The 57,671-nt window shown below is 32.7% G+C and carries 57 protein-coding genes (1 of these 57 running past the window's edge); 28 read left to right on the forward strand and 29 right to left on the reverse strand.

Features of this window, described 5'->3' with window-relative positions:
* Positions 1 to 235 precede the first annotated feature (235 nt).
* The gene (locus BUB80_RS14390) at positions 236 to 1,231 is read right to left on the reverse strand and encodes an SDR family oxidoreductase (protein WP_073294011.1); all 996 of its coding nucleotides are present in this window, start codon (positions 1,229 to 1,231) and stop codon (positions 236 to 238) included.
* Positions 1,232 to 1,724: 493 nt separating this feature from the next.
* Here BUB80_RS14390 and BUB80_RS14395 point away from each other — a divergent pair, with 493 nt between their 5' ends.
* The 6 genes from BUB80_RS14395 to BUB80_RS14420 all read left to right on the forward strand — a co-directional run bounded on the left by BUB80_RS14395 (position 1,725) and on the right by BUB80_RS14420 (position 7,637).
* Entirely contained in the window at positions 1,725 to 2,546 is an 822-nt protein-coding gene (locus BUB80_RS14395) for a helix-turn-helix domain-containing protein (RefSeq protein WP_073294013.1), read from the forward strand.
* A gap of 56 nt (positions 2,547 to 2,602) precedes the next feature.
* Entirely contained in the window at positions 2,603 to 3,028 is a 426-nt protein-coding gene (locus tag BUB80_RS14400) for a VOC family protein (RefSeq protein WP_073294015.1), read from the forward strand.
* An 83-nt stretch (positions 3,029 to 3,111) separates the two neighbouring features.
* Entirely contained in the window at positions 3,112 to 3,969 is an 858-nt protein-coding gene (locus BUB80_RS14405; protein WP_073294017.1) for a helix-turn-helix domain-containing protein, read from the forward strand.
* 77 nt (positions 3,970 to 4,046) lie between these two features.
* Positions 4,047 to 5,168, forward strand: coding sequence for an FAD-dependent monooxygenase (locus tag BUB80_RS14410; protein WP_073294019.1), 1,122 nt, complete (start codon positions 4,047 to 4,049; stop codon positions 5,166 to 5,168).
* A gap of 363 nt (positions 5,169 to 5,531) precedes the next feature.
* Positions 5,532 to 6,389 carry an EamA family transporter gene (locus tag BUB80_RS14415; protein ID WP_073294021.1) on the forward strand — a complete coding sequence of 286 codons (858 nt, stop codon included), beginning with the start codon at positions 5,532 to 5,534 and terminating at the stop codon, positions 6,387 to 6,389.
* A gap of 114 nt (positions 6,390 to 6,503) precedes the next feature.
* Positions 6,504 to 7,637 (forward strand): FAD-dependent oxidoreductase, encoded by a 1,134-nt coding sequence (locus tag BUB80_RS14420; protein ID WP_073294023.1) that lies wholly within the window; start codon positions 6,504 to 6,506, stop codon positions 7,635 to 7,637.
* Between the two features lie 54 nt (positions 7,638 to 7,691).
* On the opposite strand, the gene BUB80_RS14425 is transcribed toward BUB80_RS14420, so the two are convergent.
* Positions 7,692 to 8,186: a hypothetical protein gene (locus tag BUB80_RS14425; protein ID WP_073294025.1), complete on the reverse strand. Its 495-nt coding sequence runs from the start codon at positions 8,184 to 8,186 to the stop codon at positions 7,692 to 7,694.
* 210 nt (positions 8,187 to 8,396) lie between these two features.
* Between BUB80_RS14425 and dapB the strand changes: the two genes are divergently transcribed.
* Positions 8,397 to 9,197 carry a 4-hydroxy-tetrahydrodipicolinate reductase gene (gene dapB, locus BUB80_RS14430; protein ID WP_139262703.1) on the forward strand — a complete coding sequence of 267 codons (801 nt, stop codon included), beginning with the start codon at positions 8,397 to 8,399 and terminating at the stop codon, positions 9,195 to 9,197.
* A 96-nt stretch (positions 9,198 to 9,293) separates the two neighbouring features.
* On the opposite strand, the gene BUB80_RS14435 is transcribed toward dapB, so the two are convergent.
* Entirely contained in the window at positions 9,294 to 9,974 is a 681-nt protein-coding gene (locus BUB80_RS14435; protein WP_073294029.1) for an XRE family transcriptional regulator, read from the reverse strand.
* Between the two features lie 483 nt (positions 9,975 to 10,457).
* On the opposite strand from BUB80_RS14435, the gene BUB80_RS14440 reads away from it, so the two are divergent.
* From BUB80_RS14440 to BUB80_RS14465, 6 genes are all read left to right on the forward strand, one after another.
* Positions 10,458 to 11,327: a DMT family transporter gene (locus tag BUB80_RS14440; protein WP_073294031.1), complete on the forward strand. Its 870-nt coding sequence runs from the start codon at positions 10,458 to 10,460 to the stop codon at positions 11,325 to 11,327.
* 120 nt (positions 11,328 to 11,447) lie between these two features.
* The gene (locus BUB80_RS14445) at positions 11,448 to 11,771 is read left to right on the forward strand and encodes an ArsR/SmtB family transcription factor (RefSeq protein ID WP_073294033.1); all 324 of its coding nucleotides are present in this window, start codon (positions 11,448 to 11,450) and stop codon (positions 11,769 to 11,771) included.
* A 5-nt stretch (positions 11,772 to 11,776) separates the two neighbouring features.
* On the forward strand, positions 11,777 to 12,247 hold the full coding sequence (locus tag BUB80_RS14450) for an SRPBCC family protein (RefSeq protein ID WP_073294035.1): 471 nt from the start codon (positions 11,777 to 11,779) through the stop codon (positions 12,245 to 12,247).
* A 40-nt stretch (positions 12,248 to 12,287) separates the two neighbouring features.
* Positions 12,288 to 12,866: a YdeI/OmpD-associated family protein gene (locus BUB80_RS14455; RefSeq protein ID WP_073294037.1), complete on the forward strand. Its 579-nt coding sequence runs from the start codon at positions 12,288 to 12,290 to the stop codon at positions 12,864 to 12,866.
* 18 nt (positions 12,867 to 12,884) lie between these two features.
* Positions 12,885 to 13,274, forward strand: a complete 390-nt coding sequence (locus BUB80_RS14460; RefSeq protein ID WP_073294039.1) for a DoxX family protein — start codon at positions 12,885 to 12,887, stop codon at positions 13,272 to 13,274.
* Between the two features lie 50 nt (positions 13,275 to 13,324).
* Complete coding sequence (locus BUB80_RS14465) at positions 13,325 to 13,885, forward strand: DUF4256 domain-containing protein (RefSeq protein WP_073294041.1); 561 nt, start codon at positions 13,325 to 13,327, stop codon at positions 13,883 to 13,885.
* A 160-nt stretch (positions 13,886 to 14,045) separates the two neighbouring features.
* Here BUB80_RS14465 and BUB80_RS14470 read toward each other — a convergent pair whose 3' ends face one another.
* The 4 genes from BUB80_RS14470 to BUB80_RS14485 all read right to left on the reverse strand — a co-directional run bounded on the left by BUB80_RS14470 (position 14,046) and on the right by BUB80_RS14485 (position 17,727).
* The gene (locus tag BUB80_RS14470; RefSeq protein ID WP_073294043.1) at positions 14,046 to 14,876 is read right to left on the reverse strand and encodes a hypothetical protein; all 831 of its coding nucleotides are present in this window, start codon (positions 14,874 to 14,876) and stop codon (positions 14,046 to 14,048) included.
* 211 nt (positions 14,877 to 15,087) lie between these two features.
* Entirely contained in the window at positions 15,088 to 15,690 is a 603-nt protein-coding gene (locus BUB80_RS14475; RefSeq protein ID WP_073294045.1) for a hypothetical protein, read from the reverse strand.
* 274 nt (positions 15,691 to 15,964) lie between these two features.
* Positions 15,965 to 16,387, reverse strand: a complete 423-nt coding sequence (locus BUB80_RS14480) for a hypothetical protein (RefSeq protein WP_073294047.1) — start codon at positions 16,385 to 16,387, stop codon at positions 15,965 to 15,967.
* Between the two features lie 380 nt (positions 16,388 to 16,767).
* Positions 16,768 to 17,727, reverse strand: coding sequence for a hypothetical protein (locus BUB80_RS14485; RefSeq protein WP_139262705.1), 960 nt, complete (start codon positions 17,725 to 17,727; stop codon positions 16,768 to 16,770).
* A gap of 260 nt (positions 17,728 to 17,987) precedes the next feature.
* Between BUB80_RS14485 and BUB80_RS14490 the strand changes: the two genes are divergently transcribed.
* Both BUB80_RS14490 and BUB80_RS14495 read left to right on the forward strand, forming a co-directional pair.
* Entirely contained in the window at positions 17,988 to 18,485 is a 498-nt protein-coding gene (locus tag BUB80_RS14490) for a hypothetical protein (RefSeq protein ID WP_073294051.1), read from the forward strand.
* Between the two features lie 94 nt (positions 18,486 to 18,579).
* Positions 18,580 to 18,903, forward strand: coding sequence for a hypothetical protein (locus tag BUB80_RS14495; protein ID WP_073294053.1), 324 nt, complete (start codon positions 18,580 to 18,582; stop codon positions 18,901 to 18,903).
* A 44-nt stretch (positions 18,904 to 18,947) separates the two neighbouring features.
* Here the strand turns inward: BUB80_RS14495 and BUB80_RS14500 are convergent, their stop codons facing one another.
* A complete protein-coding gene (locus BUB80_RS14500; RefSeq protein ID WP_073294149.1) occupies positions 18,948 to 19,973 on the reverse strand; it encodes a threonine aldolase family protein in 1,026 nt (341 codons plus the stop codon).
* An 85-nt stretch (positions 19,974 to 20,058) separates the two neighbouring features.
* Between BUB80_RS14500 and BUB80_RS14505 the strand changes: the two genes are divergently transcribed.
* Positions 20,059 to 20,712 carry a metal-dependent transcriptional regulator gene (locus BUB80_RS14505; RefSeq protein WP_073294055.1) on the forward strand — a complete coding sequence of 218 codons (654 nt, stop codon included), beginning with the start codon at positions 20,059 to 20,061 and terminating at the stop codon, positions 20,710 to 20,712.
* A 49-nt stretch (positions 20,713 to 20,761) separates the two neighbouring features.
* On the opposite strand, the gene BUB80_RS14510 is transcribed toward BUB80_RS14505, so the two are convergent.
* From BUB80_RS14510 to BUB80_RS14525, 4 genes are all read right to left on the reverse strand, one after another.
* A complete protein-coding gene (locus BUB80_RS14510) occupies positions 20,762 to 21,940 on the reverse strand; it encodes an aminotransferase class V-fold PLP-dependent enzyme (RefSeq protein WP_073294057.1) in 1,179 nt (392 codons plus the stop codon).
* A 158-nt stretch (positions 21,941 to 22,098) separates the two neighbouring features.
* Positions 22,099 to 23,238, reverse strand: a complete 1,140-nt coding sequence (locus BUB80_RS14515) for a hypothetical protein (RefSeq protein ID WP_073294059.1) — start codon at positions 23,236 to 23,238, stop codon at positions 22,099 to 22,101.
* A gap of 24 nt (positions 23,239 to 23,262) precedes the next feature.
* Complete coding sequence (locus BUB80_RS14520) at positions 23,263 to 24,165, reverse strand: TssN family type VI secretion system protein (RefSeq protein ID WP_073294061.1); 903 nt, start codon at positions 24,163 to 24,165, stop codon at positions 23,263 to 23,265.
* Positions 24,166 to 24,218: 53 nt separating this feature from the next.
* Positions 24,219 to 25,136: a type VI secretion system baseplate subunit TssG gene (locus tag BUB80_RS14525; RefSeq protein WP_228433829.1), complete on the reverse strand. Its 918-nt coding sequence runs from the start codon at positions 25,134 to 25,136 to the stop codon at positions 24,219 to 24,221.
* 442 nt (positions 25,137 to 25,578) lie between these two features.
* Between BUB80_RS14525 and BUB80_RS14530 the strand changes: the two genes are divergently transcribed.
* The 6 genes from BUB80_RS14530 (at position 25,579) to BUB80_RS14555 (ending at position 30,441) form a co-directional block, all read left to right on the forward strand.
* A complete protein-coding gene (locus BUB80_RS14530; RefSeq protein ID WP_073294065.1) occupies positions 25,579 to 26,370 on the forward strand; it encodes a S1/P1 nuclease in 792 nt (263 codons plus the stop codon).
* 304 nt (positions 26,371 to 26,674) lie between these two features.
* Positions 26,675 to 27,541, forward strand: a complete 867-nt coding sequence (locus tag BUB80_RS14535) for a sigma-70 family RNA polymerase sigma factor (protein ID WP_027385416.1) — start codon at positions 26,675 to 26,677, stop codon at positions 27,539 to 27,541.
* 155 nt (positions 27,542 to 27,696) lie between these two features.
* Positions 27,697 to 28,299, forward strand: a complete 603-nt coding sequence (locus tag BUB80_RS14540; RefSeq protein WP_073294151.1) for a hypothetical protein — start codon at positions 27,697 to 27,699, stop codon at positions 28,297 to 28,299.
* Positions 28,300 to 28,329: 30 nt separating this feature from the next.
* Positions 28,330 to 28,824 (forward strand): GNAT family N-acetyltransferase, encoded by a 495-nt coding sequence (locus tag BUB80_RS14545; protein ID WP_073294067.1) that lies wholly within the window; start codon positions 28,330 to 28,332, stop codon positions 28,822 to 28,824.
* Between the two features lie 34 nt (positions 28,825 to 28,858).
* Complete coding sequence (locus BUB80_RS14550; protein ID WP_073294069.1) at positions 28,859 to 29,977, forward strand: FAD-dependent monooxygenase; 1,119 nt, start codon at positions 28,859 to 28,861, stop codon at positions 29,975 to 29,977.
* Positions 29,977 to 30,441 carry a hypothetical protein gene (locus BUB80_RS14555; protein ID WP_073294071.1) on the forward strand — a complete coding sequence of 155 codons (465 nt, stop codon included), beginning with the start codon at positions 29,977 to 29,979 and terminating at the stop codon, positions 30,439 to 30,441. Before BUB80_RS14550 ends, BUB80_RS14555 begins: the two co-directional genes overlap by 1 nt.
* A 13-nt stretch (positions 30,442 to 30,454) precedes the next feature.
* Here the strand turns inward: BUB80_RS14555 and BUB80_RS14560 are convergent, their stop codons facing one another.
* The 9 genes from BUB80_RS14560 to BUB80_RS14600 all read right to left on the reverse strand — a co-directional run bounded on the left by BUB80_RS14560 (position 30,455) and on the right by BUB80_RS14600 (position 43,764).
* On the reverse strand, positions 30,455 to 33,241 hold the full coding sequence (locus BUB80_RS14560; RefSeq protein WP_073294073.1) for a multicopper oxidase domain-containing protein: 2,787 nt from the start codon (positions 33,239 to 33,241) through the stop codon (positions 30,455 to 30,457).
* 88 nt (positions 33,242 to 33,329) lie between these two features.
* A complete protein-coding gene (locus BUB80_RS14565; protein WP_073294075.1) occupies positions 33,330 to 33,803 on the reverse strand; it encodes a DUF3347 domain-containing protein in 474 nt (157 codons plus the stop codon).
* A 105-nt stretch (positions 33,804 to 33,908) separates the two neighbouring features.
* Positions 33,909 to 34,286, reverse strand: coding sequence for an HYC_CC_PP family protein (locus tag BUB80_RS14570; protein WP_073294077.1), 378 nt, complete (start codon positions 34,284 to 34,286; stop codon positions 33,909 to 33,911).
* A gap of 201 nt (positions 34,287 to 34,487) precedes the next feature.
* Positions 34,488 to 36,707: a TonB-dependent receptor plug domain-containing protein gene (locus BUB80_RS14575; protein WP_073294079.1), complete on the reverse strand. Its 2,220-nt coding sequence runs from the start codon at positions 36,705 to 36,707 to the stop codon at positions 34,488 to 34,490.
* A gap of 174 nt (positions 36,708 to 36,881) precedes the next feature.
* A complete protein-coding gene (kdsA, locus tag BUB80_RS14580; RefSeq protein ID WP_066758312.1) occupies positions 36,882 to 37,691 on the reverse strand; it encodes a 3-deoxy-8-phosphooctulonate synthase in 810 nt (269 codons plus the stop codon).
* Between the two features lie 150 nt (positions 37,692 to 37,841).
* Entirely contained in the window at positions 37,842 to 38,255 is a 414-nt protein-coding gene (locus tag BUB80_RS14585; RefSeq protein WP_073294081.1) for an acyl-CoA thioesterase, read from the reverse strand.
* A 110-nt stretch (positions 38,256 to 38,365) separates the two neighbouring features.
* Positions 38,366 to 38,893 carry a DUF1697 domain-containing protein gene (locus tag BUB80_RS14590; protein ID WP_073294083.1) on the reverse strand — a complete coding sequence of 176 codons (528 nt, stop codon included), beginning with the start codon at positions 38,891 to 38,893 and terminating at the stop codon, positions 38,366 to 38,368.
* 11 nt (positions 38,894 to 38,904) lie between these two features.
* On the reverse strand, positions 38,905 to 40,257 hold the full coding sequence (locus BUB80_RS14595) for a hypothetical protein (RefSeq protein ID WP_073294086.1): 1,353 nt from the start codon (positions 40,255 to 40,257) through the stop codon (positions 38,905 to 38,907).
* A gap of 21 nt (positions 40,258 to 40,278) precedes the next feature.
* Positions 40,279 to 43,764 (reverse strand): glycosyltransferase family 117 protein, encoded by a 3,486-nt coding sequence (locus BUB80_RS14600; protein WP_073294089.1) that lies wholly within the window; start codon positions 43,762 to 43,764, stop codon positions 40,279 to 40,281.
* A gap of 222 nt (positions 43,765 to 43,986) precedes the next feature.
* On the opposite strand from BUB80_RS14600, the gene BUB80_RS14605 reads away from it, so the two are divergent.
* The 4 genes from BUB80_RS14605 to BUB80_RS14620 all read left to right on the forward strand — a co-directional run bounded on the left by BUB80_RS14605 (position 43,987) and on the right by BUB80_RS14620 (position 49,568).
* Positions 43,987 to 45,024 (forward strand): PLP-dependent cysteine synthase family protein, encoded by a 1,038-nt coding sequence (locus BUB80_RS14605; RefSeq protein WP_073294091.1) that lies wholly within the window; start codon positions 43,987 to 43,989, stop codon positions 45,022 to 45,024.
* A gap of 74 nt (positions 45,025 to 45,098) precedes the next feature.
* On the forward strand, positions 45,099 to 46,361 hold the full coding sequence (locus BUB80_RS14610) for an aminotransferase class I/II-fold pyridoxal phosphate-dependent enzyme (protein WP_073294093.1): 1,263 nt from the start codon (positions 45,099 to 45,101) through the stop codon (positions 46,359 to 46,361).
* Positions 46,362 to 46,433: 72 nt separating this feature from the next.
* Positions 46,434 to 47,321 (forward strand): DMT family transporter, encoded by an 888-nt coding sequence (locus BUB80_RS14615; protein WP_073294095.1) that lies wholly within the window; start codon positions 46,434 to 46,436, stop codon positions 47,319 to 47,321.
* A gap of 57 nt (positions 47,322 to 47,378) precedes the next feature.
* A complete protein-coding gene (locus tag BUB80_RS14620; protein ID WP_073294097.1) occupies positions 47,379 to 49,568 on the forward strand; it encodes a B12-binding domain-containing radical SAM protein in 2,190 nt (729 codons plus the stop codon).
* Positions 49,569 to 50,012: 444 nt separating this feature from the next.
* On the opposite strand, the gene BUB80_RS14625 is transcribed toward BUB80_RS14620, so the two are convergent.
* The 3 genes from BUB80_RS14625 to atpD form a co-directional block, all read right to left on the reverse strand.
* Positions 50,013 to 50,834 (reverse strand): hypothetical protein, encoded by an 822-nt coding sequence (locus BUB80_RS14625; RefSeq protein ID WP_073294099.1) that lies wholly within the window; start codon positions 50,832 to 50,834, stop codon positions 50,013 to 50,015.
* Positions 50,835 to 50,914: 80 nt separating this feature from the next.
* Entirely contained in the window at positions 50,915 to 51,202 is a 288-nt protein-coding gene (locus BUB80_RS14630) for a FoF1 ATP synthase subunit delta/epsilon (RefSeq protein WP_073294101.1), read from the reverse strand.
* A gap of 84 nt (positions 51,203 to 51,286) precedes the next feature.
* Entirely contained in the window at positions 51,287 to 52,795 is a 1,509-nt protein-coding gene (atpD, locus tag BUB80_RS14635; protein ID WP_073294153.1) for a F0F1 ATP synthase subunit beta, read from the reverse strand.
* Between the two features lie 347 nt (positions 52,796 to 53,142).
* On the opposite strand from atpD, the gene BUB80_RS14640 reads away from it, so the two are divergent.
* Positions 53,143 to 54,063 (forward strand): bifunctional riboflavin kinase/FAD synthetase, encoded by a 921-nt coding sequence (locus BUB80_RS14640; protein ID WP_073294103.1) that lies wholly within the window; start codon positions 53,143 to 53,145, stop codon positions 54,061 to 54,063.
* Between the two features lie 49 nt (positions 54,064 to 54,112).
* On the opposite strand, the gene BUB80_RS14645 is transcribed toward BUB80_RS14640, so the two are convergent.
* Positions 54,113 to 54,616, reverse strand: coding sequence for a hypothetical protein (locus BUB80_RS14645; RefSeq protein WP_073294105.1), 504 nt, complete (start codon positions 54,614 to 54,616; stop codon positions 54,113 to 54,115).
* A 164-nt stretch (positions 54,617 to 54,780) separates the two neighbouring features.
* Complete coding sequence (locus BUB80_RS14650) at positions 54,781 to 55,137, reverse strand: MmcQ/YjbR family DNA-binding protein (protein WP_073294107.1); 357 nt, start codon at positions 55,135 to 55,137, stop codon at positions 54,781 to 54,783.
* Between the two features lie 96 nt (positions 55,138 to 55,233).
* On the opposite strand from BUB80_RS14650, the gene BUB80_RS14655 reads away from it, so the two are divergent.
* Positions 55,234 to 55,890, forward strand: coding sequence for an NAD(P)H-binding protein (locus BUB80_RS14655; RefSeq protein ID WP_073294109.1), 657 nt, complete (start codon positions 55,234 to 55,236; stop codon positions 55,888 to 55,890).
* A 173-nt stretch (positions 55,891 to 56,063) separates the two neighbouring features.
* Here BUB80_RS14655 and BUB80_RS14660 read toward each other — a convergent pair whose 3' ends face one another.
* The 3 genes from BUB80_RS14660 to BUB80_RS14670 all read right to left on the reverse strand — a co-directional run.
* Positions 56,064 to 56,858: a tetratricopeptide repeat protein gene (locus tag BUB80_RS14660; protein WP_073294111.1), complete on the reverse strand. Its 795-nt coding sequence runs from the start codon at positions 56,856 to 56,858 to the stop codon at positions 56,064 to 56,066.
* Positions 56,859 to 56,920: 62 nt separating this feature from the next.
* A complete protein-coding gene (locus BUB80_RS14665; RefSeq protein ID WP_394334057.1) occupies positions 56,921 to 57,400 on the reverse strand; it encodes a glutathione peroxidase in 480 nt (159 codons plus the stop codon).
* A gap of 144 nt (positions 57,401 to 57,544) precedes the next feature.
* On the reverse strand, positions 57,545 to 57,671 hold the final stretch of the coding sequence (locus tag BUB80_RS14670; RefSeq protein ID WP_073294115.1) for a histidine kinase. It continues 536 nt past the right edge of the window; 127 of the gene's 663 nt are visible here — the last part of the coding sequence; its start codon lies off the right edge, out of view; it ends in the stop codon at positions 57,545 to 57,547.

The raw sequence follows: 57,671 nt of genomic DNA on the forward strand, positions 1-57,671 counted from the left end.
ATACCATATTTCTTACGACATTCTGTAATTCCTAATTTACCGAATTCAATTTCTTTTACAATCTGAAGTTTCAAACTTAAACTGTAATCTTTCTGTGTACGCTTGACATAAAGCGTTTCTAAGTATTCTTTCATAACGATCATTTTTTTGTGTATCGCTATTTCAGGACTAGACAGATCAGTATAAAAAAAACATCTTTCAAATCGGAAGATGTTTTTTTATACTTTTTCTATACTTAATCTTTATTTGAAGATCTGTTGGTGAATAGCATATACGCTAATCCTAAACCAACACCCGCCAATACAGCCATTTTAGTTTTCTTTGAAGGCACCGGAAACATGGTTTCACCATAAATTCTGTGAGGCTCTGATGATTGATATAAAACATTTCCGTCATCAGAGGGCGCTTTTTTAATCTTCATCATCAGGCGCATTCCTGCGGAGGCTATATTCATGATAGGTTTAGGAAATATACCATAAACATTCTTTAAGAGCATTGAAGCAGTATCTGGAAATAGATCTTTCCTTGGATTTTTTGCCAATTCAACTATTTTGGCTGCAGTATCTCTAGGATCTGCTGCAAAGGGAGGGATTTTAAAATCCAATCCCGAATATTTTGCAGAATGCATATTTCCTGTAGATCGTTGAATCTGCGGATAGAGATTGCAAATATGAACATTGGGAAAATCAGAAATTTCTCCCTGAAGACATTCCATCATCCCTCGAATTCCAAATTTAGTTGCTGAATATACCGCACTGTAGGGTGCCGGCATAAATCCACCAATCGAAACATTATTGATAAGGATTCCTTCATTTTGCTTTTTGAAAATAGGCAATGAAGAGTAGGCGCCATGCATATAGCCAAACAAATTTGTTTTAATCACCTGCTCGTTAAGCTTCATCGGAATATCTTCAAATTTTCCGCTGGCCATTACTCCGGCATTATTCACCCAAATGTCAATTCTTCCGTTAAATTGTAAAGCAGCCTGTGCCAAATTTTCAACCTGCTCTGCAATGGAAACATCTGTAGGAACAGCAAGTGCCGCAACCTCCAAGTCTCTGTATAAACTTACGGTTTCATCTAATGCTTCTTTACCTCTCGCTGCAACAACAATATTACATCCTTCAAGGGCAAAAGCTTCAGCAACCGCTCTTCCTACGCCACTACTTCCTCCTGTAATAACAACTGTTTTTCCCCTAAGGCTTTTCTGTATTATATGATCTGATTTCATTTTGTGAATGGTTTTTAGAATTGTACTTAATTAAAAACAACCTATTATTATGCCATACACCTATAAATTTTTCATTATAATTGATTAAAATATAAATGAATCTGTTTAAACTAATTAAAAATTTAACCGCAAAAGAATCAAAAGCTATTGTTGATTTATTAAGGATTGGTTATTGAGAAAGCAAAAGTCTACAAAAGAATAATATTTCGACTCCGCTCCATATGCAAAGATTTTTAAAAACTTATGTGCTCTTATTTGTAGGCTAACACTCAACTTAAAGTGACTAATGTGTTAATCTTTTGTCACTTTTGCGGTTAAAATAAAAGTTTAAACAAGTTGAATAATTAAAACTTAAACTTGAAAACAGAAATGTAAAATCTTTCGATCCTAAATAAATATTTCTTCTTTACCTAATTATTTATTATTTTTGATTCCATCTGCTTTAAAAAAATATTTTCGACAAAACCGTAGTCAAGAACTCTAATATTTCAAAATGCAACACCTAGAATTTGAACCTTCTGAAGCGTTACAAAACAGCATCCAATGTTTTTGGTATGACAGAAGAGAATTCGGAGAAGTAGAATCAAGTTTTGAGGTAGTTCCTGATGGCTATGCAGAAATTATTTTTCATTTTGGAAGCGGATGTAGCATTGCTCACAACGGAAATATAGAGCCTTTACCATCACCGTTTATGATTGGGCTTCTTAATCAACCGGCTCATTTTTATGCAAAAAATAGTTTAGAGATTATAGGAATCAGATGTTATCCGTGGAGTATTTTTGATCTGCTTGAATTACCATCCGGTAAAGACGGCGTACAGGTTTTTGAGCATTCTATCGCTCAGCTTCAGTCTATCTTAGCTCAATATATTCAGAATGGAGAAATAGAGGAAGCCATAGTTCATGTACAAAAAGAGTTCTTGAGTACAGCTCAAATTTCTAAAGACAATACACTCTATAAAGCCGGAAATGCTATGAGAGAGACAAACGGAACAATGCCCGTAAGTCAAATAGCAACAGAGGCGCATTCAACGATTCGCACCCTAGAAAGAAAGTTTAAACAATCGTCTGGTTATACGGTAAAAGATGTATCCGGTTTGATTCGGTTTGAGCAAGTAAGAAATCAATTATGGATAGATCCGGAATCTAATCTAGCTGCTTTAGCCATTGAATTGGGCTATACCGATCAGGCTCATTTAAGCAGAGAATTCAAACGCTACAGCGGGACAACACCGGCAGCATTTGCCCAAAAAGCAAAGAAAGGGAAACAGATCATCAGCAGTGATTTTATCACATTCAAACAAAAGAAAATTTAATAAAAACTTTGCTTACGATAGGAGTTGTAAGCTAATATTCAATACTTAAAAACAATATGGAAGACAAAAAAAATCAAACTGAGAACCCAGCTTCATCTGCTGCTGATACTCCAAAAGTAACAGGGATTGGTGGAATTTTCTTTTTCACAGACAATCCAAAGGAAACAAGAGAATGGTATGCGAAAAATTTAGGATTAGATACCAACGATTGGGGCTCAACTTTTAAATCCAGAAACGTAAATAATCCGGAAGAAGTAGATTCTTTGCAATGGAGTCCTTTTAAAAGTGGAAGCGAGTATTTTGCACCTTCAAAAAAGGAATTTATGATCAATTACAGAGTTCAGAATATTGAAGGATTGGTGAATAATCTGAAAGAAAACGGTGTCACAGTAGTGGATGAGATTGTAGCCTACGAATACGGAAAATTTGTACATATTATGGATGCAGATGGCAATAAAATAGAGTTGTGGGAACCTGCATAAATTTGCTTTAAAAAATCAAACTACAAAAGGTTCTAAAGTACGTAATTAAAAGCTTTTAGGCCTTTTGTGGTTAAAATCATATAATGAACAAAAAGACAACATCAATACCTGTTAACTCCATGGCTGACGAACGCAGCCCAGGCATTGTTATGGAAAGAGTATCTTTTGATTATCAAATGATTGAGGAAGAGGAGAAAGAGTCTCATCGGCACGATCTTCATTCATTTTTCTTACTCGAAAAAGGCACCGTTTCCATTGAAATTGATTTTCAAAAATATGATATTAAAGAATCATCTGTCATTTATATCCATCCTGATCAGGTGCATTACACAACATCTACCGAAAATATAACCGTCAGCACTTGGGCACTTAACAGCGAATATCTGAATCCTGAATATCTAAAATTATTGGATGAAATCAGACCTGTAAAACCTTTACTATTAGATAAAGAAACGCTTTCTCTTATGTCTGAGACGATATCGCTTTCTTTAAAATTTTATGACCGGAAAAATGAAAAACTCTATCATTCTTTATTAAAAGATATTTGCAATACCTTGGTAGCATTGGTTATTTCTCAATATTTAGAACATACTCAATCTCCGGAAAAACTATCCCGATTTGAAATTATCACCAAGGCTTTTAAACAAATTTTAGAACAGAAATATATAACTGTCAAACGTCCGGCAGATTATGCCCAAGCACTTAATATTTCAACGCCTTACCTGAACGAGTGCATCAAAAACACCACAGGTTATTCTGTTTCTCATCACATCCAACAGCGTATTGTTTTAGAAGCCAAGCGCTTGCTTTATCATTCAGATCAATCGGTAAAAGAGATCTCTACAGCATTAGGATATGATGATTATCCTTATTTTTCTCGCCTTTTTACCAAAGTTGCAGGAATCACTCCTTTAGCTTTCAGAAACAAAAACCGCGATTAGTCCAATACTTACTTTGTTCTGATATTGCAGTCCCTATTTTTACGATGTTCCTTTGTATCAACAAAAAAATAAATACAATGGAATCATTAAAAGATAACTCAGTTCTCATTTCCGGAGCAAGTATAGCAGGACTTTCAACCGCTTACTGGATGAATAGATTAGGCTATAACGTAACCGTAGTTGAACTCGCCAACAAACCTCGCACTGCAGGAGCAGCGATTGATATCAAAGGTTTAGCTTCAGATATTTCTAAACGAATGGGAATTTTTGAGCAATTAAAAGCCAACAGACTGAATGTCGAAAAGATAGAATTTAAAAATGCTGATGATATTTCTGAAGGCACTATTGTAGTGAATGAAGATCCTGAAGCATCCGATGACGATATAGAAATTGAACGCGATCAGTTTATGCATATTTTATTTGATGAACTGAAAAAAGATGTCGAATTTATATTCAACAATAGTATCACTGCTTTAAACGAAACACAAGACAATATACAAGTGAGTTTTAAAGAGGGTTCGCAACGCGCATTCGATTTGGTATTGGGCTGCGACGGCATTCATTCTGGTGTGAGAAGGATTTGGTTTGGTGACGAAACAGAATATTCTCATTTTCTGGGAGCGTATTTTTCTATCACAATTGCCAATAAGCTTTTGATCAAACAAAAAACAATGCAAATGTATAATGTTCCTGATAAGGCTATTACCCTGAATGCTTACAAACATAAAACCGATATTATTTTTTGTTTCTTCTCAGAAAAAGAGATTAATTATGATTACCGAGATGAAGATGAACAAAGAAAAATTATTCTGGAACAGTTTGAAGGACAAAGCTGGAGAACTGCAGAATTATTGGAAGAAGTTCAAAATTCTGAATTCTTTTATTTCGATAAATTCTGTCAGATCAAAATGCCATCATGGACGAAAGGGAGAGTAGCGCTGATAGGCGATGCCGGATATTGTGCTTCTCCCGCCGCAGGAATGGGTGCTTCTTTATCAATAATTGGAGCGGCAACATTAGCAGATGCATTGGAAAAATATGATGGTAATTTTACTCTTGCATTTCAAGAATACAACAAAAATTTGAGACCATTTATTGAAGAAGTGCAAGCTAACGCAGCAGTAAATATTACAGATAATTTCATCCCAAGAACGGAAGAAGCTATTCGTCAAAGAAATACGCAAACACTTAGCTTTTAAGTGTTTTATCTTGAACTTGTAAACTTTCAATTTAACCGTAAAAGAAGCAAAAGATTAATACATTAATATTTTAAGTTGATTATTAAACTGGAAATAAGAACACATCAGTTTTTAATCTTTTTGTTTGATAACCATGTCAAGGTTTAAAACCTTGACATGGTTATTAGAGGCTTTATCAATAGGAGCGGGGTTTAATCCGTTCAAAATAAAAAACATTTTTTAATCACAGGAAAATTGATTCAAAAAAGGCTATAAAAGAATTATTTTTAAGAGATTTGTATTTTAATTGGATAATGCCATCCAATCAATATTAAAAAATGCTAAGCCTTCTTGATTAGCATTTAATAATCAATTATTTTATAAATGAAAAAATCGAATAAAGCCGTTTCCGCAGCATTGTTATCTATGGTTTGCGTCCAGGGTGGAGCTTCTATAGCAAAACAACTGTTTCCTACAATTGGAGCAGTAGGAACAAGTGTATTAAGAATTGGTTTGTCAGCAATACTTCTTACGATCATTAATCGTCCAAAATTTTCCACTTTCACCAAACAACAATGGTTATATTGTTCCCTTTATGGAATAGGAATTGCGGCCATGAATTTGATTTTTTATTTAGCAATACAAAGAATTCCATTAGGATTAGCGGTAACAGTAGAGTTTATTGGTCCTTTATTTTTAGCCTTATCTTTATCTCGAAAATGGATAGACATTCTCTGGGGATTACTCGCCTGTGCCGGTATTTTACTGATTGTTCCGTGGCAAAGTAATAATGTAGATTTGTTAGGACTTTTTCTCGCTTTTCTCGCAGGTACTTTTTGGGCAGTATACATTGTAATGGGAGGTAAAGTAGCAGGAATAATGCAGGGAAAGGACGCCGTTACCACAGGAATGCTTTTCGCCATTCTGATTATTTTACCATTTGCATTATGGGATGGGGGAGTTTTTAAACTTACACCGATACTTTTCTTAAAAGGTTTGGGTGTGGCTATTTTATCAAGCGCATTGCCTTTTTCGTTAGATTTGGTAGCATTAAAAAAACTTCCGGCAAAAACATTTAGTATTTTAACGAGTTTACAACCCGCATTTGCCGCTTTTTCTGGATTGCTATTTTTATCAGAAAAGCTTACCCTTTTACAATGGATTTCTGTGGCGTGTGTCATCTCTGCAAGTATGGGCGCTACAATTTTTAGTGAAAGTAAAAAACAGCAAACCGAACTGTAAAATAGTCTAACTAGGTTGATTTGATTTATCTGAAAAACTTATTTTGTCGCATTTATACAATCCTGTTATATCAACATTTCAGAATTTTGTATTCAGATAAAACAATACAAAATCATGTTATTAAAGAATAAGGAAATAGCTATTATTGGTGCCGGACCGGCAGGATTAACATTAGCAAAATTATTACAACAAGAAGGAGCAGACGTAAAAGTCTATGAAAGGGATCAGGATTCACAAACCAGAATTTGGGGTGGTACCTTAGATCTACACAAAGGCTCGGGACAGGATGCCATGAAAAAAGCAGGATTACTGGAAAGTTATTATGCTAGAGCAGTCCCGATGGGAAGAACTATTGCTGATGAAAAAGGCAAGGTTTTATTCATTAAAAATCAGACACCAGAAAGCCATTACGATAATCCTGAGATCAATAGAAATGATTTAAGACAACTTTTACTCGACAGCTTAGCACCCAATACGGTGATATGGGACAGGAAATTTACAGACCTGGAAAAAACTGACGAAAAATGGATTCTACATTTTGAAAATAATATAATTGCAACCGCAGATTTTGTAATCGGGGCTAATGGAGGAATGTCCAAAGCCAGAAAACATATCACAGATGCTGAAGTAGAGTATACAGGAACTTTTATTATACAAGGCGAAGTTTTTCAACCTGAAAGACAATATCCAGATTTTTTTCAATTGTGTGACAATAATATATTGATGACCGCAAATCAGGGAATTAATGTAATCGCAAACCCAAATAACAACGGCGCATTAACATATAATGTAACATTCAGAAAACCTGAAGAATGGATTAATGAAAATAAATTAGACTTTCAAAATACAGAAAGTATGGCTACATTTCTTTCTGATATGTTAGCTGATTGGGGCGAATGCTATCATCAATTATTCCGTTCAACCTCCTTTTTTGTAGGGTTACCAACCCGTAAAATTTCTGTAGAAGATCCTTGGAAAAATAATCGTCCTTTACCGATCACATTAATTGGAGATGCTGCACACGTCATGCCTCCTTTTGCGGGTCAGGGTGCGAATACCGCATTGTTAGACGCGTTAATTTTATCCGAAAATCTAACCAACGGAACGTTTGGAACAATAGAAGATGCCATCAACGATTATGAACAACAAATGAAGGTTTATGTAAGTGAAGCACAATTAGAAACAAGTAAAAATGAAATTGCGATGCATCAACCTGGGTTTTCGTTCCAGAAAAGGTTTAGCAATTAAGATGACAATAAGTACAAAGAAAGTGTCATATTCTTTGTACTTACTCCTATTTATTTATCCTTTTTTAATTCCAATCGTCTTTAAGGCAGTAGGTGTTAAATATATTTCATCTAAAGCAGTAAATGACTCAATATCATTAAATGTTGAACATTTTAAGTCATTTTTATTAAAAGATAATTCAATAGAATTATTATAAGAGGCTAAAATACGAACAATAGAATATCCATTGTATACAACATCAAATCCTTCAAAAAAACAGTTTCGTTCTGCTATTTGATATACTCTGTTTTCTTCAAACCCAACACCATCATTTTTTTCTCCGTCATTATGCTTTAATGTTTTCCAGATGCTATAGTTTTTAGGTTCTTTAAGGACATTTCCATTGGTATCTATCGGAATAAACATTCCAAGCGTTAAAGGTTGTTTTAGGAAATTAGCATAATTATTCATCAAACTTAATGTTTGAAGATCTGCATATCCTTCGTTTAAATAGTATTCAATAACAAAAGTTGTCATCGGAATCAGCTTGTGAGAAGCATCAGTCGGCATAACCAGTCAATTTTTTTGGAAAAATAAATATAATATTTTTATTTCACTACCACCAATTTGTTGCTTTTAAATTTTTCCTGATAAAAAATCATAAATTGCTGTTGATATTATTGATTAAAAATCCTTTTCCAAAAGGCGAAGTAGAGATTGAAAATAAAGTAATTCAAAAAAGTTGTAAAGACAGACACAAACCAATTTAAACAAAATATAATGATCAAAGTTTTTATTGCCGGAGCTACCGGATGGGCAGGCTCTGAACTAAGTAAAGGAGTCTACAAAACAGATGATATGCAATTAGTGGGTGCTTTATCCAGAAAGAGTAAAGGTAAAAATCTAGGAGAAATTTTAAGTTTAGAAAATGCTGAAATTCCCATTTATGATGATATTAATAATGCCTTATCTGAAGTAGATTTTGATGTTTTAGTAGATTATACAAAACCTGATGTTTGTAAGAAAAATACAATTTCAGCATTAAAGAAAGGGAAAAGAGTAGTGATAGGAACATCAGGGTTAACTGCCGAAGATTATTCAGAAATTGCTACCATAGCTGACGAGAATAATTCTTCTGTTTTAGCAGTTGGTAATTTTTCCCTAACCGTAGTTCTTCTTCAAAAGTTTTCAGAAATGGCAGCGCAATATATTCCAAATTTTGAAATTATTGATTATGCCCATGAAGATAAAATTGACAGCCCAAGCGGAACGGCGAGAGAATTAGCACACCGTCTTTCACAAGTTCAAAAACCTACTGTACATGTCTCAAACGACGAATTGATTGGTGAAAAAGACAGCCGTGGAGCAAATCTTGAAGGGGTTCAGGTGCATTCCATAAGATTACCCGGCCACGTTATTTCTATTGAAACCATCTTTGGATTAAAAGATGAAAAGTTAACCATTAGACACGATTCTGGCTCAAGTGCTGAACCTTATGTAAAAGGAGCTCTTTTAGCAATAGAAAAAGTGGGAACATTTACTGGCTTAAGACGTGGATTGGATACTGTAATGGATTTTTAAAAATTACAAAATAAAAACAATAGAGTAGTACTATCTTTCTGCCTTGCCTTTTAACTAATTGCTAAGCAGAAAGATAGTTATTACTTAATGTGTGGATTAGAAATCTTCAGGGAAAATTCCTGACGCATATTTCCATACCTCCAAAATCTCTTCAAAAGGGATATCATATGGTTCATAAAATGTATTATCAGACGCAACAGTGATAGAACCTTTATTTTTTGCCTTCAGTCGTTTGTAGGTAATTCCGTCATTTGAGGTAACAAAAATATAAGAAGTTCCTGATTTTAAATCATTGATTCCTTCCATATATTTTCCAATAATAAATGAGCCATCCTTAAAAGGAGGCATAGAATCTCCACTGGCAGGGAAGGCCCTGAACTTTCCGTTTTTCAGAAAAGGTAAAGAAATAGTTTCTAAACTTTCAATATAATCAGGATCACTATAACCTCTTAAATATCCCATAGAAGCTTTCTGAGGAATAATTTCAATACTTTCGTTTCCATTCTGATCTACAACAACAGGCAAAACAATCCTGTTATCTGGAAGTTTCAGCATATCATCTAAAGGATATTTTATCAGGTCTACAGAAAGCAAAAGATCAATGCTTACATGAAACAATCTGGAAATCCTGATTAATATATCCACAGGAGGTTTAGATCTGGCGTTTTCATAGGAAATATATCGTGAAGTGGTTATGGTAATTTGCTCAGACAATTCGCGCTGGGTTATTCCTAATTTACCTCGCAAAAGCCTGATGTTATCTGAAAAAATTGACATTATTAAAAATTAGATTCACAAAAATACAAATTGTTTAAAGGAGATCATCAATTTTAGGGCAAAAACAAGCTTCGTTGTGGATAAAAAATTATCAATTATAAAGAATCAACAACACAACCTAAATAAGCATAGCTTTATGACTAGAATAAAAAAATCCGGAAAAGAGAAACGTGACGTCATAAGTCGTTAATATTAAAATCATTAATATATTCAATTTAACATAATATAAATTATAGGATTTTATTTATCCAAACATTTAAAGAGAGTATACCATATACATATTAGTATTTTACCTAAATTTGCAGCTATATAAATAAGTATGAACCACGCGAGCTGTTTGCCTCCTCCAAGATTTTAATATTTCTAAAAAGTAAATGAAGTATTGTAATTTCACGCTGATAAAATTTTATTGGCTGTTTTTTAATGCTTCAGATTTAGTTACATATTAATTTAAAATCTTGTTGTACAGACAGATCATTCTCAATGAAAAAATCATATTTATTATTGCACATTGCTGTGATACTTGCCGGGTTTACCGGTGTTTTCGGAAAACTAATATCTCTTAATGAAGGCTTGCTGGTTTGGTACAGACTTCTTTTTTCAACCCTAATATTATATGCGATTTTAAAGCTGCTCAGAATCGATTATAAAGTTTCACATCGTGAAAAATTCCGTATAGCCAAAGTTGGTTTGCTTATTACTTTGCATTGGCTGTTTTTTTATGCCAGCATAAAATATTCAAACATCTCAATTGGCGTGGTTTGTTATTGTCTCACCAGTTTTTTTACCGCTTTATTTAAACCTTTAATTGATAGAGAAAAATTTAAAGCTTCAGAATTGCTGCTGAGTGCTTTGACAATTTTTGGAATAAGTTTAATTTTTCATTTTGATTCTTCCTATCAATTAGGAATTAGCTTAGGTGTGGTCTCATCAGCGTTTGGAGCACTTTATACAATTTACAACAAACGCCTGGTCAATCAATATGATGCTAAGGTCATCAATTATTATCAAATGTTTGCAGGAACCCTATGCCTAGGAGCTTTTTTGCCCATTTACCTAGTGTTCTTTCCGGCAGATAGCATAATACCTGACTTAAAAGATATGGCTTATTTGGGCGTCTTATCACTTTTTTGTACAGTAGGTCTTTATGTGGCATTTGCAGAGGTTTTGAAGAAAATTCCTGCATTTACCGTAAATCTCACCTTCAATCTTGAGCCCATTTATGCAATCATCATGGCTCTCCTATTCTTCAATGAAAGCAAAGAGATCGGTTTGCCATTCTATGCCGGCCTATCCTTCATCGTGATTTCAGTTATTTTACAGACATTTATTTCAATTCGTAAGAAATCATAATTTTAAAAACCTCTTGTAATGCTTATTACAAGAGGTTTCTTATTCAAAATCAATAATTTACAATAAAATATTTGCGTAGTTAAATAACTTCATATATATTTATAGTCAAATAGCTTCATAATGAATTTAAGACGAGATGTATTTCAGGCCATAGCAGATCCTACCAGAAGATCAATCCTTATGTTGGTTGCCACACAATCAATGACTGCAGGAGCTATTGCTTCGAATTTTGAAACTGCAAGACCCACAGTTTCAAAGCATTTACAGATTCTCACCGCATGCGAACTACTCCATCAGGAACAAAATGGACGCGAAATTATCTATCATCTCAATCCAAATAAAATGAAAGAAATAGCCGATTTTATTGAACCTTTCCGTCAAATGTGGGATGAGAGATTCAATACATTAGAAACTGTAATGAAAGCCTATCAACAGAAAAAATAGAAAATATGGAACTTAAAACAAAAATCCAAGCCGAAGACAACAAACAGGAAATTCTTATTACAAGAGAGTTTGATCTGCCTTTAGAGCTATTATTCAAAGCCTACACAGAAGCTGGATTGGTTGAACAATGGATGGGAACCAAAGTTTTAAAACTTGAAAATCAGCAGCATGGTGGTTATCAGTTTGAAACATTAAATCCCAAAGGTGATATTGTTTTCCGCGCCAATGGAACCATTCATGAGTTTATTCCTAATCAAAGGATTACACGAACTTTTCAAATGGAAAACACTCCTTTTCCTGTTCAGTTAGAATTTTTAGAATTTGAAGGATTAACAGACGGTACTAGTAAAATAACGATTAAAACCATTTATAAATCTGTTGAATACAGAGATCAAATCCTTAAACTTCCATTTGCACAAGGTTTAAATAGCGCACATAATCGTCTGCAGGAAATATTTTCTAATTCTGACCATTGATCAATTATCATTCATTACCAATTACTTAATACTTATAGATATGAATCCTAAAGTAGACTTCTTCTTTGATAAAGCCAAACAATGGCAGAAAGAATTTGAAAAGTTAAGAGCAATTGCCCTGAATACAGGACTTGATGAAGAATTAAAATGGGGATGCCCCTGCTACACCTATCATGGAAAGAATATTTTTTTGATTCATGGGTTTAAAGAATACTGCGCTCTCCTATTCTTTAAAGGTGCATTACTAAGTGACAGTCATTCTATTTTAATTCACCAATCTGAAAATGTGCAGGCTGCAAGGCAAATCCGATTTACAGAACTGAAGGAGATCGTTGATTTAGAAAAAATCATTACAACCTATTTATTTGAAGCGCTTGAAGTAGAAAAGTCAGGTATAAAAGTTGAAATGAAAGAAACTAAGCAATTTGAAATGCCTGAAGAATTTAAAAATAAATTAGATGAAAATTCAGCTCTAAAAGATGCTTTCGAAAACCTAACTCCCGGAAGACAAAGAGCTTACCTACTCTACTTTTCTTCTGCTAAACAAGCAAAAACGCGTGCTTCAAGAATTGAAAAATATATTCCTGACATTCTTATTGGAAAAGGTTTAAATGATTAATTACTAAATAATTAAATAATGGAAACACAAAATAAATCACAAAAAAGAAACAAGATCATTTACTGGATTTTCACTCTTTGGATGTCGTTGGGAATGATTTCAACAGCCGCTGTTCAATTGATGAAGAATAAAGATGAAGTAGAAAACTTCACAAAACTGGGCTTTCCCATTTACTTAATGACCATCATCGGAATCTGGAAAATAATAGGAGTTATTGTTGCTTTAATCCCTAAATATCCGTTATTAAAAGAATGGGCATATGCAGGATTTTTCTTCACAATGTCCGGAGCATTGGCTTCCCATATCATTGTGGGAGATCCTATTAGCAAAATATTCCCCCCTTTATTGCTCCTAACAATTACTTGTATTTCTTGGTATTTTCGACCAGCCGACCGTAAATTAATTTAATTATTTTTGAATACATTTAAAGTCCAATTTTTTAACACAATATCATTCGTATGAAAAACAATAAACATCTATCTTCTGAGTACACAGAAGCTTTGCTTAAAACGTTGAAAATTCGTTTTGAAAAAAACATGAACCGCCATCAAGAGTTAGATTGGGATAAAATTCAGTCAAAGCTAGAAGCAAATCCTAATAAACTTTGGTCTTTAAATGAAATGGAAGAAACTGAAGGTGAGCCAGATGTTATAAGACATGATAAAAAAACTGATGAATATATTTTCGTTGATTGCTCCGCAGAAAGCCCAAAACGAAGAAGTCTTTGCTATGATTATCAGGCATGGGAAGCAAGAAAAGCTAACAAACCTGAAAGTAATGTCATTGATAAAGCCTCAGAAATGGGTGTCGAATTATTAACTGAAGAACAATATCGTCAGCTTCAGGAGTTCGGAAAATTTGATGTTAAAACGTCAAGTTGGATAAAAACGCCACCCAATATCAGAGAATTAGGAGGCGCTATTTTTTGTGACCGCCGTTATAATACCGTTTTCACTTATCACAATGGTGCTGATTCTTATTATGCAGCAAGAGGTTTTCGTGGTTGTTTAAAAGTTTAATATAAATCAAGAATTTTTCAACCAAGGAGATTCTACGCTACAAAATATTATGTTAACTCCTAAATAACTTTCTGCCTATACACTTATAATCATTCTCCATTAAAACGGAAAGTAGTATATATATTTTCACGGTCTTAGCTCTCCCGGTTTTAATGTAAATTTATTTCTCTTTTAATCTCAGATAAAGAATCATGATAGCGTAAGGAGTGCCTGAAAGATCCTTTACCTTACAGTTGAAAAAGATGATGTTTTTTTGAAAATGCTGATGTGAAACTTCAATCTGATATTTTATTCCTGTCGGCATAGCCCTATTCGAATAGCCTTCTAGATTGTCTATTTCATAGGTATTATTACTTCCAAGAAAATCGAAAACCTCACGCAATATACAGTTTATAGTAAAAGCGGAAGGAACAATAGGATAATTGTCAAAATGTCCCTTACATTGATTAGGTGTAAATGGTTCGATAAAAATAATGAATTGATGATCATTTTCTATCACTACTTTCCTCCCAGGAAGTGTTTTATCAAGATCTTCAATGAGATTATCATTATAATAATCTTTGTAAAAAAGTCTAAATGCATCATTCTGTATAATATGATAATCAATTTCAATAGAATAAATTGCTTCCCCTGAATGTTTATCTCTAATCAAAAGTACAGATTTGCCTTTCATCTTTGATTCTAAGAAGCTTTCACAGACGATAGATACTGATTCTGATTTTTTATAGAACAACTGTCTTATTCTCACTTTTTCTCCTAAGAAATAAATCCGTTCTTGAGACTTGGGACTTAATAGCTTATATAAATTACAGCTTCCTACTGATGTTAAAATTTTTATTAATTCTGAAAAATTTTCATTACTAAAATCGAAATTTGAGATTTCAGTCTCTATCCTATCGCCAATAGAAATCGTGTTTTCAGGAATATAAAAATAAGGATAGGTCTCGCCAAGGTATGGAATGATTGTGGTTTGGATGTCAGTTGTTATCATGTGTATAAAATATTAGTTTTAGATTATTTCATGTTAGTAGCTTATTAATCAATAATTTATAATTGATTTTCTTTTGATTATTCAAGAGATGATTAAATTGTTAATTTTTAATGAAGCTGATCTTTTTATAGTTATAAACTATTATAAAAAGATTAATTTCCAGTAAGCAGCAGCTTTAAATGAAATAAAAATAAGCCTGATGAATATATATTTATTTTTGTGATATAGTACAATTATAAATACATGAGCTATCATCTTTAAGTTCGTGAATATCCATTTTAAATAGAATATTTAATTTCATAGCATCACAAATTCCTTGTATGAAAGGTTTTATAGTTGGCCATTCCAGCTGTTCTGCAATCCCAAAGTTCTGGGCTGCTTTATGATAGCGGTCAATTCCTTTTATTAATACTTCAATTATTGTATTATTCCATTGTTTAATTTCAAAACTAAATTCAGGACTGGATGTATACACTGTTCCTAAAAGTATTTTAGCCATAGCTGGAAGATCGGAGTTTAAATTTGGTTTGGCACTCATATTTTTCAATGCTGTTTTTATTCCGAGGTCATACATGAAGTTTTTAGAAATCTGACTTGTAGCATCTTTCCCATAAAGTACTTCAATTTGTTTAAGCATACCTCCATAAAAAGCCCCTGTAATATCTGAAAGGTTTTGGACGAGTTCTACAAAGCTTTTTGGAAAAAACTCTTCAATAATTTGTTCTTGGCTTACTTCGGAAGGAAAAATATCATTTTTTCTAAAATTATATAATGTCAAGAATGTTTCTGGCAGATGTTTATTATTTTCGTTCATTGTTAATTTATTAAATGATGAGTGGTAAAATAATATTTAGTATTAAATAAATGTCCGTTTTCAATCATACACCTGTAATACCAACTATTACAAAAGTATTGATGACTTTATTGCCATATATGTCTGATTTAATCTGTAAAATGAGTTCATCTAGATATAATTGAAGATATTTTAGTTTAATTTTAGGGTAAAACTTCAGAAAACAGATATCGTATCTATTTGATTTACAAATCAATGAATAATGTTATGATTGGTTGCGGATATACAGATAGTATTATAAATCAGACTGATCCTTATCTTCTTTTATATAATAATAATAATTCAAATCCTCCATAGATCCTAACAGAAAATAAGAAATAAACCTATAATCCTGAATTTCAAGGCTAGGGTCTTCTTCATCTAAAATCACGGAAACACTTATAATTTTTGTATGATTGCTATCATAATCATTTTTAGAAAAAATATTCCAGCGATTATCGGTTGTCTTACTAGATTTAGAGTTAGTATCATTAAACGATTTTTCAATATCTCCATTCTCTAAGTTATTCGCAACTCCCACTCCCATTAAGAGATGAGGGTATCTATAATCAAATAAATATGTTTCTTCATCTAGAATAAATGAAGAAGTGATATCTATCTCATTTGCATTTCCAGTTTCTAATGCTCCAATAATGGGGCTAGTGGTAGTGGTTATCATAATATTTATATTTGGGTATATTAAAAATTACGAATTGCATTGAATTCTAATTATTTATTAAATAATTTAAAATCTATAGAAAACATGTTATTTAGGACATATTTAACTACCAACGCGAAATACAATCATGAATAATAGTATAAATATACAAATTAATTTTATTGAATTCAATAAAACAACTCATTATACTGTGTAATTATTTCTAAAAAACTATATTATGTTTATGAATCGACAACAATACCTTGATATAACAAAATAGCAGGAGCATACTTTCTATTTAAATAGATGACTAATGCGAGAGGGTTTCGTAGCTATTTGAAAGTATAGAAAAAATAATTAAACCATTAAAATTTATCTTAATCTTAATGGTTTAATATAAATCAAGAATTTTTCAGCCAAGGAGATTCTACGCTCCAAAATATTATGTTAACTCCTAAATAACTTTCTGCATACTCTACAAACTCCTCTTTTGTAAAAGGCTTTTTGGTCTTTGGATTTTTATATGTTAATGTCGGTTCCTGTACTGCCATTGCTACCAAAGATAAATTTCCTTTGTATTTATTAAAGAATGGATATGAGTTTTTCATCTGTGCATTTTTATTGGGAACAATATCTGGTCCACCCACACCTACATTATTCTCTTTTGCAAATTCAAATAATCTAGACATATATTTATGATCGTTATCCCACTCACAAGGAAAAAAATTCACATACTGTAGGACGTAAGATTTCTTGAAGGCATTTCTTGCAAACTTCAAATTATCAAGTTCAGCCTGAAAATATTTATCACAGCTAAAACCTGTTTTGTCTCTTTTCATATCAATGTCAATAGCAGTCTCGGGTAAATTAATCCCTTGAATCTTTCCATCAAACTTTTTAGCCAACTCTCCTATTAATTTTTGAAATCTTTGCTGAACTGCAGGATTCCATTGCTGGGCTATCCATCCATTTCCAACAGGTTTATTTTCTCCGGGATTATCAAATTGTGGAACCAGTCCTCCCGCATACTCTTTTTCATTTAATACATAATCAGGAACATATCTCGCTTTAGGTTCAAAAAAACGATCCTGAAGTTGAATAAACAATTTTCTATTCAGTTTAGTTAAATAATCAAGATCCTTTTCAATTCTTGAAAAGTCATAAACATCTTTCGCTGTTTCTAATGATCTCCAATTATAAACAATTTGAACGCCACCAATATCTTTCCTGGTAATCAGTTTTTCTATTTTCTGCAGATCTCCTGAAGAAGTATAGATATAATTTTGTGGAGTTTCTGCTTTTAACAGATGAAGTCCAAAAGTAAACAGACTAATACAAATAATTTTAAGTAAATTTCTCATAACCATGAATTTATTTATTGTGTTAGCATCATTTATCGTGCCTCAATTTATTTTCCGCTGTACGGGAAATTATTCGAAAATATTTTTTATAAGCGATTCTCAGCGATTAGGAAAATCATCCATAAATACGTTATTTCTTCAAAAAATAAAATCACAAATATTTTAAAACAAAAAATATTTTTAATTTACAAATACTTCTATTAAAAATAGTATTGGTATTTTAGCAACGCGAAATTTGAATTTAACATAATAAAAAGGATATGAAAAAATTAGTCTTATTAAGTACATTCTCTGTTTTCTTACTTAATTGTAATAAAAAAACTGAAGTTCCTGCTCCAAAAGTTGAAACTGATTCTGTTGCAGTCGCTGAACCAGTAATTGATACATTGGGTCCTAAATCTTTTTGCTACATGCAGGTAGTTGGAAAAGACTCTCTTTTTGTAAGCATTGATGATAATTTAGGAACTGTTACAGGAAAAATGTACAATAAATTCTTTGAAAAAGATCAATCAAAAGGAACATTATCTGGAATAAAATCTGGTGATACGCTGAAATTAACTTATGAATTTGCCGCTGAAGGAAAAAAAGGAAACACAAACGATATTTATTTTCTTCAAAAGAAAGATGCATTAATTGAAGGTACCGGAGAAAAAGATGCTCAAACAGGTACTAAATATATAAATGAGAATAAAATAAAATATGATGGAACCAGCTATAAACTAGCTGATTGTAAATTGGTTGAAAAAGCTTTGAAATAAAAGAAATATTATTCCCTAAATATTGAAATACATTGCATGGTATTTGCTATAGTACGGGCTCACTCTCATACTAACATAAATTACAAATAACACTATGCGAAGTTTAAATTTTAAACCGTTTTCAAAAGATGAATTAATAAATGGACTGAAGAAAACGTTTCCACAATATAAAATTCAGACAAGTTTTGGAGCATTACAAGTAAGAACAAGTGGCTTTACTTTAACAGGAAATGTAAAAATAAATGCCAAACCAGAAATTGGGAAAGTAACCACTGAGACTGCTTCCGATTCTGCGTTATTGTATTTAATCTTTTGTTTTCCTATCGGGATTTATATGTACATGAAAAAAGAAAGGATAAAAAAACTTGAAAATGAAGTTATTGAGGGCATCCAGAAAATACTTGTCGAAGATAAATAAAAAGAAAGACAGTCTATGTAGGCTGTCTTTCTTTTTATGATAACTTATTTATTAAGAATTTCAATAAATCTATTGACAGCTTCATCACTGGTATTCCAAGAAGTGATAAGTCGGATTGCAGAATGATCTTCATTAATTTTCTCCCAGACAAAAAAATCAAATTTTTCAGCTAAAATAGCAATCAAACTATTAGTTAAAATAGGAAATATTTGATTAGTATAAGTATCTGTAAGAAACTTTACTCCCTTGTCTTTCATTGCATTTTTGATTTTCATGGCCTGGTTATTTGCATGTTTGGCCAGATCAAAATACAAATCATTCTTCATAAGTTCCAGAAACTGAATTCCCAATAGCCTTCCTTTTGCCATTAATGCCCCTTTCTGTTTAATATTAAAGGCGAAATCTTGTTGAAGATCCTGATTATTAATAACAATAGCCTCTCCTATTAATGCTCCATTTTTAGTTCCACCAATATAAAAAATATCGGTTAGCTCTGCCACTTTTTCTAAAGTCAGATCATTGATTTCCGAAGTTAAACCATGTCCCAACCTAGCTCCATCCATAAATAAATAGAGCCCGTTTGCTTTACAAAAAGTAAATAAATCTTCTAATTCTTTTGTATTGTAAATGGTACCCAACTCCGTAGAATTAGAGATGTACACCAACTTTGGCATTACCTGGTGGGGAATATTTTGATGGCCTTCCAAAACAGGAATAATATCTGAGGGTCTTATTTTTCCATCTTCAGTATTAATATTTAAAATTTTATGTCCTGTAGCTTCAATAGCTCCGGTTTCATAATTTAATATATGTCCTGTAGACGCGGATATTACACATTGATAAGGTCTTAGAATAGAAGAAATAACAATTAAATTAGCCTGAGTTCCACCGGACACAAAATAAATGTCCGAATTTGGATTTTTAATCTTCTCTTTGATTAATTCTTTAGCTTGTAAAGAATAATCATCCTCACCATAACCAGCCTGCTGATCTAGATTAGTTTGCAAAAGTGCATGTAAAATATTCGGGTGACATCCTTCCGAATAGTCGTTTTTAAATGAAAATTTCATACAGTAAAAGTAAAAAAAGTTAAAATAACAAGAGCAGAATTTTAATAAAATTTTGTTAGATTTGTATTGAAAATCATCTAACATTTTGAAAACAACATTAACAGAAGAAAATTATCTGAAAGCCTTGTTTCATTTAGTTGACAATGAGGGAAAGGTTACGATTAACGAGCTTAGCAAATTTTTAAATGTAAAAATGCCGAGTGTTAATAATATGATGAAGAAATTTGCAGATAAAAGCTGGGTTATTTATGAAACTTATAAACCACTCAGAATCACAGAAAAAGGAAAACGCGAAGCCTCTTTGGTTGTTCGTAAACACCGTCTTACCGAAATGTTTTTGGTAAAAAAAATGAATTTTGGTTGGGAAAATGTTCACGAAATTGCAGAGCAGCTAGAGCACGTACACTCTACTATATTCTTTGATAAAATGGATGAAATCCTAGATTATCCAAAATTTGATCCTCATGGAGAACCTATTCCTGATAAAGATGGAAATATTATAGCCCAGGATTTACAGAAATTAAGTTCCTGTCAGGTTGGTGAAACGGTAATTTTTGCTTCGGTAACTCTTTCCGATGACGCCTTTCTTAATTATTTAACAGAAAGAAAACTACTTTTGGATACCAAAATAAAAATTATTAAAATTGAAAGTTTTGATAAATCCGTAACCGTTGAAGTAGATGGGAAACAAGAAATTTTGGGTAAAAAAGCAACCGAGAAAATATTAGTAAAAAAATAAAAAATGGTGATTTAGAGTGTCTAAATCACCATTTTTCTATCCCTTATCTTTATTTCAAACTATTTTTCAAAATTTCAGAAACGGTTTCAATTTCTTCCATTGTATTGAAATAATGCGGTGAAAGTCTTACTATTCCGTTTACATTTTTGTTTGTAAAATCTATCAATGCTGAGTTTTTGTAAGTCACTGAGGAAAATACATTGTGCTCTTTAAGGACCCTTTGAATATTTTCAAGATCACCATCAGGCCCACAAAAAGTGATGATACTACTCAAATGATTTCCTTTATCTTGTATCTTAAACCCAGCGTTCTGGAGATTCCCTCTCAGTTTTTCTGCTAATTTTTTATTATAATTTTCAATGCTATCCAAACCAATGGTATTAGCATAGCGAATCGCTTCTGTAAAACCAATTATTGAAGCACAAGAATTTTCCCAATGCTCAAATCTTTTTGCTGTTTTAAATAATTCATAATCATTATATTCAGTCCAATCTGCACCTCTTGAATCTAATAATATAGGAGCGAAATTTTGTTCTAATATTCTATCGGCAACATATAAAAATCCTGTTCCTCTGGGGCCACGCATAAATTTCCTCCCTGTGGCAGTAAGAAAATCACAATCAATTTTTTCAACGTCCACACTCATTTGCCCAACAGTTTGGCAGGCATCAACCAAATATAAAATGCCATACTGACGACAGATTTTTCCAACTCCCTCAATATTTTGGATCAATCCAGAATTGGTAGGAATATGAGTTACCGCTACTAATTTTGGATGATGTTGTTTGATCAAATTCTCTAAATCTTCTAAATCTAACTCATTATCTGAAAGATTTTTTGTTCTTATGATCTTTACATTTAATTTTTTCTGTAATGAAATAAAGGTAATCTGATTAGAAATATAGTCGTCAACCGTGGTAATGATACAATCTCCTTCTTTAAAAATAATACTTGATAAAGCTTTAGCATATGCTTCTGTAGCACTTGTTGCAAAAGCAATATTTGAAGATTTAGTGTTGATTAATTTTGCGGTTTCCTCATAAAACTGCTCTAATAATTTTGCGTTTCGGTTGGCTACTTCATATCCTCCAAATTGCTCTTCTTGCTGAAGATAATCAATCATTGATTCTACCACAACCTTTGGCATTAATGATGAACCGGCATTGTTAAAAAATATCTTATTATCGGATAGCCCCTTTGTGTCTTGTCTTATTAAGTCTATGTTCATTTTTTATTGTTTTGTCTCCCATTAATTTCAATTATTTATACAGATGAATATCTATAATATTAACTAAAAACCTTGAAAATTTAATCAAACAATTTTATACAAAAAATCCCGAATTATGATGTTCGGGATTAACTATTTTTTTGAAAGTGATTTTAAAATTAATCTAGAACACTCCAACCTCTTTTTGGATTGTTATTAGAAGAAACTTCTTGTTCATTAACAATGATGTTTTCTTTTCTTTGACCAATATACTCCAATTCACTTAATTTAGAGAAAATCGTCTCTAAACTCTTCAACATCAAATTAATATCGCGAAGTGGCTCTCCACAACGATGGTGTTCGTAATTGGTTTCAGCAACAGTAGATAATTGGTTCAGTAAAGTATGAGGAGCAATTTCACTCCATTCTAAACTGTAATTCAACATTTCTTCCAACTCTGCAGGAACCAAAACCTGAGTAGCATTATATAGGTGAAGTGCTAATTTTGCAAAAGATTCAATCAGGAATATAGGGGGTTGCCCCGGAGTAATATTTCTGAACTGGAAGTACATATCTCCAAAAATGGTAACCATTGTACTGCACAGATATTTAACGTTTTGAGCTAATGCAGTATTTTGATTTTTATGAGATGTTTTCTGAATAATCTTGAAAGCATACTGCTGCAAATTTCCAATAGATTTCCCAAAGCGTGTGTAATAATCTATCAAAGCGGGATGGCTTTGAATAGAGGTACAAGGTGGAATAAAATTAGAATCAATTTGTGCAATATTTCCTTTCAAGTCTACTTTTCCTGCAATCAGATAGTTCCCTCCAGAATAGCTGCTGTTTAAAGAAGCTACAGGAACGAGCTCTATAAGATGGTTCGATTGTGTATTTGGATGACGAGGAGGAATTTCTTCCGGATCAACCTCTCCAAATGGAACCTTATCAAACGGATTTACAGAAATTAAGATATAATATTCACCATCAGCCTGTTCTTCATTTCTTAATTTTGCTAAGGATTTTACGCTTACTCTTCTGTCTTTGAGTTCAACTCTATATCCTGCTAAAGTTACTGCACTGCAATGTTTTATAACTAATTGCACATCATTGGTAGCAGTATTTTGAACATCAAAAATAGTTTTATCTGTAAACTCAGCCGGAATAGGTAAAAGTCCGTAATTATAAGTTGTAATCGCCAGAGAATTAGAATCTCTGATGGTATCTATTAAAAAATCATCCTGATCATTCAGGTGTTTCTGGGAAACTTTCATCCCATCTACCCAATTGACTGCAAAGTGTTTTAGAGGCTGTATCATATGTAATACTTTTAAAATTTGTGATTATGATTTTTTCGTAATTCCTTCTTCTTCATGTTGGATAACTCTTTTACAAATAACTACTTCATTTTCTGAAATGCCATTTTCGGTGATATCCATATCGAAATTAATATATCTTCTGAAGCTGAAAAACGATTTTTTTGTATAAAATATCCAATAATAAGGTTCTTTTTCCTGATCTGATAAATGAATGATAGAACCAGGGTTTTTATGATTATAATCATCCACTACTCTATAAAACCAATCTCCGTAGGTAACTCCTGTGGGTAAAGTTTTAGCTTTAATTCTAAATCTGTTGGAATCTTCTAAATTTTTACTAAGCTCAACATTCAATACCATAAGTCTATCAAAATCTGCGCCTTCAAAATCTGGTAATTTCTGATCCGGTGAATATCTCCATGTTTTATAAATATCAAATGGAATACTGATAAACTGGATATAACAATAATAAAACACCATGGGAACAAGGAAAATCAACATACTTGTAGCCGACATAAGAGCATATCCCGTTTCTTTACTCATCCAATTGAAAATAAGATAAAAAAGATAACCTCCGAATACGATACATGTTAATGAAAGAACGGATTCAAACAGAATACTCATTGAAAGAGATTCAATATGTTTTTTGAAATATTTATGCAATAAATTAACGTGAATAATCCCCAAAATAAGATAGATTATCTGTGCAATAAGATACCAATACGGATTAAATAAGTTTCCTGCAAACCCGAAAAATCCTGGCAAAGCAAGACATAAACTGCACAACAAAAAGTAAATTATAATTACTTTAATTTTTATAGCAGGTTTATTTCTTCTGATTATCCCCAAGATAACCATCATGATAACTGCTATTAAAGGCATTAAAATGTACCTCAAAAAGACCCCTTTTACTGAAGAAACTTCCATCTATTTTTTTCGAATTTATATTATGTTGGTAATTGTAAATATAATAAAATATTTTACAGAAAAGTAGAGTATCCAAGGCGGTTTGAATTTCTTTCATTATCTTCCAGCATAAATGAATATTCTTTCTTCTCTGTGATAAAATTCTCTTCCACATCTACCGTTACCGGAAGAAAATAATCATATAAAGCCTGAAGCACTTTTCTGAAAGGATTTCCTGCAATATACTTTTTCATGTGTTGATACGGAATCGGGCCAATATTTATTACCCAATTTCTCTGTCCATCCATATGCTTACCACTAGGAATGTAGGTTACTCCCAATATTGAATTTCCTAGTAACATAGAATCATCATTTTCATCTATATTATCAATTACATTCGGTGAAAAAGTAACTTCTACAGGCACTTGTAAAAACGCAGTCATGCACCTTTCAAACCATTTTTTATCTCCTCGTATCTGGTGAAAAAATGGTAAGATATAAATGAAGATATAAGCATTTTGCTTATCTAGCATTTTTATCAAAGGCCAAAGTTCACTCACGGTGTTCAGCAAAGAATCCGTGTCACTGGTGAGATCAAAATCAAATTCTTTAAGCAAAGCACTAATCTCTGTAAAAAATACTTCCAGCTCAAACGGGCGGAAAAATTTACGTGCATCCTCTTCTACGATCTTTTGCTTACGAATCTCTCTAACAACACTTTCTACATTTTTTCTCGTAGCACCTAGAGACGGTGGATGAAAAAGCCCTTCCGGAAGGTAATCGTAGATTCCTTCTCTATAGGTTTCTATCGTAAAAACCTCTTCATCAAAGCCTAAATAATTACTCGAAATATTTTTAATATCTTTTAAATAAGCTCTGTCATTGATCCCAATACGTTCAATGAAAATATTACTTACCGTTCTGTGATACTTCAATAAATTCACTGCAACAGCTTCGGCTTTAAAGTCTGTCTGCAGTTTATTGTAATTCATTTCTACAATATTATTTTCATACATAGTGTTTCCTGTAATTATGGCTTGTAAAGGTAATATATCTCTGATTATTGAAAAAATATTTTCTCAATAAATTTCTTCTAAAAGTACTAATTTATTGGCATTACAAAGAATAATATAGTAAATTCCGTGAAAATACGGTAAATAGGTGTGTTTTAGTTTTTTCCGTCATCTTTACTAGTAAAGTTAATATTATACATTACAATTGAAACATTAAATTGTTTTCACATTGCCTACCAATACTCTATCAATCTTACATTATGAGGTTTACATCGCGTCTAAGAAAATAAAAATGATTTAATACAAACTTTTTATTTAGATTAAATTTTATTAATGTAACAACGATAATAAATCAGCCAATTTTTAATACTATTCAGAAAGTGAGCCGTATCTTTGCAACCTGAAAAATGTTATTTAAAAAATGAAACGTATTTATTCTAAAATTCTGATGTTAGCATTCATCGCATCTTCATTGTATTCTTATGCGTGGGGATTAACGGGGCACAGAATTATTGCAGAGATCGCAGAAAACCATTTATCTGGTAAGGCGAGAAGAGAGATCAAAAAAATAATGGGAAGAGAGCGTCTTGCGTATTGGGCAAACTGGCCAGATTTTATTAAATCTGATACTACAGGAGCTTGGAAGCAGGCTTCAGCTTGGCATTATGTAAATATTGATCCACAGACTGATTTTAAAGCATTTGAGCAAAATTTAAAAGCTCAGGCTGGTCCAAATCTTTACACGCAAGTAAAAACATTGTCTGCTCAGATAAAAGATGAGAAAACTTCTGAAAAAGACAGAAAAATTGCGTTGGTTTTCTTAATTCACATTATGGGAGATCTTGCTCAGCCTATGCACACAGGAAGATCTGAAGATTTAGGTGGAAACAAAATTAATGTCACTTATTTTGGAGAGAAAACAAATTTACACTCAGTTTGGGATGGAAAATTAGTAGACTCACAAAAATATAGCTACACAGAATATTCAACATTATTGGATATCAAATCTAAAGACGAAGTAAAACAAATTCAAACAGGAACGTTAGAAGACTGGTTGTATGACTCTCATAAAATCGCAAATAAAATTTATGCGCAGACTCCAGAGGGTTCAAAATTATCTTATGACTATCAATATAAATTTAATGATACGTTAGAAAGACAACTTCTTTACGGAGGATTGAGATTAGCAAAATTATTGAATGACCTTTTTTAATATAAATCGTCAATATTGAATTTTTAATTCATTTAATATATAAAAGTGAGGCTTCGGCTTCACTTTTTTCTTTGTTGAATGATAGAGATTATGCTGAATAATAAAAAAAGATTAAATTTTCTTATGTAGCTTTTTTCCATTACTGTTAGTGGTTAAACTCTTATTTTCAGAGTATTAATTCCTACAATGTACGCTTAATTTTTGAAATTTATTTTAATTAAGTAATAAATATTGAAACTTGTGTAACCTTTTTACTCTTTCAAACGTATAATATAATGTAACTCTATATTTGAGGATAAAATAAATGAGACAATTAAAAATCACTAAGCAGGTAACCAACAGGGAAACTGCTTCATTAGACAAGTATTTGCAGGAAATTGGTAAAGTGGAACTGATCACTGCGGACGAAGAAGTAGATTTGGCACAAAGAATACGTGCGGGCGACAGAGCTGCACTAGAGAAATTAATCAAGGCCAACCTTCGTTTCGTAGTTTCCGTATCTAAGCAATACCAAAATCAAGGTCTTTCTTTACCCGATTTAATTAATGAAGGTAACTTAGGATTAATGAAAGCGGCAAAAAGGTATGATGAAACTAGAGGTTTCAAATTTATCTCTTATGCGGTTTGGTGGATTCGTCAATCTATTTTACAGGCTTTGGCAGAACAGTCAAGAATTGTAAGATTACCATTGAATAAAATTGGTTCCATCAACAAGATCAACAAAGCATACGCTCACCTTGAACAAGAAAACGAAAGACCACCTTCTCCGGAAGAATTGGCTGAAGTTCTTGATATGAGTGAGGAAGATATTAAAGAATCTATGAAGAACTCCGGTAGACACTTGTCTATGGATGCACCTCTAGTAGAAGGTGAAGATTCTAATCTTTATGATGTATTGCGTTCAGGAGAATCTCCAAGTCCGGATAAAGATCTAATGCTTGAATCTCTTCAAATTGAAATTGAAAGAGCATTGAATACTTTAACTCCAAGAGAAGCTGACTTGGTAAGATTGTACTTCGGATTGAACGGAAAACACCCAATGACTTTAGAAGAAATTGGTGAAACTTTCGATCTTACAAGAGAGAGAGTACGTCAGATCAAAGAAAAAGCAATTAAGAGACTGAAACATAATACCAGAAGCAAGATCTTGAAATCTTATTTAGGTAAATAATTTTAGCACAACAATTATTAGGCGGAGTTTGTTTTTTCAAGCTCCGCTTTTTTTTGTAACAATTTTGGAAGTATCTTCAACTAATTGAAATAATAAATTATCCATTAAGAGTTTCCCTTATTACCGAAATGGCAGCGAAACAAAAAAAACAAACTATGAAAAAAACACTTTTCTCTTCTATCCTATCTCTATCATTACTTTCTTGCTCAGAAAATAAATATCAAAACAAACCCATCGTAGAAAACGCTGTAGATAATTCAGAATCTTCTGTAGGATCATTAAAAGAAAGTAGCTTATATTCTCGTGATATAAATATGGTTCATCAGATTTATGGAGAATTAATGAAAAATGATAAGAAACTTCAGGCTCTTGATGATAAAATTAACAAAATAAACGAAGAAACAGAAAAAGGAACTTCTCAATATAATGGTATTATTGGTAAGACTGAAACTTACTACAACGATGCAGCTACATTAGCAAGAGCAATAAGCGACTCTCTATTAAAACAGGAAATTAATAAAGAAGTAAACGCAAGTTTAGAAAAGTATCATTTAAAAATCAAACGTATTAAAGATTTAATTGCGGAAGTTGACAAGAATAAAGTAAAATTACACAATCAGTACGTGATTTTCAAAATTAGGAAAACCCTTCCCGAAATTGAAAAATACCAAAATGCGCATCCTCTAAAAACAGACAGTTTAGATAATTTCATCAATAAACAAAATCAATTATTGAATGAAATAAAAAACTTAAAATAATTAAAATCAACTACATATAAATTTCAAATCATGCAATACACCACCCAATGGCTCAACGAAAAAACACGAATTAAAGAATTGGTTGATTTCTTTATCACCCACAAAACAGAATCTTATATTTCTCACAGTGAAATAATAACCGGGCGTGCAGCAAATCCAACTGAATGGAGCGCTGATCTGGAATCTATATTAACCGCTCAATTTAGTGAAGAAGATACTTCTGCTTCAAATTTAAAAATTCTAATCGCAGAAAATAATGAAGGGAAAATCATAGGAATGCTTGTTTTCTATGTTATTAATAGTGGTTTTAAAAGTTACGCCGTCCTTGAAGATATGCTTTTAGATCAATCGGTTCGTGGGCAATCTATTGGAAGTACATTATTGGAAAAGGCCATTCAGGAATCTAAAAACTGGTCAATCGATTTTATCTTACTAGAAAGTGGGATCAATAATAAAGGAGCGCATCATTTCTTTGAAAAATATGGGTTTAAAAAAGTATCTGAAAATTATATGTTGACTTTATAAAAGTCTATTTTCAAACAACAAAACTGTATAGCTGATGAATTCAATCTCAATAATCGGAGCCGGAATTGGAGGGTTAACGCTTGGAAACGTTTTAAAACAGCATCATTTAGATTTCACTATTTATGAATCTGCTCCAGCAATAAAACCTGTCGGAGCCGGAATTATGATGGCTGTCAATGCGATGCAGATCTTTGATCAATTAGGATTAAAAGAGAAAATTGAGAAAGCAGGAAATATAATTCACGGAATTTCGATCACCGATGAAAAGCTGAAGCCTATAACAAAAACCAATATTTCTGAATTAGAAAGGAAATACAATTCATGTAATGTAGCCATTCACAGAGCCGAATTACAAAAGATACTGGCTGAAAATATAGGTTCTGAACATATTAAGCTTGATCATTCTTTACAGCAAATAGAAAAGAAAGAACACTATTTTTTACACTTTGAAAACGGGCAAAAAATAGAAAGTAACATTGTTTTCGGAGCCGATGGAATTCATTCCAACATAAGAAATCAAATCTTTGAAACAGGAACGATTAGAAATGCAAAGCAAAAATGCTGGCGCGGACTCACTGATTTTGAACTGCCTGAAAAATACCATCATCAAGCCTTTGAAATATGGGGGAATGGGAAACGCTTTGGCTTTGTGAAGCTTTCGGAGAAGAAAGTATATTGGTATGCTTTAATCAATGAAAAAAAATTTAACAATAACTTAAATTTGCTTGATTATTTTTCTGATTTTAATCCGCTAGTTTTACATATTCTTGAATCAACTCTACAAGAAGATATTATTTTGAATGATATTATAGACCTCTCGCCCATTCCGAAATGGTATTCTGAAAACCTTTGCCTGATTGGTGATGCAGCTCATGCAACCACTCCAAACATGGGGCAAGGTGCTTGTCAGGCTATTGAAGATTCTTACATTATTGGGAAGTTACTCGAGAAGCATAAAGACTTTAATTTCATCTTCGAGCAATTTCAAAAAATCAGAAGAAAAAAGGTTGACTATATTGTAAATACCAGTTGGAAAATCGGACAAATTTCGCAATGGGAACAAGGAAATTCTCTACGTAATTTCTTTATGAGGCTTATTCCGGAAACCACCAATCAAAAATTAGTTGAAAAAGTTATACAATTGGAATTATAATGATCACGGTAAAAACCTTCAAATTCGAATCTAATCTTGCGTTTGCCAGTTCTTATTTAAAAGAGCAACATATTCCTCATTTTGCAGATTTAAAAACGAAATCTCTTCTTTCGGATGAAAAAACAAAAGATGAAATTTTAAAAATCATAGAAGATTTAAAAATAGATGAAACCGATGTAGAACCTGATGAAGAAATACTTGAAGGCTATAAGGAATGGAACGAAAACATGTATAATCCGGGACATTATACCGGAGGAAAGTCTCCTTCTTTCAATTATGATAAAAGCAATTATTTATCTCTAGCCTTAATAACCCTTTTATCTGGATTGGCTTGTTGTATTAAATTAATTAATGAAGATAATTTTAGCAAGGCTGCTCTTTGGATATTTATTTCAATAATTTCACTCATTAGCTTTTCGTTGTTCTATCAGTATTTTAAATATAAAAAAAGGAACTCAAATTGAGTTCCTTCTGTTTTTAGTAGGTTAAGGTAAGCCCGGCTCCCCAGCCCATTTCATTATCATAATTTCCGGAGATTGAGAACCATTTTTGTACAATATATCTCAAACCGGTTGTAAATTCTCCATCAGAATTAAGACTGAAATTTCCTCTTATTCTTCTGGAAATTGGGATATCTTCCCTGCTCAGTTCCAATAAAACCTTTCCGTTTTGATCTACACTGGCATCAGCCGTCACCAACATTGGCAAAACATATTGAGCACCCATAATAAAGGTAGCTTTGTTTTTTGACGCTTTTTGCTGCCCAAACCAGGTTTTCTTACCATGGAAATCCATTCCCATTTCTTCTGCCATTTTTCTTTCCATGATCTCATGATTTTTCTGAATCCTGAAACCTGCATAAGGTAATGCCCACTGGAATTTTCCTAGAAATCTTCCCACTTTAAAGTTTCCGTCAAAATGATCCATATTCCAATTGGTGTGAAATTCATTTAAATTAGCCCATCTTGGCCCAAACATCGTCATTGTCTCTGCATGAATTTTATTGCTTGCAATATCCAGCATCGCCATAGAACTTACCATTCTGTTGTCTTTCATAAAATCTTTCCACGCAAGTTTTCTATTTGGAAGTTGAGGATTGGGTTTTGAATCTTCGTAACTGAAAATCCTACCCATTCCTGCCATCATGTGGTATAAAATATGACAGTGGAAAAACCAGTCACCATCCTGATTCGCAGCAAACTCAATTACATCTGTTTCCATTGGCATAATATCAACCACATTTTTTAGCGGCGAATATTCTCCTTTTGAATTGATCAATCTAAAATCATGACCATGCAAGTGCATCGGGTGACGCATCATTGAGTTGTTATAGAGCGTAATTCTTAAAACCTCTCCTTTCTTAACTAAGATCTTATCTGTTTCTGTAACAGTCTTGTTATCCAATGTCCAGAGATAATGGTTCATATTTCCTTCCAGCGTAAACTTCATTTCTCTTACATTTTCTGTAGGAAGAATGGTCTTTTCAGGAGATTTTAAAATATTATAAGATAATCTTTTAATGGATTTTTCTTCTTTCATATCCATTCCTGAATGATTCGAATGATCTTCTTCTTTCTTAGACTCTTTCTCTTTAATCCCCATCATTTCATTCATATGCTTAGCCGTCATTTTTCTCTGAATTTCAGGAAGTTCAGGATACATTACTTCATTCATATCCATCATTTGATTTCCCATCGTCATATTCATCGGCTTCATATTTCCGCTCATTTCCATCATTCCGTTCATCATTTTCATACCTTCAAAAAGCATTAATCTTGGTAAATTCGGAGCTTCAATTTTTTCTCCGGCACCTAGCCAAAGAGAAGCATGACCAATTCTATCTTCTGAAGTTGCCCGAAATTCAAAGCTCTTATTTTCAGGAATGGTAACTTCAATATCATAGGTTTCGGAAACCCCTACAATCAAACGGTCGACTTCCACAGGAACAACATCATTGCCGTCATTGCCAACCACTCTAAATTTTCCTCCTCCAAAATTCAACCAAAAATAGGTGGAAGAACCTCCATTAGCCACTCTCAGCCTCACTTTATCGCCAGCTTTTAAATTTGAATAATCAGAACTCGGCTGTCCGTTGATGAGAAATTTATCATAATAAACGTCACTCACATCCATTGCCTCCATTCTCTTCCATTCGTTCAATGCTTTTGTTCCGAAATTTCCAGATTTTATAGCTTCCCAATAACTCTGAACAGCATTTTTCTTTATCGCATACCAATCTGTATTGGCCATGTGAAGTCTTCTGGCAATCTGCATGGGATCATCATCGCTCCAATCTCCTAATAACACTGGAATTTCTTTGGTATATTGAACTTTCGGTTCACCTTCTCTTTTATTGAAAACTAAGATTCCGTTCATTCCTATCTGCTCCTGCAAACCTTCATGAGAATGGTACCAATACGTTCCATTCTGTGAAACTTTAAACTTGTATAAATGTGTTTCACCAGGTTTTACAGGTTTTGTGGTAAGATAAGGAACCCCATCTTGTTCATTGGGTAAAATCACGCCATGCCAGTGAAAACCTGTGTTCTCCTTCAGCATATTGTGAAGATAAATCTCCGCGGTATCTCCTTCTGTAAAATATAAGGTCGGAGCCTGTAATTTACCGTTGACAGCAATTGCTCTTCGGTTTTTACCTGTAAAATTGACGATCGTATCTTTTACATACAAATCATAACGAACTGTCTTTCCTCCAAAACTTACTTTCCCATTTTCGGAATTTCTTTTAAAGATTGAACTTTCATTATTTTGATTTTCAGTCACTTTATCCTCTTTGTTTTCTTTTTCAACCAGATCCATACCGCATTTTGGGCATTTTCCAGGTTTATTAGAAATCACATCCGAATGCATCGGACAGGTGTAAGTAATTTGAGACTGAGATTGAGGTAAAGATTTAGATACCGTTTTAACTTCTTTTATTTTATCTGATTTTTGAGCCTCTTTCGTTTTGGGCTTTGCATTTATTTTAGACTCAACCTTTGCTTTAACCTTAGTTAGAGTTATATTTTTCTTTGTTTCTACAACTTTTGTTTCTTGTTTTATAATAGGCTTCGCTACCGGCTTTGGAATGACCGTAGGTTTTATAACAACTACCTTTTTCACCAATGTCATTTTACATTTTGGACAGTCTCCTGGTTTTGAAGAGACTACTTCAGAATGCATTGGGCAGGTGTAATATGTTTTTGTTGTTTGTGCGAAAGTGAAAACAGAGAACAAAAATATCAGAAATAGTATTAGCTTTTTCATAATATTTCGAATTATTTGAAAATGTATAGCTTAAAGTTAATTATAATTTAAGCTATACAACTCATTATTTTAAAGATAAGTACACTACTTATTTTATCTCTGACTTCACACTTCCACAAGTAAGCATAGAGCTTCCGTAATAAGGATTTGAGATTTGTTTTTCGTTACTCAACCAACTTGCGTCTGCCATCGGACAATATTGAACGAAGACTGGTTTAGCTGAAAGTTTGAATTCTTTCGTTAACGCAATCATATTATCTGAAAGATTAGAGAATGTTTCTCTTTGTGCCGCAATACTTCTGGCATCAGAAATTGCCGTTGCATCTTTTCTAAGGACATTTAAGTTCCCTTCAGAAACTACTTTATAATCAATCGCTGATGCAGTTTTAATGAATTCTGCAGCTGCTTTTGAAGTTTTATCTGCATCATCAGAAGCCAACGCTGTTTTTATGGTAATATAATTTTGATACAACTTAGAAACCTGAGCATCAGATTTTGATTGTGCAGAAATAGAAATAATTGAAAATAAAGAGAATACTGCTGTAATGATATATTTTTTCATTGTTTTAAAATTTAGAATTATAATTAATAAAGGATAATTTAATATCGCCTATTGCGACACGCCATGTCGTCCGTAATGGTAACAATACCAAACGACTGACATATTCTAAATTCTAAAATTACAATGATTTATAAAGATGGGGACCGCCCTGCGTTCAGGTGGTGCATTAATCTGAATTTGAGTAAATTTTGTAGCCGAAAAAGACCTGTCTACAAAGAAAAATTGATGATCTGGAATTTCAGAAATTTGTTGTAAAAAATTAATTTTCAAGAAATCTGATTTCTGGGAATCATCAACTTTTACAATCTTCACTTCTGTTTTACAACAGTCTTTCTTCGTTTTGAGACCACATTTGCTGCATAGATCATCCGTTTTTTGACCCACGGAAATCATTTCCATCATACAATAGTGTACACTAACAACTGCCCCGGAAGAAAATCCGAAGTAGAAAATAGAAAACAATATGGCAAGAATCTTTTTCATATGCTGTAGCAAAGGTAAAAATAAGTATTGAATGACTGTTATAAAATTCTGTGATGTTGTTACAAAATTCAGGAAACAAAAAAATCTCCTGAAATTATTCAGGAGATTTTTAATTTATTTTGTTGTTGATTTTTCTTTTTCCCGCAGATCACACTGATTTTCACAGATGATTATGTTTAATTTTTAAATCTAAATTCTAATTTATTTAATTTTAAATTCAAGTTTTACGTTGAAGAAACGACCTGTTAAACGAACCGGAACCGGATACATTAAATTGGTATTAGCATCGGTAATCCATTGGTTGGCAACCGTATTTCTGATATTAAAGGCATTGAAAACCTGAACCCCTAAGGTTAGCTCTTCAAAATTACCCCAGAAACCGTAGGTCTTCTTGTTGTCTTTTCTGTCAATGAATACTTTAGAAAGTCCAAGATCCACTCTTTTATAAGAAGGTAATGTTCTTTGGTAAGTATATGGATCTGTAAGAACCGGCGCACCCGTTGGCAATCCCATAGCGTAAGTTAACGTTAGATTCACACGCATAGAAGGAAATTCCGGCATATAATCCTGATAGAACATCGCAAATCTAAACCTTTGATCTGTTGGTCTGGGAATATCTCCTCTACCGTCAATATTTTCATATACTCTGGCATAACTTGCAGATAACCAAGAGTCTACTCCAGGAACAAATTCCCCGAATAATCTGGTATCAATTCCGTATGCATATCCTGTTGCATTATTCTGACCTGAATAACGAATCCTCACATTATCCATGTAATAAGGAATCAGATTATTCATTTTCTTATAGTATAATTCTGTCGTTAATTTAAACGGTCTGTCATACATTGTAAATTCATAATCATTCGATAAAATAGCTTGAATGGAACGCTGAGACTTAATATTCTGATTAAAATTGCCATCTAAATCTTTGATCTCTTTATAGAAAGGCGACTGATAATAAATTCCTCCCGAAAGTTTGAATAGCATATCGCTATCCCAATCCGGTTTAATAGCAAACTGAGCTCTTGGAGAGAATATCGTTTCATTGTTAAAACTCCAATGGGAAACTCTGGCTCCTGCATTTACAAAAACCTTACTGGAACCCCAGTAAAATTTCTGAGAATACTGTGCGTAAGCAGACATTCTTGTAGGCTCAATATGGTTATTCCCCGAAATATTATACATCAACTTTAAATCCTTTGGATTCCTGGGATCAATGAACTCTTCATGTGGAAGACTGTATCCTGCAGAGTCTACCAATTTCCATTCGTTGGTAAGATCTTTCAGATTTTCTTTTTCATATTTAAATCCTACTTCAATATCTGTATTTACATTAGGAGAAAATTTAGTTCTGAACTGTGTTCCATAGGTTCTTACAAATAAATCATTTCTTGCATGCTCTATTTGCCCACCCGCATCGTATGAAGTGGTTGGATCTCCTGTAACAGGGTCAAAAGTCTGTAGAATATATGCAGATTGTATGGTGTAATATTCTTTTTCTCTATTCTGATAAGAAAACGCATCTAACGTAAATTTCCACTTGTCTGATGGCTTATAATTCACAGAGACTGTCCCCATCATATTTTTATACTTATCATCTTCTTTACCTGCATAAAGCACGTTAAGATTGATAGGCCTCTGTAAAGAACCAAAATCGATACTTTGTTCTTTAGGAATCATTTCGTAATCATTCTTAGAGTAATACCCTATGAATGAAAGAGAGAGCTTTTCATTGATATGATAATTAAGATACGTCTGGAAATCGAAATATCTAGGGTTAAAATTGGTATCTTCTTTTAAAGTATTAAGTATCAGATTTGTATTTCTATACCTTCCTGAGAATAAAGCCGTAAACTTTTTATTACCATTACTGTCTTTTTTCCCGGAAGCAAAACCTGTTGTTAACCTTCCTCCGATTAAACTCGCTTCTCCTGAAAGTTCAAATTTCTGAGGCTCACGGTAATAAATATTTAATGCAGAAGACATTTTATCTCCGTATCTCGGTTCAAAACCTCCGGCAGAGAAATTAACAGTAGAAACCATATCAGGATTAATGATACTTAAACCTTCCTGCTGAGAATTCCTAATTAGGAAAGGTCTGTAAATTTCAATATCATTAATATAAATAAGGTTTTCATCATAGTTTCCACCACGAACCATATATTGTGAAGAAAGCTCTGTATTGGAGTTTACAGAAGGTAAAGTTTTAATAATTCCTTCAATACCTCCAGAAATACTTGCTACATTCTGAGCATCTTTAGCTGAAATTTTCACAGCAGTAAGGTCATTCGTTTTTCCTTTCACTTGTTTCTGGAAAACGATTTCCTCGATATCTGTTGTTCGTGCTGTATCTTTCTTTTTTGTTTGAGAGAATACTAACATGGGAACCATAAGGCTCAGTGGTAAAACTAGTTTTTTCAAAAGAAATGTTTTAAAATTTCAAACGTGAATATATAAATTTTATTTTAACTTATTTAAACTTTCTTTAACATTTATTAAAATGAGGTTTATATAATATTTTCGAAATTCTGCCTATTACAACAAAATTTCGAAAACAATTTGAATGAATATGAATGTATGGTGTAGTCTAAAGAATTACAAAATCGCTTCTCTTACTCGCGTTAATTTTTGTAATAAATCTTCTAGTAAATCAAGTCTTAACATATTAGCCCCGTCTGATAATGCAGTTTCCGGAGTTGGGTGAGTTTCTATAAAAATCCCGTCTGCTCCTACCGCAATACCTGCTTTTGCAACGGTTTCAATAAGATCTGGTCTACCTCCCGTTACTCCTGAGCTTTGATTAGGCTGTTGTAAAGAATGCGTAACATCCAAAATAACAGGTGCATATTCTCTCATGGTAGGAATTCCTCTATAATCAACAATTAGATCTGTATATCCAAAAGAATTTCCTCTTTCGATAATGGCAACTTTTTGATTATCAGAATCTGTAATTTTCTGAACGGCAAATTTCATTGATTCTGGAGAAAGAAACTGTCCTTTTTTCAAAGAAACACATTTTCCTGTTTTTGCAGCAGCAATTAATAGATCTGTCTGACGAACTAAAAATGCAGGAATCTGCAGAACATCAACATATTGAGCCGCTAAAGCTGCATGCTCGTTCTCATGAATATCTGTAGTGGTAGGAATATTAAAAGTCTCACCCACTTTTTTAAGAATTTCCAAAGACTTCTCTTCTCCAATCGTCGTAAAAGAATCGACTCTACTTCTGTTGGCTTTTTTGAAGCTTCCTTTGAAAATGTATGGAATGTTATATTTATTGGTTAATTCAATTACTTTTTCGGCAATTCTCAACGCCATGTCTTCGCCTTCAATAATACAAGGTCCGGCAATAAGGAAAAAGTTTTTGGAATCTTTGTGATGGATATTATCTAAATACTGAATCATTTTATTATAAATTAAAAGTTCAGTAAAAATACTTATAAAGTTTCAGAATCGGAAATTATTTAAGGGTTTTACCAAAATCTATCCTTATATAATCCTAACTCACTATTCCAATGAAATTGAAAAACAAAAAAACTAATCTTAAAGATTAGCTTATTCTAAAACAGGAGCGTTTTCAATAATCGTTTTTAATGTTTCCGGAATAAATGGTCGTCCTCCTGTTGCGGGAACACATGTACCTGAAAAAACTGCTTTTGTAACCACTTTATTATTCAAAATGATAGCTTGCTTAAAGTGCAGTTTAGGAATATTATTTTTGTCGCGGTGCAATTCACATGTTACTGTAATAACATCATCTTTTTTTAATGATCTGAGAAAGTTGATTGTATATTCAGACAAAACCATATTAACCCCGTTTTTTGCTTCGTTTTCCAGGTTAAAACCTAAAATCTCGTCAATGAAAGAATGTCTGCAGTATTCCATGTAAAACGGATAATACAACCCGTCCATAATCCCTTGTACATCAATATGTTCATCCTTAACGGTATACTCTTTTGAATATTTCATAATAAACTATAATTATCAGTAAATTTCAATAAAAGAAAAAGATTGTTGCATTAGTACTTTATTTCTTTTATTGAAGCGAATTTAAAAATAAAATTTATGATCTAAATCATTTAGCCAATCTTTTTCAAGATTTTCTCAAAAGTATTGATATTCCTGCTTGTAAACTGATCTTTTAGGCTTTTCTTTCCCAAAATTTTGCCAAAAGTAGAATCTAAAGTATTTCCTTTTGAAACCTGCCAATAGAAAATATTATTGACAATCTCTCCTTTTTCATGCTCTGTTTTAGCCGCATTCTCAAACTCTTTCAATAAGATATTTTCAACTTCTGGACTTCCTACAAAAGTATAAACATGCAAATTTTCATTCTTTTCAAATGGATTATTCTTCCAGAAAGATTCTGTTTCCTGCTGAGACTTAACAAATAGAAAAGCTTCGTAAGAGAAATGCTCAGACATAGCCTTTTCAAGAATTATCTTTAAATCTTCTGCTTTTTTATCAGACGAAAAAATAATATTTCCTGAAGCCAAAATAGAACTAACATCTTCCATTCCGGCATCTTTAAAAACCTGGCAAACATCAGCCATTTTCATATTGGTTCCTTTTACATTAACGCCTCGAAGAAAAGCACAGTATTTCATATTTTACGTTTTTACCAGTAATAATTTCCTATCAATTGCATTCCGAAGGTTTGTAATAAACAAAGTACGTACAGTATTTTAAGTGTTCTGTTGCTATTCAATCCTTTCAAAAATAATATAAAAAACGGCACAATATACAAACAAGCTCTTGCTGTCTCCCCCGTCCCATAAGCACCTGTAAGAAACATTACTCCCAGGGCTACAATTCCTGTTAATGAAAAAGTAGTGATCTGTTCATCTGAAAATAATCCTAATGTTTCATTTTTAAAACTAAATAACAATGCGATATAAGCAAACGACAGGAAAATCAAAATCTCGCCAATATCTTCCAATCTTGTAAAGAAATAAACAATTGGTGAATGAAATAACATAAAACCATTTGGATTCTCAGAATGGCTGGCTTCTCTAAAAGTCTCCCAATGATTACTTCCTGTAACTTCATAACTTCCATAGAAGAAAGCAACTGTTAGAAGAATGCAAATAATAGAGCTTATAAAAACAGAATATTGCTTTTTGTATAATGTAACTAAGACTAAAAGTCCTAAAAATGCAAACAAAAACAGCCCTGAAAAGGTTAGCATATTGGTTAGGATCAGACCCGCAACACTCATTAAAATCCCGACAAAGCTTAATTTATTTTTAACGAAAATAGTTGAAATTCCACATAAAAATAACAAGCTTGTTGTAAGAACCAAAGCATCAATAGAAACTAAAAGATAGATGTTAACCGAAGGAATGATCGCAAATAATATCAACAAAAATTTCCTTTTTGTTTTATCTATCCTAAAGTTTTTCATTAATAAATTCAATAACGGAAAACTACAAAGGGAAATTGCTAAAAATGCAAGGCTCAATCCTAATATGTTTCCATTAAATAGTTCTAGAAAAACATAATGAATTAAAGTTGTATAGGGCGGGTGCGTGCGTGTATGCATCTGGAAAGACTCTAAATTATGGTTGAAGTTCAATATCCATAATCTCCAATCTGTAATATTAATGGCATCGGCGTAATACTGTCTTCCTTTAAGGTAAAAAGGTTGTAGAAATGCAATATCTACATTACCCTGTCCCATATTTCCAAATACAATCAATAATGTACAGATTATATATATCACAAAGAAGTTGAGCTTCTGATGATACTGATAAGCCCACAGCCCTGTACCTAAAAATAATAGGCAGAATAAACTGCCTATTATTAGAAATGAGGATGGATAGATTACCGAAAACGGAAATAAGAGATTGTTTCCGGTAAATACCACATATTTATTTATTAAAAATACCGTTACTGCTAAAAATATCCATGTAACGATTGCTATTAAAAAAACAGTAAAGGGAAAATTTGTTTTTTTTAAAATATTCATCATTTTTTCAAAAATTCGTTTTGATTATTGTGTTGCTTTGATAATTGATTTTGTGATTTGCTCTTCTTTTTCTTTTGAATACGTAGAATCAAAAGGTTGCATAATATCAAACAGATATTGGTAGAAAGGCGTGATCTTTTGAACCCCTTCAGATTCTTTCATTGCTTTCTCTTTACCCATTTCTTTAAGATTTTCAACAAATCTATTAAATTTCTTATCAATTGGCTCAATAGATTTTACAAGATAATCATAAGCTTTATCTTTTTGGCCAATCTTCGTATAAGCATCTGTAACCGCTGAAACTACTAATGAATATTCCATTGGTTTTGTTCTCATTTGTCTTCTTACAAACTGTTGCTCATAAGGAGTCAATTTTAAATAGTAGTCATACTCTTCAAAAATTCCTTTCTTAAGAACTTCTGCCAATTGTAATGCTTTTTTCTCTTGTCCGGCAACGATATATCCGTAAACCATTGAACTTAAAGAACGAGGATCATTGTATTTTTCAGCCGGAATTTCTTTTGAAGCTAAATCTAACAATTCAATTGCTTTTCCTTTTTGTCCGCTTAAAGCTAATGCTGCTGCTGCTCTACTTGCAGAACTTCTGTAGCTCATAATGTTAGACGTTGCTGTTTCATCAAAATGAACATTCAAGTCTTTGAAATTACCCCATCTGAAGTTTTTAACTACATTGTATAATGAGTTCGCATCTACTCTTCCCATTTCTCCATCTGAACTTTGAGGAGTATGAACAGGAACTAATCTGTAGCTGAAACCATCAAACTGAAGATATTCATCAAGATAGAAAATATTTTCGCTGTCATAGATACCTCCTGAAGAGAAGTTAATAGGTCTTTTCCAATCAAAATTAGCTAAAATATCAAGCATAATTAAGTTGTTTTTGAAAAGCGTATTTCCTTTATATGTAATCATAATCTGATTTGCCGTATTCGGAAGATCAGCCTGATTAATGATTCCTGCTCTTAGCGCATTGTCTTTATTAACCGGTAAAATGAATTTATTAACCGGAAGAATATTATATTTTTCATATTTATCTTCTCCGAAATACATTTTTAAAAGTTCATTCTTCGCAGCAGAATTATGCTTAATAAAACTCATGGCATCTTTCATCGTCATAGAATCCTGAGTAAGATACTTTCTGAATTCTGCAAATTCTGTTTCTGGTGCACCTTGCTCTTTCAACATAGAGAAAACGCCTTCCCAGTCTGACTTTTTCATCAGATAGATCTGATCATTTACTCCGTCTCTGTAGTCATCGTGTGTCAATTGACTAGGTATGGCAGCCGCATTGTAGGTTCTTCTTTTTATTTGATCGATGTTCCAAGGAGTTGAAGCCAACGTAAAGTTAACTACTTTCACATCATCTCTAAAGTTTTCAGTCTCCTGAATCGCCCAAACCGGATACGTATCATTATCTCCGTAAACGAATAGAATTCCTTTTTCCGGCAATGATTTTAATACAGAATAAGAATAATCATAAGATGTATACCTACCATGTCTGTTGTGTACATTATAGTTTTGGAAGCCCATCATGAAAGGCACTCCCAAAAGAATGACACCAAAAGCAATATTAGCAGCGTTAGATTTTACTTTACTTTGTAAGAACCATAAAATGGCTCCCGCTCCTAAACCAATCCATATGGCAAATGCGTAGAACGAGCCTACCATTGCATAATCTCTTTCTCTTGGTTCGAAAGGTTTTACCCCTGTATAGAAAATAATACCTACACTCGTTACGATAAATAAAGATAGTATAGCATAGAATCTTCCAAAATCTCTGTTTAATTGGAAAAAGAACCCGATTAAACCTAATATTAACGGTAAAAAGAAAAAGGCAACCGTACTTTCATTTTTGAATTTAGCTGGCATTGCCTCTTGGTTTCCTAATCTTGCATTATCAATAGCAGGAATTCCTGAGATCCAGTTTCCTTTCGTATCTTCATAGCTTCCTTCAAGATCATTTTGTCTTCCTACGTAGTTCCACATCAGGTATCTTACAAAGTAATATCCGTTCTGGAACGTAAAAAAATAATCCATATTCTGAGCCAATGAAGGCTTCTGAACATTAATCAAATTATAAGGTTTTACTTTTAAATAATCTGCTGCTGTAATTGTTTTATCTTCATATTTCCCTCTTAACTCGTCAAAAATTTGCTTAGCCTGAGGACTGTCTGCAACATCTTCGTTTCCATAATTAAAAGTGAAATCAGGTGCCCCATACATAGAAATGTAATTGGCCATCACATCCTTATCTTCATTAAACATCCTAGGCATTAAACTTACCTGAGACTTACTGAAAACATAGTTGAATCTGTCGCCAGTTTTTCTATACGTTCCTGTTTTTTCGTCTTTTTCGTAGATATCTCCCGTTTTGGTTGTCTTGAAACTTCCGTCTTCATTTTTCTCAATTCCGTTAGCATCAAGGAAAGCTGTGTAGTTTTGACCATAAATTGTAGGCCAATCCCCATACTGTACTCTGTTATAATAATCCAACATCCCAATCGCAGTATCAGGATCATTAAGGTTCATTGGAGTATTAGCATTTGCTCTGATAGGAATTACCATCCAACAAGAGAAACCAATCATCATGTAAACAACAGAAAGAGCAACGGTCTGAAAAATATGTTTTTTCGCTCTTCTTGCATACTTTATCATGAAATAGCAAATAGCTACCATTACAATAAATCCTACAATTGTTCCCGAGTGGAAAGGAAGCCCTAAACCATTCACAAAGAATATCTCTAGCTTACCAAACATTGACATGATTAAAGGGAAGATAATTTTAAAAACAATTATTAAAATCCCTAACGTAATTAAATTAGCATAGATGAAATTTTTCCAGGTAAACTTATAATTTCTAGCGTAATATACTAAACATACTGCCGGAATTGCCAACATACACATCATGTGCACTCCAACAGAAAGTCCCAAAATAAAGAAAATAAGAATGATCCATCTTTCATTATCCACCGCCGTATATTCATTTTCCCATTTGGTGATCAACCAAACCAATAATGCGATAAACATTGAAGCCATAGAATAAACTTCACCTTCCACTGCCGAGAACCAGAATGTATCTGAGAAAGTAAAGCACAACGCTCCTACCATTCCGGCAAACAGAATAGAAATCTCTTCATGTTTGGTAATTTCTTCAAAATCTTTGTTTAGAAGCCTTCTCACAAAATGAGTGATCGTCCAAAACAAAAATAAAATAGTTAACGCACTAAACAATGCAGACATTGCATTGATTACAATAGAATAATTTTCGCCTTTCCCCAAAGCAAAAATGGCTGCTACAGCACCCACTATCTGAAATAAAGCCGCCCCTGGAGCATGCGTTACTTCTAATTTTACTGCAGAAGAAATGTACTCACCACAATCCCAAAAACTAAAATTAGGTTCAATAGTTGACAAGTACGTGAAAAAGGCAATGACGAAAATCACCCATCCTAGAATGGTGTTCCATTGCTTAAAAGTCCAATTTTTCATAGTATTAAATCAATTACGCGAAAATAAGCCTTTTATATGATTTTATGCCGATTTTAACAAATTTTAAAAATTTTGGCTCATTATTTGTGACCATAGTAGAGCTGGATTGCAAATGAAAGAATGAATATTTACTAATAGGTGCTTAGAAATCAAACAAAAGTTTAGAAATTATTTATTTTTTTGTATTTTTGCGGTCAGATTTTTATTGAAAAATAACAAATAATGAGTAATGTTTACGATAATATCCTTGGCCTAATAGGGAACACGCCTATGGTGAAGCTAAATGCTGTAACGAAAGATATTCCTGCAACCGTTTATGCCAAGTTAGAATCATATAATCCTGGACATTCCACTAAAGATAGAATCGCACTTCATATTATAGACAACGCTGAGAAAAAAGGTTTATTAAAAGAAGATTCCGTAGTTGTAGAAACTACTTCCGGAAACACAGGATTTTCTATTGCAATGGTTTGCATCATCAAAGGATATAAATGTATTCTTGCTGTAAGTGATAAAACGAAGCCCGAAAAAATTGCTTATCTTAAAGCACTTGGCGCCATTGTATATATATGTCCTGCTAATGTACCTGCGGACGATCCCAGATCATATTATGAAGTTGCAAAAAGAATTGCTTCAGAAACACCAAATTCAGTATATATCAACCAATATTTTAATGAGTTGAATATTGATGCACATTATCAGACTACAGGTCCTGAAATTTGGGAGCAAACAGAAGGTAAGATTACTCACCTTATGGCTTGCACTGGAACAGGTGGAACATTGTCGGGTTCAGCAAAATATTTAAAAGAAAAAAATCCGAATATCAAAATAATCGGGGTAGATGCTGATGGTTCTATTTTAAAGAGTTTCCACGAAACAGGAGAAATCCACAAAGAAGATGTTCACCCTTACCAAATTGAAGGAATGGGAAAAAACCTAATCCCTTCTGCTCTGCTTTTTGATAAAGTGGACGAATTTGTAAGAGTTAATGACGAGATGTCTGCGTACAGAACCCGTGAGATTGCTTTGAAAGAAGCTATTATGGGAGGCTATACTACAGGAGCTGTAACTCAGGGATTAATACAATATGCACAATCTCACGAATTTTCTAAAGACGATGTTGTTGTGTTGATTTATCCAGACCACGGTTCAAGATATATTACCAAAGTATACAGCGACAAATGGATGGCAGAGCAAGGTTTCGTTAACAACTGTGTTCACAATTATGATGAAGTTTTTAAAACAGAATTCATCAAATAATAAATAATTTTATACAAATCAAGCCTTTTTTGTACATCACAAAAGGCTTTTTTTACTTAAACATCATTAATAAAATGTTAGATATTTTTGAACGTATTAAACAAAATCCTGGTCCCCTGGGGCAATTTGCAGATTATGCAGAAGGATATTTTGTTTTCCCAAAATTGGAAGGTCCCATTGGTCCAAGAATGAAATTTCAGGGTAAAGATGTAATTTTCTGGAGCGCAAATGATTATTTAGGTCTTTGCAACCACCCGGAAGTTTTAGAAGCTGATGCCAAAGCAGCTGCAGAATTCGGAATGTTTTATCCGATGGGCGCAAGAGCAATGTCTGGTGAAACGCAACAACATCAACAACTGGAAAAAGAATTAGCAGAATTCACTCAAAAAGAGGCTGCTTATTTATTGAACTTCGGTTATCAAGGGATGGTTTCAGCAATTGATGCATTGGTTACAAGACATGATGTAATTGTTTATGACGCTGACTCTCACGCTTGTATCGTAGACGGAGTTCGTTTACATATGGGTAAAAGCTTTACGTTTAAGCATAATGATATTGCAAGTTTAGAAAAGAACTTAGCGAGAGCAACTAAAGTAGCAGAAGAAAACGGAGGAGGAATCTTAGTCATTACGGAAGGTGTTTTCGGAATGAGAGGAATGCAGGGGAAATTAAAAGAGATCTGTGAATTAAAATCAAAATTCAATTTCAGATTATTGGTAGACGATGCACACGGTTTCGGAACTTTGGGTACAACCGGAGCTGGAGCAGGTGAAGAGCAAGGTTGCCAAGATCAGATAGATGTATATTTCTCAACTTTTGCTAAATCTATGGCAGGTTTCGGAGCATTTCTTTCAGGAGATGAAACGATCATCAGATTCTTAAAATACAATCTTCGTTCTCAGATTTTTGCTAAATCTTTAACAATGCCAATGGTAATTGGAGGTTTAAAAAGATTAGAGCTTTTAAGAACTCGCCCTGAAATTAAGGCTAAATTATGGGAAAACGTAGTTAAACTTCAAAACGGGTTAAAAGAAAGAGGTTTCAACCTAGGAAACACCAATACGTGTGTAACGCCTGTATTCATTAAAGGAACTACTATTGAAGCTACTCTTTTAGCGAAAGATTTAAGAGAAAATTACGGAGTATTTACCTCTGTGGTAGTATATCCTGTAATTCCAAAAGGAATGATTTTATTAAGATTAATTCCTACCGCTTCTCATACAGATTCGGAAATTAATGAAACGTTGGCTGCTTTTGAAGGAATCAAAGAAAAATTAGATTCAGGTGCCTACGCAGAAATGGAAAAACAAATGAATATCGAGTACAAACAGATGTAATATCGATATCGTCATATAAACAACAAAAAACCACTGATTATTTTCAGTGGTTTTTTATAAAATAAATAGTCAATGAAATTTAAAGGGTATGCATTAGGTATTCTATCTTCTGTGTCGTACGGTTTAATTCCGATTTTTATATTACCTATCAAGCAGTCTAATTTTTCATTAGATATTACCTTATTCTATAGATTCTTATTTGCAGCGGTAATGGTTGGAGCTTATTTATTGTATTCCAAAGAGCGCTTTGCCATCAATAAAAGAGAAGCCTTGATATTAATTTGTTTAGGAATCTGTTATGCATTTTCTTCGGAATTTTTATTTTTAGGGTATGATTTTTTGACCCCAGGAATCGCATCAACCGCGTTATTTATTTATCCCGTTATTGTCGCCTTAATTATGTTTTTCATTTATAAAGAAAAACTGAAAAAATTATCTGCGCTCTCATTACTTCTGGCCTTTGCCGGTGTTATTGTCCTTTGTTTAAAAGGAACAGGATTAGAAATTAATTTTGCAGGATTGGGAATTGTAATGTTAAGTTCTCTTTTTTACGCATTATATATGATCATTGTTAATAAATCGAATCTGAAAGTTTCGGGGTTTAAGCTTTCCTTTTATTCTATGATCTTTACGTCAACATTTTTTATGATAAAAGCAATCGTCGGAAATCAGTCTTTTATGATTCCTGATGTAAGTACTTTTTTCAACTTGGCTATTTTTGCATTTTTCACAACTGTTATCTCCAGTGTATGTTTGGTATTTACCATTAAATATATTGGTTCTACACCCGCTGCAATTTTAGGAGCGTTTGAACCTGTGGTTGCGGTGTTGATTAGTGTTTTACTTTTCCACGAACAATTTACCCGTAATTTGCTCATTGGGATTATCCTTATTATTATAGCCGTAATCCTCAATGTGATCTCAGACAGTAGAAAGCCGAAAGAACTACAAAATGCCTAAAGCATTCATTTGTTTTCATACATTAAATATTTAAAATAACTTTGCAAAAAATTTCTTTTGAAAGATCTTCTTCTTATTACTCCGCCATTTACACAACTTAATACTCCTTATCCTGCTACCGCTTATATTAAAGGTTTTTTAAATACCAAAAATATTTCAAGCTATCAGATTGATTTGGGGATTGAAGTTATTTTAGAATTATTTTCAAAAGAAGGAATTCAGAATATTTTCGATACAACCATTGATCTTAAAAATATTTCAGAAAATTCTCAGAGAATCTTTGCCTTAAAAGATGAATATTTAAAAACCATAGATCAGGTTATTCTCTTTTTACAGGGAAAAAATCCTACGTTGGCGAGACAGATTTGCAGCATGAATTTTTTACCTGAAGCTTCCCGTTTCAATCAGTTAGATGATATGGAATTTGCATTCGGAAACATGGGACTTCAAGATAAAGCTAAACATTTAGCCACTTTATATTTAGAAGACTTGTCCGACTATATTGTTGAAAATGTAGATTCAGATTTTGGTTTCAGTAGATATGCAGAGCGCTTAGGAAAAAGTGCCAATTCTTTTGATGAACTTTATTTAAAACTATCAGAAGATCAAACTTTTATTGACCATATTTCATTAAAGATTCTTCAGGAAAAACTAGAACTTGTACAGCCCAAATTGGTTTGTTTTTCAATTCCTTTTCCGGGAAATTTATACTCTTCTTTTCGATGTGCAAAGTTCATCAAAGAAAACTATCCTCATATAAAAACAGCCATGGGAGGAGGATTTCCCAACACAGAATTAAGAGAAATTAAAGATCAAAGAGTTTTTGAGTTTTTTGATTTTATTACGTTGGATGATGGTGAACTTCCTATTGAATTACTTTGTGAAAACGTTAATAATGAAGTAGAAACTTCAGAATTCAAACGAACTTTCTTAATTGAAAATCAAAAAGTTACCTATAAAAACAATTCAAAAAGACACGATTATAAGCAAGCGGATATCGGAACTCCTGATTATACTGATTTGCAATTAGATAAATACATTTCTGTTATTGAGATTGCCAATCCGATGCACAGTTTATGGAGCGACGGAAGATGGAATAAACTAACGATGGCGCACGGTTGCTATTGGGGAAAATGTACTTTTTGTGATATTTCTTTAGATTACATTAAAATCTACGAACCCATTTCTGCCAAAATTTTGGTGGATAGAATGGAAGAATTAATTGCCACAACAGGCGAAACAGGATTCCATTTTGTAGATGAAGCAGCCCCACCCGCTTTAATGAGAGAAGTTGCTTTAGAGATTTTACGAAGAAATCTTGTCGTGACTTGGTGGACCAATGTTCGTTTTGAAAAAAGCTTTACCAGAGATCTTTGTTTTCTATTAAAAATTTCGGGTTGTGTTGCGGTTTCAGGTGGATTGGAAGTGGCAAGTGATCGATTGCTAAAATTAATTGACAAAGGAATTTCTGTAGAACAAGTGGCTCAGGTTACCCGAAATTTTACTGAAGCTGGAATTATGGTCCATGCGTACCTGATGTATGGCTACCCTACCCAAACGATTCAGGAAACGATTGACTCTTTGGAAATGGTTCGTCAGTTATTTGAAATGGGAATTTTACAAAGCGGATTTTGGCATCAATTTGCCATGACCGCCCACTCACCGGTTGGTTTAAATCCGGAGGAGTTCGGAGTTGTTCCTATCAAGCAAGAAATTTTATTTGCCAATAACGATATTGACTTTACAGACAAAACAGGAATTGATCATAGTAAATTTAGTTTTGGGTTAAAAAAATCTTTATTCAATTATATGCATGGAATTAATTTTGAAATTCCATTAAGTGACTGGTTTGATTTTAAAATCCCTAAAACAACCATTCATCCGGATTATATTCATGATTGTCTTTTAGATGATGGTGATTTCAAATTTAAAGGCAATTCAAAAATCATATTTTTAAGTAAAAACGTAATCGCTGAGAATTACATAAAAACAAAAAAGCAGAACTCGTGGCCATATACGCGAATTACATTTCACTTAAAAACAAATGTAATAACGGTAGATTTGGAGCAGGACAAAGCCGAATGGTTCATCAAAGTGCTTCAGGAAAATTCCACAGACAACGCCAAAAAAATTACCCTTCAACAATTGAAGACGCAGTTTGAGGAAAATTTAGAAGACTTTGAATTATTCTGGTTTTCAAAACCGATGCAACAATTGAAAGATAATGGTGTTGTTTTGAGTTTGTAAGTTTATTTCCATAGAAAAGCTAATTTTTGTGATTGGTATAAAGATTATATTTAAGATGGATTACTAAAGAAATTAAGTTGAAAGTTTTTTAACGCAAAGGTTTATTCTTAATTCTGCATATTTTAGGGAGCAAAGAATTGAATCAATATAATTGATTCGTAAGAAGCTTCCTTCATCAGCGACTTTGTCGCATCTCTTTGCCTCCTTAAAAATAATAAATTTTTATATTCAAAACTTTACGTTAAAAAAAGTTTAGTGTTATACCCATTGTCTTCAACATAGTTTATAGAAATATTAGAGTCTAGATTCCTACGGAATGACAAAGTAAATGAGAAAATAAAACTCTTGAAAAATTAATTTTCAAGAGTTTTTTATAAGTTTTGGCTAAAGCCAATTGAATTTGTCCTTATATAAACGGGCTAAAGCCCGTTCCTATTGATCATTTTATTTTTGAACACCATCTTTTACAACCTCTCCTACGGTTACTTTGTCCTGAAACTTAATAAAGGTAGGATCCATTATGGCCATTCGTTCTACGATAGCTTTATAAGTAGGAAATTTTAAAATAGAAGCTCTACCAGACATCTCTCTGTACAGCGTAAAAGTCTTCCCTCCTGCAGTTTTAATCTGTTTAGTAGTTGTAATATATTTACCAATATATTTACTTTTAGCATCATAGATTTCTATATCCACAAAAGTCTTTTCAGAAATAGTATCCTCAGAACCGAAACTTGCGGGTAAATTGGTAAAGTAGCCTACAGGAATGCCATTACTTATAATTTCACCTACATTATTAACCTCAATTTTAAGTCGATCTATTTTACTTCTTGTGGTGTAGGCATCTTTTGTTTTGCTATCTAATTTTCGCTTGGGTGGATTATTAAAAATATCATCCAAGGTCTTAACATTGATTCCTTTATTATCAATGATTTTCAAGTCTTTTATAGAGGTAAATACAGCTGATCTTTCTTCACCTGAAAAAGCAGATGGAGATATATAATCAAGATCTAATATTTTTTCTCTGTTGTAAACACGATTAAGCTTAATGTAGCTGTCTCTAACAGAATCTACGATACTTTTATCAATAAATTGTATTGTATATATTGGAGTTTCCTTAAGATCAAGAAAAGTATATTCATTCGACTTATTGGATATTTTGGCAACATGCACTCCATCGAGACTCACAATTCCTCTTTTGGTTTTAATATTTTGAGCGTTCAATATAAGACTCAAAACTGTAAACAACATGATCATATTTCCCTTCATAGAATCAGACTTTTACAAGGCATAAAAAAAGTGTAACTTTGGTTACACTTTCTTGAAAATATATTTAGCGTTTCATTTAATTATTCGCAAAGGATGATTCCTTTATTATTATTAAATTCTACAACACCGCTTTTGATAGGATAAGAAAAAACAGATCCATTTCCTCCTTCCTGAGTAGGTGTAAAGTTTTTAGCATATGCTTGATCAATAGAATCAACAAAAAGCTTTACATTACCTCCGATTAAAGAAGAAACAATTCCTGCGTGGTTTGTCATGATGTGAAATTCACCATTTTTTCCAGGCAACAATACAGAGTTTACTTCTCCTTCAAAAACTACGTATTCGGGTGTTAAAATTTTTATATTCATTTTTATGAAATTATAGATTATAGATTTTAAATTATAAATTATTGAAATTCAATCTAAAATCTAAAATTTAACATTTAAAATTTATTACGCGTTATCAGCTAACATTTTCTGTCCTGCTGCGATAGCTTCTTCGATAGTTCCTTTCAAGTTGAAAGCAGCTTCTGGTAAGTGATCTAATTCACCGTCCATAATCATAGTAAATCCTTTGATTGTATCTTTGATATCTACCAATGATCCTTTAAGACCTGTAAACTGTTCTGCTACGTGGAAAGGCTGAGATAAGAATCTCTGAACTTTTCTAGCACGGTAAACAACAGATTTATCTTCTTCAGAAAGTTCTTCCATACCAAGGATCGCGATAATATCTTGAAGCGCTTTGTATCTTTGAAGAATTTCTTTTACTCTCTGAGCACAGTTATAATGCTCTTCACCGATAATTTCCGGAGCCAAGATTCTTGACGTTGAAGCCAATGGATCTACTGCTGGATAAATACCCAATGAAGCAATTTTTCTATCTAGTACTGTAGTTGCATCTAAGTGAGCAAACGTTGTTGCCGGAGCCGGGTCAGTTAAGTCATCCGCAGGTACGTAAACCGCCTGTACTGAAGTAATTGAGCCATTTTTAGTTGAAGTAATTCTTTCCTGCATCGCACCCATTTCAGATGCCAATGTTGGTTGGTAACCTACTGCAGATGGCATACGACCAAGAAGTGCAGATACCTCAGAACCAGCTTGTGTAAAACGGAAGATGTTGTCTACGAAGAAAAGTACGTCTCTACCTTGCCCGCTTTCACCTCCATCTCTGTAGTACTCAGCTAATGTAAGACCAGAAAGTGCTACTCTAGCTCTTGCTCCTGGTGGCTCGTTCATTTGTCCGAAAACGAATGCAGCTTTAGATTCTTTCATAACCTCAAGGTCAACTTTAGAAAGATCCCAACCACCGTGTTCCATAGACTCCATGAATTCGTCACCATACTTGATGATTCCAGATTCTAGCATCTCTCTCAAAAGGTCATTTCCTTCTCTCGTTCTTTCACCTACTCCAGCGAAAACAGAAAGACCACCATGTCCTTTTGCAATATTGTTAATCAACTCCTGGATCAATACTGTTTTACCTACACCAGCACCACCGAACAAACCAATTTTACCTCCCTTTGCGTAAGGCTCAACTAAGTCGATTACTTTAATACCTGTGAATAAAACTTCTGCAGAAGTTGAAAGTTGATCAAATTTTGGAGCTGGTCTGTGAATTGGAAGACCACCTTCCTTAGAAATATTTTGAAGCCCGTCGATAGCATCACCAACAACGTTGAATAGTCTTCCGTTTACAGCTTCACCGATTGGCATTGTAATAGGATTACCGTATCCAATTACCTCTTGCCCTCTTTGAAGACCGTCTGTAGCGTCCATTGCGATACATCTTACAGTATCTTCACCAATATGTTGTTCTACCTCTAAGACTACTTTTTCACCGTTTCCTTTTGTAATTTCCAATGCATCATAAATACTTGGAATTGACTCCACATCTTTAAATACTACGTCGATTACAGGACCAATAATTTGAGAAATTTTTCCTTTAATTTGGTTTGCCATTGCTAAATTTTTTCTTGGTGCAAATATAATGATTCTTAGCAAACCCGCAATTGGTAAAAAAAAGATTTTTATCATGCTTTTTAGCGCCTATTAAATGTAAATTTTGATGCTTATTTTTTTGAATTTTCATTTAATTTGAATATAATAATGCGTTTTTATTGCTCGCTTCTATTAAGAAGAAAGCTAAATCTTTTTTATTGTTCATAATTTTTCAGTAAAAAGATCGTTATAAAGCATTAGAAACCAAATAATAGATCGTGTAAAATAGCATTACCTGAAAATAACTCTTAGTATATTATTATAGATAATTTAAAGGCTTTATATTTGCAGTCAAATTTTTTTTCGTTTTGAAAGTTTTCAAGAATTTTAATGATTATTCTTCTCAAAAGCCTCTAGCATTGTCTTTAGGTATGTTTGACGGAGTGCATCTAGGGCATAAAAGTATTATCGATGAATTACAAAAAGTAGGTTCAGAGAACAATTTGGAAACTGCTATCCTTACTTTTTGGCCACACCCTCGTTTTATTTTTAATCCTAATGAAGATTTAAAGCTTCTGAATACCCTGGAGGAAAAAAAATCATTGATGGAAAAATATGGCATCCATAATTTATTCCTTAAAGAATTTGATGAAGAGTTTAGAAACTTAACGGGTGAAGAATTTGTTCGTCAGATTTTAGTTGAAAAGCTCAACGTAAAATATTTAATTATCGGTTACGACCATTCTTTCGGAAAAAATAAAAGCGGAAACTTTGAATTGCTTCAACAATTATCTAAAGAATTAGATTTTGAGGTTGAGCAAATGGAAGCCATCAATATTCATGAGAACAATATTAGTTCTACGAAAGTAAGAAACGCCCTTTTAACAGGTGATATTAAAGAAGCTAATGAAATGTTAGGGTACTCCTACTCTGTTTCCGGAACCGTAACGCACGGTAAGAAAATCGGAAGAACCATCGGGTATCCCACTGCCAATATTGCCACAGAATCTCTTAAGCTATTGCCTAAGAAAGGAGCTTATATTGTTGAAACTGTTGTAAAAGGTCAGCAATATAAAGGAATGCTAAGCGTTGGTACTAATCCTACTGTTAATGGTGATAGGTTAACTGTCGAAGTGTATATCCTTGATTTTAATGAAGATATTTACGATGAAAAAATCACTGTGAAATTCCGAGACTTTCTTCATGAAGAAATCAAGTTTGAAGGACTTGAAAAATTAATCGAAAGGCTTGATGAAGATAAAAGGTTAACAGAAGAGTTTAACTTTTAATATAAAAACTGTTTCACACATTGCGTATGAAACAGCTTATCAATAAGTTTTATTTTAGTATTTTTAAATAGATCTTCTGAGTTTCCCCATCTAGTTTCACATTGGGAAACTGTTTATCATGGTCTATATAAATATCTTCTTTTTCATTTGGCTTACCATTTCCATTAGAATCCCATTCTATTGAGACGTAATACTTTATACGCTCTTTATCTTTTGGATCAAAATGACTTGCAGCATCTTTAGGTACAGGCATATTAATCGTAAATGGCACAGATGTTTGCTCATACTCTTTTTCTGTAATTAAAACAGCTGGTGCATCTGCTAAGAGCGGATCATGGCCGTATAAACTTACTTTAAGTTTAGGATTTTTAATATTGAAATGATCTGTTCCTGTAAACTCTAATTTTAGATCTTTCTGATTATCAGAAGGAGTTGAATTCTCGGATTTCACCGGAGTATTCTCAGAAAGTGGTTTCTTATCATTCTTATTACAACTTAATAAGGTTACTGATAATGCTCCTGCAGTCATTAGGAGTAAAATATTTCTTTTCATTTGTTTTGATATTTTGGTGTTATTACTTAAATCTGATTACAAATTGTATGCCTTTAAAAAAGAAAACTCAATCTTTCTCAGTATCAATAAATATAAAAAAATTAAGACTTTATTAATACTTAAATTACTTTACAATGAACTGATATATTGTTATTTGATTTTTTTCATATCAAATCATTAATTTCACTTTGAACCTTTTTCGTTAATGATTTAAATACCAATTCATACGAATGATCAATTAATTTAAAAATCAACTCTCTTTTTAATCCGTCTACAGAAACAGAATTCCAATGGGTTTTATTCATATGAAATGCACCGGTAATTTGTGGATGCTGCTCACGAAGCTCTGCACTCCATTCCGGGTCTGTCTTTACGTTAACTCCCAATGGCTGTCTTTCTAAGCCCATTAATAAAAATATTTTTGTGCCTACTTTCATCACAAGCGTTTCATTATCAAAAGGAAAAGTTTCTGTAACTCCTTTTTTGGCTAGGCAATAATCTAAAATTTCGTTGGCATCCATGAATTTTAATAAATGATAAGTGATTAATGATCGTTGATATTAATTTCAAATTTAGTAAATTTAAGAAAGAAACATCATCACCTTAAAATATTTAATATGAAAGCTTTAGTAATCGGCGCAACAGGTGCTACAGGAAAGGATTTGGTTAACCAATTACTTCATGATAAAAACTTCGATGAAGTAGAAATTTTCGTAAGAAAACCTATTGATATCCAACATGATAAACTAAAAGTTCATATTGTAAATTTTGATAAACCTGAGGAATGGAAAGATGCCGTAAAAGGTGATGTAGCATTTTCATGCTTAGGAACTACTCTGAAAGCAGCAGGAAGTAAGGAAGCTCAGCGAAAAGTTGATTTTGATTATCAATATGAATTTGCAAAAGCAGCTAAAGAAAACAAGGTTGATGATTATGTTTTAGTCTCTGCATATGGAGCCAATCCTCAATCAAAAATTTTCTATTCTAAAATGAAAGGCGAATTGGAAGAGGCTGTAAAAGAATTACATTTCAATAAAATTACCATTTTTAAACCCGGAATGTTGGAAAGAAAAGACTCTGAAAGAACAGGAGAAGTTTTAGGAAGTAGAATTATAAAGTTTGCTAATAAGTTCGGATTGCTGGAAAGTCAAAAACCGCTTCCCACAGATATTTTAGCTAAAGCAATGATTAATTCTTCTAAAATAAAAAGCAATGGCTATTCGAGTATTAAACTGGGGAATATTTTTTGTTTTGCGGAGAAAAGTAATGGGTGATTTTAATGTGAAAAGTGAATAAAGTCAATTGTGAATTTTACTCTATTTAATTACTGCCTTTTTATAATATAAAAGCTTCGACTCCGCTCAGCTTGACATTTCTAATACTTATTGTAAAGTCTGAATATATCAAACAAATCGAAGTCGAAAAATATTTGTATTCTCTATAAACTTTAAGAGAACTCTTCTTTTAATTTCTTAGAAATTTCTTCGGCAATAGGCTTGTCTTTTATTTTTTCATAAACCTGTTTAGCTTTTTTCATTAGCTTTTCATCATTTTTACTTTTTCCAACTTTTATTTGAGATAAAGCATAGAGCGCTAAATAATTATCATCTTTTTTATATGCAGAATGTACTTCTTCAAGATAAGGTAAAGCCTCTTCATAACTACCTTTCAAACTGTACAGCATTCCATACATATATCTTCCATCAGCTTTCATTCCACCTGTATATTTATAAAGACTTTCAGCTTCCTTAAGGTTCTGTATGCCTTTATCATAATCAGCTAACATGATAGAAGTATTGGCAATTCCATAATATCCTTCAGGATTTGTTGGGAAATATTTTACCATTTCCTCATATTTTTTTCTGGCTTCATCAGCAGCTCCAAATCTCATGAATTCAATTGCGAGATTCTGTTTAAATATAGGAGCTTTATTTTGGGCTAAACTATCTGCAACATAATAATATGCAAGAGCTTCATCATGCTTGTCTTGTAATCTAAAAAGGTATCCTGCCAAGAAGAAAGCATCACAATATTTGGGATCTTTATCTGCAGTCGAAATAAGAATACGAGTTGCTTTTTCGTAAAATTCAGGATATTGAAGGGTTTTTATACCTACCTCAAAACTTTTTTTTGATTCTGCTTTTTCAGGAGTACAATAATTTGTTTTTCCTAAAAAATAGCTGTCTTGTGAAAACCCTTTAATAGAAAAGATTAAAATAAAAATGGTTAGTAGTTTTTTCATAGTTATAAAAATAAAAAAAGTGGATGAAAACATCCACTCTACAAAAATATAATTTTATATTGTTATTTCAAATACTTCGTAATCGCTTTGTCAGTAGGTTTTGTAGTACTGATAAAAGTATCGATCAACTTCCCGTTTTCATCAATTAAAAACTTTGTAAAATTCCAAAGGATGGTTGTATTTTTTACTCCGTTCAGTTCTTTTTCTGTTAAATACTGGAAAATAGGAGCTTTATCATCTCCTTTTACAGAAACTTTTGCTGCTAAGGGAAATGTTACTCCATAATTTTTTTGACAAAAAGCACCAATTTCAGTATTAGTCCCAGGTTCTTGTCCACCAAAGTTATTGGCAGGGAAACCTACAATCACCAATTTATCTTTATACTCTTCATACAGCTTCTCAAGATCAGCATATTGTGGTGTAAATCCACATTCAGAAGCTGTGTTTACGATAAGGATTTTCTTTCCTTTAAAATCGGCAAAGTTAATTTCTTTCCCTTCTTCCAAGGCATTAACTTTGAAATCGTATATTGTCTTTCCCATAAGTTCTTTGGTTTTAGCTTTAGACGTTTCCCCTTTCTTCTGAGCGCAACTATTAAAAAAAGTTACAAAAGAAATCAGTAATAAAAAAAACTTTTTCATTCTTATTAATTTTATTTAGCAGTTTTGCTGCTGTTATTTTTATCCTTAAAATTTAAAAATATTGTCTGGAAAAACTTTGTTGATATCAATTTTATTGATCAACATTACGTAATCTCCATCTTTTTTAGCACTAGAAGATTCTATTCTGAAAGGCATTAACAAGCTTCCCACT

The sequence above is a fragment of the Chryseobacterium polytrichastri genome, from assembly GCF_900142445.1.
Taxonomy (GTDB): Bacteria; Bacteroidota; Bacteroidia; order Flavobacteriales; family Weeksellaceae; genus Chryseobacterium; species Chryseobacterium polytrichastri.

Bases quoted from the DNA above. Each gene is read 5' to 3' on its own strand.
- BUB80_RS14390 (WP_073294011.1), bottom strand. From the start codon at position 1,231: ATGAAATCAGATCATATAATACAGAAAAGCCTTAGGGGAAAAACAGTT.
- BUB80_RS14395 (WP_073294013.1), top strand. From the start codon at position 1,725: ATGCAACACCTAGAATTTGAACCTTCTGAAGCGTTACAAAACAGCATC.
- BUB80_RS14400 (WP_073294015.1), top strand. From the start codon at position 2,603: ATGGAAGACAAAAAAAATCAAACTGAGAACCCAGCTTCATCTGCTGCT.
- BUB80_RS14405 (WP_073294017.1), top strand. From the start codon at position 3,112: ATGAACAAAAAGACAACATCAATACCTGTTAACTCCATGGCTGACGAA.
- BUB80_RS14410 (WP_073294019.1), top strand. From the start codon at position 4,047: ATGGAATCATTAAAAGATAACTCAGTTCTCATTTCCGGAGCAAGTATA.
- BUB80_RS14415 (WP_073294021.1), top strand. From the start codon at position 5,532: ATGAAAAAATCGAATAAAGCCGTTTCCGCAGCATTGTTATCTATGGTT.
- BUB80_RS14420 (WP_073294023.1), top strand. From the start codon at position 6,504: ATGTTATTAAAGAATAAGGAAATAGCTATTATTGGTGCCGGACCGGCA.
- BUB80_RS14425 (WP_073294025.1), bottom strand. From the start codon at position 8,186: ATGCCGACTGATGCTTCTCACAAGCTGATTCCGATGACAACTTTTGTT.
- dapB (WP_139262703.1), top strand. From the start codon at position 8,397: ATGATCAAAGTTTTTATTGCCGGAGCTACCGGATGGGCAGGCTCTGAA.
- BUB80_RS14435 (WP_073294029.1), bottom strand. From the start codon at position 9,974: ATGTCAATTTTTTCAGATAACATCAGGCTTTTGCGAGGTAAATTAGGA.
- BUB80_RS14440 (WP_073294031.1), top strand. From the start codon at position 10,458: ATGAAAAAATCATATTTATTATTGCACATTGCTGTGATACTTGCCGGG.
- BUB80_RS14445 (WP_073294033.1), top strand. From the start codon at position 11,448: ATGAATTTAAGACGAGATGTATTTCAGGCCATAGCAGATCCTACCAGA.
- BUB80_RS14450 (WP_073294035.1), top strand. From the start codon at position 11,777: ATGGAACTTAAAACAAAAATCCAAGCCGAAGACAACAAACAGGAAATT.
- BUB80_RS14455 (WP_073294037.1), top strand. From the start codon at position 12,288: ATGAATCCTAAAGTAGACTTCTTCTTTGATAAAGCCAAACAATGGCAG.
- BUB80_RS14460 (WP_073294039.1), top strand. From the start codon at position 12,885: ATGGAAACACAAAATAAATCACAAAAAAGAAACAAGATCATTTACTGG.
- BUB80_RS14465 (WP_073294041.1), top strand. From the start codon at position 13,325: ATGAAAAACAATAAACATCTATCTTCTGAGTACACAGAAGCTTTGCTT.
- BUB80_RS14470 (WP_073294043.1), bottom strand. From the start codon at position 14,876: ATGATAACAACTGACATCCAAACCACAATCATTCCATACCTTGGCGAG.
- BUB80_RS14475 (WP_073294045.1), bottom strand. From the start codon at position 15,690: ATGAACGAAAATAATAAACATCTGCCAGAAACATTCTTGACATTATAT.
- BUB80_RS14480 (WP_073294047.1), bottom strand. From the start codon at position 16,387: ATGATAACCACTACCACTAGCCCCATTATTGGAGCATTAGAAACTGGA.
- BUB80_RS14485 (WP_139262705.1), bottom strand. From the start codon at position 17,727: ATGAGAAATTTACTTAAAATTATTTGTATTAGTCTGTTTACTTTTGGA.
- BUB80_RS14490 (WP_073294051.1), top strand. From the start codon at position 17,988: ATGAAAAAATTAGTCTTATTAAGTACATTCTCTGTTTTCTTACTTAAT.
- BUB80_RS14495 (WP_073294053.1), top strand. From the start codon at position 18,580: ATGCGAAGTTTAAATTTTAAACCGTTTTCAAAAGATGAATTAATAAAT.
- BUB80_RS14500 (WP_073294149.1), bottom strand. From the start codon at position 19,973: ATGAAATTTTCATTTAAAAACGACTATTCGGAAGGATGTCACCCGAAT.
- BUB80_RS14510 (WP_073294057.1), bottom strand. From the start codon at position 21,940: ATGAACATAGACTTAATAAGACAAGACACAAAGGGGCTATCCGATAAT.
- BUB80_RS14515 (WP_073294059.1), bottom strand. From the start codon at position 23,238: ATGATACAGCCTCTAAAACACTTTGCAGTCAATTGGGTAGATGGGATG.
- BUB80_RS14520 (WP_073294061.1), bottom strand. From the start codon at position 24,165: ATGGAAGTTTCTTCAGTAAAAGGGGTCTTTTTGAGGTACATTTTAATG.
- BUB80_RS14525 (WP_228433829.1), bottom strand. From the start codon at position 25,136: ATGAATTACAATAAACTGCAGACAGACTTTAAAGCCGAAGCTGTTGCA.
- BUB80_RS14530 (WP_073294065.1), top strand. From the start codon at position 25,579: ATGAAACGTATTTATTCTAAAATTCTGATGTTAGCATTCATCGCATCT.
- BUB80_RS14535 (WP_027385416.1), top strand. From the start codon at position 26,675: ATGAGACAATTAAAAATCACTAAGCAGGTAACCAACAGGGAAACTGCT.
- BUB80_RS14540 (WP_073294151.1), top strand. From the start codon at position 27,697: ATGAAAAAAACACTTTTCTCTTCTATCCTATCTCTATCATTACTTTCT.
- BUB80_RS14545 (WP_073294067.1), top strand. From the start codon at position 28,330: ATGCAATACACCACCCAATGGCTCAACGAAAAAACACGAATTAAAGAA.
- BUB80_RS14550 (WP_073294069.1), top strand. From the start codon at position 28,859: ATGAATTCAATCTCAATAATCGGAGCCGGAATTGGAGGGTTAACGCTT.
- BUB80_RS14555 (WP_073294071.1), top strand. From the start codon at position 29,977: ATGATCACGGTAAAAACCTTCAAATTCGAATCTAATCTTGCGTTTGCC.
- BUB80_RS14560 (WP_073294073.1), bottom strand. From the start codon at position 33,241: ATGAAAAAGCTAATACTATTTCTGATATTTTTGTTCTCTGTTTTCACT.
- BUB80_RS14565 (WP_073294075.1), bottom strand. From the start codon at position 33,803: ATGAAAAAATATATCATTACAGCAGTATTCTCTTTATTTTCAATTATT.
- BUB80_RS14570 (WP_073294077.1), bottom strand. From the start codon at position 34,286: ATGAAAAAGATTCTTGCCATATTGTTTTCTATTTTCTACTTCGGATTT.
- kdsA (WP_066758312.1), bottom strand. From the start codon at position 37,691: ATGATTCAGTATTTAGATAATATCCATCACAAAGATTCCAAAAACTTT.
- BUB80_RS14585 (WP_073294081.1), bottom strand. From the start codon at position 38,255: ATGAAATATTCAAAAGAGTATACCGTTAAGGATGAACATATTGATGTA.
- BUB80_RS14590 (WP_073294083.1), bottom strand. From the start codon at position 38,893: ATGAAATACTGTGCTTTTCTTCGAGGCGTTAATGTAAAAGGAACCAAT.
- BUB80_RS14595 (WP_073294086.1), bottom strand. From the start codon at position 40,257: ATGATGAATATTTTAAAAAAAACAAATTTTCCCTTTACTGTTTTTTTA.
- BUB80_RS14600 (WP_073294089.1), bottom strand. From the start codon at position 43,764: ATGAAAAATTGGACTTTTAAGCAATGGAACACCATTCTAGGATGGGTG.
- BUB80_RS14605 (WP_073294091.1), top strand. From the start codon at position 43,987: ATGAGTAATGTTTACGATAATATCCTTGGCCTAATAGGGAACACGCCT.
- BUB80_RS14610 (WP_073294093.1), top strand. From the start codon at position 45,099: ATGTTAGATATTTTTGAACGTATTAAACAAAATCCTGGTCCCCTGGGG.
- BUB80_RS14615 (WP_073294095.1), top strand. From the start codon at position 46,434: ATGAAATTTAAAGGGTATGCATTAGGTATTCTATCTTCTGTGTCGTAC.
- BUB80_RS14625 (WP_073294099.1), bottom strand. From the start codon at position 50,834: ATGAAGGGAAATATGATCATGTTGTTTACAGTTTTGAGTCTTATATTG.
- BUB80_RS14630 (WP_073294101.1), bottom strand. From the start codon at position 51,202: ATGAATATAAAAATTTTAACACCCGAATACGTAGTTTTTGAAGGAGAA.
- atpD (WP_073294153.1), bottom strand. From the start codon at position 52,795: ATGGCAAACCAAATTAAAGGAAAAATTTCTCAAATTATTGGTCCTGTA.
- BUB80_RS14645 (WP_073294105.1), bottom strand. From the start codon at position 54,616: ATGAAAAGAAATATTTTACTCCTAATGACTGCAGGAGCATTATCAGTA.
- BUB80_RS14650 (WP_073294107.1), bottom strand. From the start codon at position 55,137: ATGGATGCCAACGAAATTTTAGATTATTGCCTAGCCAAAAAAGGAGTT.
- BUB80_RS14655 (WP_073294109.1), top strand. From the start codon at position 55,234: ATGAAAGCTTTAGTAATCGGCGCAACAGGTGCTACAGGAAAGGATTTG.
- BUB80_RS14660 (WP_073294111.1), bottom strand. From the start codon at position 56,858: ATGAAAAAACTACTAACCATTTTTATTTTAATCTTTTCTATTAAAGGG.
- BUB80_RS14665 (WP_394334057.1), bottom strand. From the start codon at position 57,400: ATGGGAAAGACAATATACGATTTCAAAGTTAATGCCTTGGAAGAAGGG.